Annotated in this window: 44 protein-coding genes (1 of these 44 cut by a window edge); 22 read left to right on the top strand and 22 right to left on the bottom strand. The window is 64.4% G+C overall.

Annotated elements, in window-relative coordinates:
* Positions 1 to 164, top strand: partial view of a GGDEF domain-containing protein gene (locus UP09_RS06770; RefSeq protein WP_044537412.1) — the end only. 985 nt of this gene lie to the left of the window's left edge; 164 of the gene's 1149 nt are visible here — the last part of the coding sequence; the start codon falls outside the window, past its left edge; its stop codon occupies positions 162 to 164.
* 69 nt (positions 165 to 233) lie between these two features.
* Positions 234 to 1340: a DUF2336 domain-containing protein gene (locus tag UP09_RS06765; RefSeq protein ID WP_044537303.1), complete on the top strand. Its 1107-nt coding sequence runs from the start codon at positions 234 to 236 to the stop codon at positions 1338 to 1340.
* 22 nt (positions 1341 to 1362) lie between these two features.
* On the opposite strand, the gene UP09_RS06760 is transcribed toward UP09_RS06765, so the two are convergent.
* Together UP09_RS06760 and UP09_RS06755 are read right to left on the bottom strand one after the other, a co-directional pair.
* Complete coding sequence (locus tag UP09_RS06760) at positions 1363 to 2001, bottom strand: NrsF family protein (protein WP_044537302.1); 639 nt, start codon at positions 1999 to 2001, stop codon at positions 1363 to 1365.
* 2 nt (positions 2002 to 2003) lie between these two features.
* Positions 2004 to 2549, bottom strand: coding sequence for a sigma-70 family RNA polymerase sigma factor (locus tag UP09_RS06755; protein WP_044537301.1), 546 nt, complete (start codon positions 2547 to 2549; stop codon positions 2004 to 2006).
* 321 nt (positions 2550 to 2870) lie between these two features.
* Here UP09_RS06755 and UP09_RS06750 point away from each other — a divergent pair, with 321 nt between their 5' ends.
* Positions 2871 to 3515: a hypothetical protein gene (locus UP09_RS06750; RefSeq protein ID WP_044537300.1), complete on the top strand. Its 645-nt coding sequence runs from the start codon at positions 2871 to 2873 to the stop codon at positions 3513 to 3515.
* A gap of 129 nt (positions 3516 to 3644) precedes the next feature.
* Positions 3645 to 4424: an enoyl-CoA hydratase gene (locus UP09_RS06745; protein ID WP_044537299.1), complete on the top strand. Its 780-nt coding sequence runs from the start codon at positions 3645 to 3647 to the stop codon at positions 4422 to 4424.
* Here UP09_RS06745 and UP09_RS06740 read toward each other — a convergent pair.
* Complete coding sequence (locus UP09_RS06740) at positions 4421 to 6283, bottom strand: acetyl-CoA hydrolase/transferase C-terminal domain-containing protein (protein WP_044537298.1); 1863 nt, start codon at positions 6281 to 6283, stop codon at positions 4421 to 4423. The genes UP09_RS06745 and UP09_RS06740 overlap by 4 nt on opposite strands.
* A gap of 238 nt (positions 6284 to 6521) precedes the next feature.
* Between UP09_RS06740 and UP09_RS06735 the strand changes: the two genes are divergently transcribed.
* A complete protein-coding gene (locus UP09_RS06735; RefSeq protein WP_044537297.1) occupies positions 6522 to 7940 on the top strand; it encodes a TolC family outer membrane protein in 1419 nt (472 codons plus the stop codon).
* Between the two features lie 144 nt (positions 7941 to 8084).
* Entirely contained in the window at positions 8085 to 9053 is a 969-nt protein-coding gene (locus tag UP09_RS06730) for an amidohydrolase family protein (RefSeq protein WP_044537296.1), read from the top strand.
* Between the two features lie 60 nt (positions 9054 to 9113).
* On the opposite strand, the gene UP09_RS06725 is transcribed toward UP09_RS06730, so the two are convergent.
* The 3 genes from UP09_RS06725 to UP09_RS06715 form a co-directional block, all read right to left on the bottom strand.
* On the bottom strand, positions 9114 to 12242 hold the full coding sequence (locus UP09_RS06725) for an efflux RND transporter permease subunit (RefSeq protein ID WP_044537295.1): 3129 nt from the start codon (positions 12240 to 12242) through the stop codon (positions 9114 to 9116).
* 111 nt (positions 12243 to 12353) lie between these two features.
* On the bottom strand, positions 12354 to 13601 hold the full coding sequence (locus UP09_RS06720; RefSeq protein WP_044537294.1) for an efflux RND transporter periplasmic adaptor subunit: 1248 nt from the start codon (positions 13599 to 13601) through the stop codon (positions 12354 to 12356).
* 150 nt (positions 13602 to 13751) lie between these two features.
* The gene (locus tag UP09_RS06715; protein ID WP_044537293.1) at positions 13752 to 15158 is read right to left on the bottom strand and encodes a CoA transferase; all 1407 of its coding nucleotides are present in this window, start codon (positions 15156 to 15158) and stop codon (positions 13752 to 13754) included.
* Between the two features lie 120 nt (positions 15159 to 15278).
* Here UP09_RS06715 and UP09_RS06710 point away from each other — a divergent pair, with 120 nt between their 5' ends.
* Positions 15279 to 15566: a hypothetical protein gene (locus UP09_RS06710; RefSeq protein WP_044537411.1), complete on the top strand. Its 288-nt coding sequence runs from the start codon at positions 15279 to 15281 to the stop codon at positions 15564 to 15566.
* Between the two features lie 196 nt (positions 15567 to 15762).
* On the opposite strand, the gene UP09_RS06705 is transcribed toward UP09_RS06710, so the two are convergent.
* Complete coding sequence (locus UP09_RS06705) at positions 15763 to 16299, bottom strand: GlcG/HbpS family heme-binding protein (RefSeq protein WP_052832989.1); 537 nt, start codon at positions 16297 to 16299, stop codon at positions 15763 to 15765.
* Positions 16300 to 16784: 485 nt separating this feature from the next.
* Between UP09_RS06705 and UP09_RS06700 the strand changes: the two genes are divergently transcribed.
* Both UP09_RS06700 and UP09_RS06695 read left to right on the top strand, forming a co-directional pair.
* Positions 16785 to 17744 (top strand): hypothetical protein, encoded by a 960-nt coding sequence (locus UP09_RS06700; protein WP_044537292.1) that lies wholly within the window; start codon positions 16785 to 16787, stop codon positions 17742 to 17744.
* A gap of 24 nt (positions 17745 to 17768) precedes the next feature.
* Entirely contained in the window at positions 17769 to 19760 is a 1992-nt protein-coding gene (locus UP09_RS06695) for a hypothetical protein (protein WP_044537291.1), read from the top strand.
* Positions 19761 to 19771: 11 nt separating this feature from the next.
* On the opposite strand, the gene UP09_RS06690 is transcribed toward UP09_RS06695, so the two are convergent.
* Genes UP09_RS06690 through UP09_RS06680 form a run of 3 tightly spaced genes read right to left on the bottom strand, consistent with a single transcriptional unit; the run spans position 19772 to position 25891 of the window.
* A complete protein-coding gene (locus UP09_RS06690; RefSeq protein WP_044537290.1) occupies positions 19772 to 23404 on the bottom strand; it encodes an error-prone DNA polymerase in 3633 nt (1210 codons plus the stop codon).
* Entirely contained in the window at positions 23401 to 25170 is a 1770-nt protein-coding gene (locus UP09_RS06685; RefSeq protein WP_245301766.1) for a Y-family DNA polymerase, read from the bottom strand. The genes UP09_RS06690 and UP09_RS06685 overlap by 4 nt, the downstream gene beginning before the upstream one ends.
* Positions 25061 to 25891, bottom strand: a complete 831-nt coding sequence (locus UP09_RS06680) for an ImuA family protein (RefSeq protein WP_044537289.1) — start codon at positions 25889 to 25891, stop codon at positions 25061 to 25063. Before UP09_RS06680 ends, UP09_RS06685 begins: the two co-directional genes overlap by 110 nt.
* A gap of 269 nt (positions 25892 to 26160) precedes the next feature.
* On the opposite strand from UP09_RS06680, the gene UP09_RS06675 reads away from it, so the two are divergent.
* Positions 26161 to 27600, top strand: a complete 1440-nt coding sequence (locus UP09_RS06675; protein ID WP_044537288.1) for a UdgX family uracil-DNA binding protein — start codon at positions 26161 to 26163, stop codon at positions 27598 to 27600.
* A gap of 440 nt (positions 27601 to 28040) precedes the next feature.
* Entirely contained in the window at positions 28041 to 29663 is a 1623-nt protein-coding gene (locus tag UP09_RS06670) for an inorganic phosphate transporter (protein WP_044537287.1), read from the top strand.
* Between the two features lie 91 nt (positions 29664 to 29754).
* Here the strand turns inward: UP09_RS06670 and UP09_RS06665 are convergent, their stop codons facing one another.
* Positions 29755 to 30927: a M20 aminoacylase family protein gene (locus UP09_RS06665; RefSeq protein ID WP_044537286.1), complete on the bottom strand. Its 1173-nt coding sequence runs from the start codon at positions 30925 to 30927 to the stop codon at positions 29755 to 29757.
* 170 nt (positions 30928 to 31097) lie between these two features.
* On the opposite strand from UP09_RS06665, the gene UP09_RS06660 reads away from it, so the two are divergent.
* From UP09_RS06660 to UP09_RS06630, 7 genes are all read left to right on the top strand, one after another.
* Complete coding sequence (locus tag UP09_RS06660) at positions 31098 to 32717, top strand: GMC family oxidoreductase (protein WP_044537285.1); 1620 nt, start codon at positions 31098 to 31100, stop codon at positions 32715 to 32717.
* A complete protein-coding gene (locus UP09_RS06655) occupies positions 32707 to 33627 on the top strand; it encodes an alpha/beta fold hydrolase (RefSeq protein WP_245301765.1) in 921 nt (306 codons plus the stop codon). The genes UP09_RS06660 and UP09_RS06655 overlap by 11 nt, the downstream gene beginning before the upstream one ends.
* 91 nt (positions 33628 to 33718) lie before the next feature.
* Entirely contained in the window at positions 33719 to 33985 is a 267-nt protein-coding gene (locus tag UP09_RS37455; RefSeq protein WP_044537284.1) for a hypothetical protein, read from the top strand.
* 189 nt (positions 33986 to 34174) lie between these two features.
* On the top strand, positions 34175 to 35125 hold the full coding sequence (locus UP09_RS06645) for a metallophosphoesterase family protein (RefSeq protein WP_044537283.1): 951 nt from the start codon (positions 34175 to 34177) through the stop codon (positions 35123 to 35125).
* Positions 35126 to 35143: 18 nt separating this feature from the next.
* Entirely contained in the window at positions 35144 to 35488 is a 345-nt protein-coding gene (locus UP09_RS06640; RefSeq protein WP_044537282.1) for a cupredoxin domain-containing protein, read from the top strand.
* 94 nt (positions 35489 to 35582) lie between these two features.
* On the top strand, positions 35583 to 36140 hold the full coding sequence (locus tag UP09_RS06635; RefSeq protein WP_044537281.1) for a sigma-70 family RNA polymerase sigma factor: 558 nt from the start codon (positions 35583 to 35585) through the stop codon (positions 36138 to 36140).
* A complete protein-coding gene (locus UP09_RS06630) occupies positions 36137 to 36901 on the top strand; it encodes an anti-sigma factor family protein (RefSeq protein WP_044537280.1) in 765 nt (254 codons plus the stop codon). The genes UP09_RS06635 and UP09_RS06630 overlap by 4 nt, the downstream gene beginning before the upstream one ends.
* A 106-nt stretch (positions 36902 to 37007) precedes the next feature.
* Here UP09_RS06630 and hpnO read toward each other — a convergent pair whose 3' ends face one another.
* Entirely contained in the window at positions 37008 to 38399 is a 1392-nt protein-coding gene (gene hpnO, locus UP09_RS06625) for an aminobacteriohopanetriol synthase HpnO (RefSeq protein WP_044537279.1), read from the bottom strand.
* Positions 38400 to 38501: 102 nt separating this feature from the next.
* On the opposite strand from hpnO, the gene UP09_RS06620 reads away from it, so the two are divergent.
* Positions 38502 to 39137 carry a DUF2147 domain-containing protein gene (locus UP09_RS06620; RefSeq protein WP_044537278.1) on the top strand — a complete coding sequence of 212 codons (636 nt, stop codon included), beginning with the start codon at positions 38502 to 38504 and terminating at the stop codon, positions 39135 to 39137.
* 38 nt (positions 39138 to 39175) lie between these two features.
* Here the strand turns inward: UP09_RS06620 and hpnN are convergent, their stop codons facing one another.
* Positions 39176 to 41791 carry a hopanoid transporter HpnN gene (gene hpnN / locus UP09_RS06615; protein WP_044537277.1) on the bottom strand — a complete coding sequence of 872 codons (2616 nt, stop codon included), beginning with the start codon at positions 41789 to 41791 and terminating at the stop codon, positions 39176 to 39178.
* Positions 41792 to 42253: 462 nt separating this feature from the next.
* Between hpnN and ispH the strand changes: the two genes are divergently transcribed.
* Positions 42254 to 43180 (top strand): 4-hydroxy-3-methylbut-2-enyl diphosphate reductase, encoded by a 927-nt coding sequence (gene ispH, locus UP09_RS06610; RefSeq protein ID WP_044537276.1) that lies wholly within the window; start codon positions 42254 to 42256, stop codon positions 43178 to 43180.
* A 41-nt stretch (positions 43181 to 43221) separates the two neighbouring features.
* Positions 43222 to 44382, top strand: a complete 1161-nt coding sequence (gene hpnH, locus UP09_RS06605) for an adenosyl-hopene transferase HpnH (protein ID WP_044537275.1) — start codon at positions 43222 to 43224, stop codon at positions 44380 to 44382.
* A 107-nt stretch (positions 44383 to 44489) separates the two neighbouring features.
* Here hpnH and UP09_RS06600 read toward each other — a convergent pair whose 3' ends face one another.
* From UP09_RS06600 to UP09_RS06575, 6 genes are all read right to left on the bottom strand, one after another.
* Positions 44490 to 45224, bottom strand: a complete 735-nt coding sequence (locus UP09_RS06600) for a phosphorylase (protein WP_044537274.1) — start codon at positions 45222 to 45224, stop codon at positions 44490 to 44492.
* Positions 45221 to 47182 (bottom strand): squalene--hopene cyclase, encoded by a 1962-nt coding sequence (gene shc, locus UP09_RS06595; protein WP_044537273.1) that lies wholly within the window; start codon positions 47180 to 47182, stop codon positions 45221 to 45223. Before shc ends, UP09_RS06600 begins: the two co-directional genes overlap by 4 nt.
* A 66-nt stretch (positions 47183 to 47248) precedes the next feature.
* On the bottom strand, positions 47249 to 48499 hold the full coding sequence (gene hpnE, locus UP09_RS06590; protein WP_044537272.1) for a hydroxysqualene dehydroxylase HpnE: 1251 nt from the start codon (positions 48497 to 48499) through the stop codon (positions 47249 to 47251).
* A complete protein-coding gene (hpnD, locus tag UP09_RS06585; RefSeq protein WP_044537270.1) occupies positions 48499 to 49335 on the bottom strand; it encodes a presqualene diphosphate synthase HpnD in 837 nt (278 codons plus the stop codon). Before hpnD ends, hpnE begins: the two co-directional genes overlap by 1 nt.
* On the bottom strand, positions 49332 to 50210 hold the full coding sequence (gene hpnC / locus UP09_RS06580) for a squalene synthase HpnC (RefSeq protein WP_044537269.1): 879 nt from the start codon (positions 50208 to 50210) through the stop codon (positions 49332 to 49334). Before hpnC ends, hpnD begins: the two co-directional genes overlap by 4 nt.
* Positions 50211 to 50400: 190 nt before the next feature.
* The gene (locus tag UP09_RS06575; RefSeq protein ID WP_044537268.1) at positions 50401 to 50640 is read right to left on the bottom strand and encodes a cysteine rich repeat-containing protein; all 240 of its coding nucleotides are present in this window, start codon (positions 50638 to 50640) and stop codon (positions 50401 to 50403) included.
* A 403-nt stretch (positions 50641 to 51043) separates the two neighbouring features.
* Here UP09_RS06575 and UP09_RS06570 point away from each other — a divergent pair, with 403 nt between their 5' ends.
* Positions 51044 to 51547 carry a hypothetical protein gene (locus UP09_RS06570; protein WP_044537267.1) on the top strand — a complete coding sequence of 168 codons (504 nt, stop codon included), beginning with the start codon at positions 51044 to 51046 and terminating at the stop codon, positions 51545 to 51547.
* A 71-nt stretch (positions 51548 to 51618) separates the two neighbouring features.
* Here UP09_RS06570 and UP09_RS06565 read toward each other — a convergent pair whose 3' ends face one another.
* From UP09_RS06565 to UP09_RS06555, 3 genes are all read right to left on the bottom strand, one after another.
* Positions 51619 to 54003 (bottom strand): efflux RND transporter permease subunit, encoded by a 2385-nt coding sequence (locus UP09_RS06565; protein WP_044537266.1) that lies wholly within the window; start codon positions 54001 to 54003, stop codon positions 51619 to 51621.
* 238 nt (positions 54004 to 54241) lie between these two features.
* Entirely contained in the window at positions 54242 to 55828 is a 1587-nt protein-coding gene (locus UP09_RS06560) for a B12-binding domain-containing radical SAM protein (RefSeq protein ID WP_044537265.1), read from the bottom strand.
* A 130-nt stretch (positions 55829 to 55958) separates the two neighbouring features.
* Positions 55959 to 57326 carry an ethanolamine ammonia-lyase subunit EutB gene (locus UP09_RS06555; RefSeq protein WP_044537264.1) on the bottom strand — a complete coding sequence of 456 codons (1368 nt, stop codon included), beginning with the start codon at positions 57324 to 57326 and terminating at the stop codon, positions 55959 to 55961.
* Positions 57327 to 57671 lie beyond the last annotated feature (345 nt).

The following is a 57671-nucleotide window of genomic DNA, read 5'->3' as shown; positions in this document are numbered from 1 at the left end:
CCGATCTCGACTGGAGCGCGTTCTCGCCCGGCATGCAGGTGACGATCTCCGCAGGCGTCGCAACGCTGCGTCAGAACGAGACCTCCGATACATTGCTCGCCCGCGCCGACCGCGCGCTCTACGCAGCCAAGGCCCGGGGACGCAATCGCATCGCCGGCGCCTGACCAACCCATTTCCATATCCGGCGCCGGAGAAACCGTCGCCGCCTTTATTTGACGCTCCAGGATAGAGTCATGAGTTCGAAGTCCGCGACCGCCCCCGAAAGTCTGCTCGACGAATTGCAGACAACGCTCGCCCACGGCACAGTGGCGCGTCGCGTCGAGACGCTGCGCCGTGTGACCGATCTCTTCATCAACGGCTCGGTGGACTATTCGGACGAGCAGATCGGGCTGTTCGACGACGTTTTCCAGTGTCTGCTCGAACACATCGAAAGCTCGGCGAAGGCGCTGCTCGCCAACCGGCTCGCGCCGATCGACAGCGCGCCGCCGCGGACGATCCGTACGCTGGCCTTCGACGACCTGATCGAGGTTGCCGGCCCCGTGCTCGCACGGTCGGCCCGGCTCGACGACGATGCCCTGATCGAGACGGCGCGCAGCAAGAGCCAGGCGCACCTTTTGGCCATTTCGACCAGAAAGGCACTGAGCGGCGCCGTCACCGACGTGCTGGTGCTGCGCGGCAATGACGAGGTAATCCAGAGCACGGTCAACAATCCCGGCGCGGAGTTCACCGAACGCGGCTTCACCCGCCTGGTCAGCCGCGCCGAGGGTGATGACAATCTGTCGACCTGCGTCGGCTTGCGCCCGAACATTCCGCGGCATCTCTATCTCAAGCTGGTTGCGAAGGCCTCCGACACCGTACGGCAACGGCTCGAGGCCGCTATACCGCAGCAGGCCAAGGAAATTCCGATTGCGGTGAAGGAAGCGACACGACGCGCGCGCTCAGCTCCCGGCGCTGTTGCCCCCGACACCGCGATCGCGCATGCCTTGGTCAAGTCGCTCTATGACGACGGCCGGCTCGACGAATTCCAGCTCGCGGCGTTTGCCGAGGCCGGCAAGTTCGACGAGACCAACGCCTCGCTCGCCGCGCTCGCCAGTGTCACAGTGGGCATCGCCGAGAACATGATGATCGAAACCCGCGCCGAGGGCGTGATGATCCTTGCCAAGGTGTCGGGCCTGTCATGGTCCACCGTGCGGGCCATCATCCATCTGCGCGACGAGATTTCTGGCGCCGAACCGACCGACTTGCAGGCTTGCAAGGAGACCTATGAGCGCCTGCGGCCCTCGACCGCGCAGCAGGTCTTGCGCTTCCACCGCATGCAGCAGTCCGCGCCCGCGGCATAACATCCGGGCCACGATCTGCAATTCAATATCGAAGCACCCGCGCTCCCATGAGCGCGCCGATCGCCGTGACCAGCGCGGTCGCGATCGTGTACCAGGTCGCCACGAACAGCGGTGAATCATCGGTGCAGTGCGACGCGTACAGCGTCGCGGCCAATCCCGCCGACATCATGCCGGCGACCGCGCCGGCGATCGCCGGCCGCGCCGGTGCCCCCTGCCGCAGCCCGTACAGCGCACCTGCCAGCAGCGGCAGCGAGATCGCGGGGATCGCGGCCATGCAGGCCTTCGAATTACTACCGACCAGTCGCGTCATCATTGGCGCGCGCTGCGGCATCATCATCTCGCCGCTGATGCCGGCAACGAGGATGCCGGCCGGGATCAACAGCCACCAGCCAAAGCCGCGCAGCGAGGTTTCCGGCCGCGACAGATGCAGGCTGACCGCGGTCGCAGAGATCGCCAGCGCCAGCGTCACCGCAAACTTCAGGTCGAAGAACGGATTATGCATCGCGGTCATGACGTCCGGACGCACGCCAAGTTCGGCGAAGAAGATCAACAGCGAGACCGGGGCCGCGGCGAGCAGCGCCAGCATCAGCGCAAAACCAACCGGGCGCGCTCGGTTCTCATTGTCGGCGGCCAGCGTCTGAATGAGTTGATCGGTATCCATGCTCATTGTTCCCGCAATTTCGCCGTCAGGCTCGCCAGACCGCGATGCAGCGCCACCCGCACCGCGCCCTCGGTCATCGATAGTTTGGCTGCCGTGTCCTTGATCGAGGCGCTGTCGACCGCAATGGACTGCAGCACGTCGCGCTGCCGTGCGGGCAAGGCCTGCAACTGGGCGGCCACTTCACTCGCCGACGCAGTCGGCTCGGCCACCTCCCCCGGCAGGATCTCGGCGAAGTCATCGACGTTGACGAAGATGCGCCTGCCGCGGCGACGCAGAGCGTCGATCAGCTTGTTGCGCGCAATCGCGAACAGCCAGGGCGCGAAAGGAGCGCTGGTGTCCCAAGTGTGCCGTTTCAAATGCACCGCCAACAAAATGTCCTGCACGATGTCCTCGGACTGGTCGACCGGTTGTCCCGCGCGCGCCAGACCGCGGCGCGCCGCTGCGCGGAGCACCGGCGTGACGGCCTTGAGCAGGCGATGATACGCCGCACTGTCGCCTGAAATGGCCGACCGCATCAGGCCGGTCCACTCGTCTTCACGTTCGCGCACGCGCGCTCCTAGACTGCAATTCGACCGATCTTTCAATTTGTTACACCGGGCGCGCCAGGATCACGATCTCGTGATCATGGCGCGCTGCGATGGTATCGGCATCCGGCCACGGAGAATCGCCGCGGCAGGCTCCTCAAGCCCCTGCTCATAACATCGATCCCAACACGAGGCATCGTTGGCCCTTCGCCATCTCCGCTCCCAGCAGAAAAATTGCCCAGCTTTTGCCCGCTGTGGCCCGAAGATTCCCTTTTTCTGCCCCGGTGTGGACACGCAGCGAGGTCTCATTTCGGCGCTGGGACGGGTGAATGGGGAGATCATCAAATGAAAATCAAAGCCAGCGGGCGCTTGGCCTTGATGATTGCGACAGGGCTCTTTGTGTGTATCGCCGGTCCGTTGCCGGCAAGCGCGGCTGGTTCGGACACCGCTGCGTCGACATCCGACAGTGCCACGACCGGTAAATCGGTCCGGCAGAGCTCGCGGCACGGCAAGCGCTATGCGCACCGCAAGTCCGACAGGACCGCCGACAAGTCGGACAGCAAGAAGGACGGTAGCGACGCCGGCAGCGTGACGGCGGCGGGGATCCCGGCCTCGGTCGCCAACGCCAATGCCGAGCTGACCTCCAGCGACACGAACGCAGTTCCCAAGGCCGGCCCGATGCTGGCCGCGGCCGACAAGCCGGCCTCCGACACCAGCGTGGTCGCATCCGACCAGCTCAACGATGTCGATCGTGCCTTGCAACAGGCTCAGCCGGCCGAGCAGCCGCAACCGGTTCAGCAGCAGGCAGCCCAGCAGGAGACCCCGCCGGCCCCGCCGCAAACCGTCGCGATGGCCTCGGACAAGCCGGCCCCGGTTCTGGCAAGCGGCGATAGCTCGACCTGGGACCAGACGTCGCTGATCGGAAAGATTTTCATCGGCTTCGGTGCCCTGCTCACGGTGGCTTCCGCCGCGCGCATGTTCATGGCGTAGCCGAGCCACGTTCGCCGGCGCGGGCTGCGGGTAGCGCCGCACCGCGGCTCGGCACCTCCGTTCGGCCACTTGATGCGCATCCCGCCAGCGGGCACATTGCCCGGCAAATCAGGCACGGGGTTTGCGTCAATGGCTACGTTCGAATTCATCATTGTCGAGAGCAAGGGACCGGTCGGCGTCATCACGCTCAACCGCCCGAAGATGCTGAACGCACTGTCGTTCGGCGTGTTCCGCGAAATCGCAGCTGCCGTCGACGATCTCGAGGCCGACGACAAGATCGGCTGTATCCTGATCACCGGCAGTGAAAAGGCCTTTGCGGCCGGCGCCGACATCAAGGAGATGCAGCCGAAGGGCTTCATCGACATGTTCACCAGCGACTTCGCCGCGGTCGGCGGCGATCGCGTCGCGCGGTGCCGCAAGCCGACGATTGCGGCGGTGGCCGGATATGCGCTGGGCGGCGGCTGCGAGCTCGCGATGATGTGCGACATCATCATTGCCGCCGACACCGCCAAATTCGGCCAGCCGGAGATCACGCTCGGCACCATCCCCGGCATCGGCGGCACGCAACGCCTGACGCGCGCGATCGGCAAGTCGAAGGCGATGGATCTCTGTCTCACCGGGCGGATGATGGACGCCGCCGAGGCCGAGCGCTCGGGCCTTGTGTCGCGGATCGTTCCCGCCGACAAGCTGATGGAAGAGGCGTTCGCCGCGGCCGAGAAGATCGCCTCGATGTCGCACCCGGCAGCCGCAATGGCCAAGGAAGCCATCAACCGCGCGTTCGAAACGCCGCTGTCGGAAGGCATGAGCGTCGAGCGCAACCTGTTCCACTCGACCTTTGCGCTGGAAGATCGCGCCGAAGGCATGGCGGCATTCATCGAGAAGCGCAAGCCGGTCAACAAGAATCGTTAGACCTCCCTGCTCCGCTGGAGAGCTGCATTCACCAGCGCGCGATAGGCGCGCTCGGCAAAGTGCGCGGGCTTGTCGAGGCCGAGCCGCGCCAGGCAGTCGCGGTCGGCAGCATCAGGCGGATGCCTCATCCCTTGCCACAGCAAGCCGGGCAGTTGCAGCGGCGTGCGCTGCGCGTCCTGCAATATTTGCAAGGCCGGGATCAAACGCTGCTCGACGTCGGTGAAATCGCTGCCGAACGGGAACGACGGCAACAGGCCTGCGTCACGTGCGGGCTTCAGCGCGTCGCGGATGCGCTCGGGATGGTTTTCGCGGTGAGCGGCGGGAATCTCATAATTGCGCGGCAGCTTGCCGGCGTCCTTGGCCTGCCGCATCAGCTCGCTCTGGAAGCGGGAATCCGAGACCTGCAGCATCGCAGCGACGACGTCGGCATCGGATTTCCCGCGCACGTCGGCGACGCCATACTCGGTGACGAAGATGTCGCGCAGATGCCGGGGAATGGTCTCATGCCCGTAGGACCAGCGAATGTTCGACTGCATTCGTTTGCCGGCTTGATGGGTCGCCTCCAGCGCCAGCACCGAGCGCGCGCCTTCCAGTGCGAACGCCTGCGCCACGAAATTGTACTGGCCGCCGACGCCGCTCACGACCTGACCATTCTCGAGGCCGTCCGAGATCGCAGCCCCCAATAGCGTCGCCATCATCGCATTGTTGACGAAGCGCGCATCGACGCGTGCGCGGCGCTTGGCCGCCTCGTCGCCGAAGATCTCGTTGGTAAAGGACACCGGCATCATCTGGATCCGGGCCAGTTGCTCCGGTGTCATTTCGCGCAACGCCCGATAGAACGATTTTGGCCCGAGGAAGAACGCGCCGTGCAGGATCGTGCCGTCGACGTCGCGCTTGAGGATGTCGGCGTCGATCAGGCCGAGAAACGCCTCGAACAGCATCTCGCTAACGCCATAGAGGCCCTTCTCGAACGGCCCGGTTTCGACCGTGGCGAGTTGCTCGGTCTCAGGCGCGAGCCGCTTCATGATGCCATGAAATTGAGCGTTGTCGCGGTGCCGGACGATAAGGCCTTGCGCCAGCGCGTCGCCGACCTGGCCGATGCCGATCTGCAGCGTACCGCCGTCGCGCACCAGACCCGCGGCGTGCAGCCCGATCGCATATTTGGTGTCGCTGATCGGCTCGGATGGCGGTGCGAACAATGGGAAGTCGGTGTCGGGGCTGTCGAGCACCGCGGCAAATTCATCCGCCGGCAGGTCGCCAGCGCCGGGCATGAACGGCAGCTCGGAATTGACCTGGGCGATCAGCTTGAACGACGCGCGGCCCTGCTTGCGGGCGCGCAAGATGTCGAGCGTCGTATCGGTGTTGCAGCTCAGGCTGTAGCGCGCCACGCCGTCGACCACGCGCTTGGCGACGAGCTGGGGGACCACATTCAACCCGCGCGACAACAGATACGACGCAGCATGGGTATAGTTCGCCGAGATGTAATTCTGTTGCGCGAGCGGTGAATGGAGCCACTGTCCTGCGAGGAAGAAGAACTCGATTACCTTGATGTTGGGCGGCAATGCGCCGGCATGCAACGCGTCAGCGTAAGCCAGATCCGGATAGAGGCCGAACAGGCGATCGATCACCGGGCCGATGAACCGGCGTTCGAGCAGGTTTTTCGGCTTCGGCTTTTCCAGCGTCAGTGCCGAGAACAGCGTCAGGTTGATGGAGCGGTCGGCGACGGCGCGCGCATACAGCGCGTTGATGATGTGGTTGGCCTTGCCGAGGCCGAGCGGCAGCCCGACCACCAGATCAGTTCCGACATCGCGAATGATATGTTCCGCGATGGCCTCGGGATCAGAGAAGATTTGCGGCATCAGGAATGGACCCGGCAGGGCTGTGGATAACCGGCATCCTGAATCGGAGCCGGCGGCTGAAATTTATACTCCATATGACATTCACGTTCGCCTGTGACGAAGCGGCAACAGACAACAATTGAATCGGTGTGCAGATGTCGCGTGGCGGTTTGCCAGTGGCGGTGCCGCCCCCTAAACAGGTAGATGTGTCGAAGCCGTCGGCGGGGGCGGACGGCCGGGGTTTGGTTTGCGGGATCACATGGTTGAGCGTGCCGCGAGGGTTGGTGACGTCAAGAGGCGCGTGCTTTTGTCGGGCATCCGCCTTGGCGCACTGGCTTGTGTGGTGTTGTCCGCGCCTGCCGTCCGTGCCGAAGGCCTGTCCGAAGCACTTGCCAAGGCGTACCAGACCAATCCGCAGCTCAATGCCGAGCGGGCGCGCCAGCGCGCGACCGACGAGAACGTGCCGCAGGCGCTGGCCGCTTATCGGCCCCAGATCATCGCGGGTCTTTCGGCCGGCCTGCAGGCGGTGCGCGACCAGTTGCCCGGCAACGTCATCCAGACCGCGACGCTGAAGCCGTGGCAGATCGGCGTGACGGTGACCCAGACCTTGTTCAACGGCTTCAAGACCGCCAACAGCGTCCGCGTGGCCGAGTTGCAGGTGCAGTCCGGCCGCGAGGCGCTGCGTAATGTCGGTCAGGGCGTGCTGCTCGACGCCGTCACCGCCTATACCAACGTGCTGGCCAACCAGACGCTGGTCGAGGCGCAACGCTCCAACGTCGCCTTCCTGAAGGAGACCCAGGCGATCACGCAGCGGCGCCTCAACGCCGGCGACGTCACGCCGACCGACACCGCCCAGGCCGAGGCGCGGCTCAGCCGCGGTCTGTCCGACCTCAATGCCGCGGAGGTCAACCTCGCGATCAGCCAGGCCACCTATGCGCAGGTGATCGGCAACCCGCCGTCGCAGTTGCGCTCGGCGGAGGCCGTCGACCGGCTGCTGCCGCGCAGCCGCGAAGACGCGGTCGGGTTTGCCTTCCGCGAGCATCCGGCCGTGATGGCGGCAGGCTACGATGTCGACGTCGCCTCGACCTCGATCCGCGTCGCCGAGAGCAGCCTGCTGCCGCAGGTCAGCGTGCAAGGCAGTGTCAGCCGCAGCCGCGACAGCGACTCCACCCTCGGCACTTTCGGGACGGACCAGGCCTCCGTGATCGGCCAGGTCACGCAACCGATTTATGACGGCGGCACGGCGTCGTCGCAGACCCGGCAGGCCAAGGAAGTGGCGGCGCAGAGCCGGCTGGTGCTCGACCAGGTCCGCAATCAGGCCAAGACCGCCGCGGTCAGCGCGTGGGTCGCCAATGAGGGCGCCAAGATCGCGGTATCGGCCTCGGAATCGGAGGTGAAGGCCGCAACGGTTGCGTTGGCCGGTGTGCAGAAGGAGGCCGCGGGTGGCCAGCGCACCACGGTCGACGTGCTGAACTCGCAGCAAGACCTGATCCTCGCCAAGGCGCGGCTGATCGGCGCGCAGCGCGACCGTGTGATCGCCTCCTATACGCTGCTCAGCGCGATCGGGCGTCTCGACGTCAAGACGCTCGTTCTCAACACGCCGGACTATCTGCCCGAAGTCCACTACCATCAGGTCCGCGACGCCTGGCAGGGCCTGCGGACGCCATCCGGACAATAAGCCGTGACGCAAGACCGTCTGAACGGCGAACGTCCGCCCCTTCCCGCCAGAGCCATCCCCCGATAACCTCCCTCCTCGCCGGCGATGAATAACGCCGGTGCGCGCAGAGCGCGCATAACAGCCGAGCACGCAGGGAGACGTCCAATGCTGACGCGACGCAGTATGATGCTTGCTTCCATCGCGGCGGGAGTGACCATGACCAGCAGCAACGCATTTTCCAAGGCCTCGCAGCCATCGACGGCTGTCAATTTCGACGTGCCGGCCGGCGCCTGCGACTGCCACACCCATATCCATGGGGACCCCGAGAAATTCCCGTTCTTCGCAGGCCGCGTCTACACGCCGGAACCGGCCTCGCCGGAGGAGATGAGCGCCCTGCACAAGGCGCTGAATATCGAGCGCGTGGTGATCGTGACGCCGAGCGTCTACGGCCCGGACAATTCGTCGACGCTGTTCGGCATGATGGCCCGCGGCGCCACGGCGCGCGCCGTCGCCGTGATCGACGAAAAGACCAGCGAGAGCGATCTCGACGGCATGCACAAGACAGGCTTCCGCGGCATCCGCCTCAACCTTGCGACCGGCGGCGTCAACGATCCCAATGTCGGCCGGCAGCGTTTCTCGGCCGCGGTCGAGCGGATGAAGGCGCGCGGCTGGCACGTGCAGCTCTTCACCAGCCTCGCGATGATCACCGCGATCAAGGACCTGGTCGCCACCTCGCCCGTTCCGGTCGTGTTCGACCATTTCGGCGGCGCCGAGGCCGCGCTCGGTACAGGCCAGCCGGGGTTTGCCGACCTGCTCGACCTGGTCAAATCCGGCAAGGCCTATGTCAAGATCTCCGGCGCCTACCGCGCCTCCAGGCTCGCGCCCGATTATCCTGACGCGGCGCCGCTGGCGCAGGCGCTGATCGCGGCGAATGCCGAGCGCATCGTCTGGGGCACCGACTGGCCGCATCCGAATTCGGTGACGCCATCGGACAAGAAGGTCACCGACGTCACGCCGCTGTACCAGATCGACGACGGCCGCCTCCTCAACCAGCTTCCGGTCTGGGCGCCGGATGCCGCGGTCCGCAAGACGATCCTGGTCGACAACCCGGCGCGGCTCTATGGTTTCACCTGATTGACTTTTGTTTGAGCATGATCTGTTCGGAAAACCGCGGCACACTTTTCCGGATCATGCTCAGCGGTCGCGCGGCCGGCGCGAGAAATAGGAGATCAAGACCGGCAGCGTGATCAGGATCACCAGCGGCGCCAGCATCATGCCGGTGACGACGACGATCGCGAGCGGCTTCTGCACCTGCGAGCCGATGCCCCCCGAGATCGCCGCCGGCAGCAGGCCGACGCCGGCGACGACGCAGGTCATCAGCACCGGGCGGAGCTGCAGCTCGCCGGTGCGGATCACCGCGCGCATGCGGTCGTAGCCCTCATCGATCAGCTGGTTGAACTGCGACAGGATGATGATGCCGTCCATCACGGCGATGCCGAACAGCGCGATGAAGCCGATCGCCGCCGACACGCTGAACGGAATGCCCGAGATCAGCAGCCCGAGCACGCCGCCGAAGATCGCCATCGGGATCACGCTCATCGCGAGCATGGTGTCGACCATCGAGCCAAAATTGAAGAACAGCAACACCGCGATCAGCACCAGGCTGATCGGCACCACGATCGACAGCCGCTTGATCGCATCCTGCAAATTGCCGAACTCGCCGACCCATTCGAGGCGCGAGCCGGGCGGCAGCTGAACCTGCTCATTGACCTTCTGCTGTGCTTCGAGGATCGCGCTGCCGAGATCGCGGTCGCGCACCGAGAACTTGATCGGAAGGTAGCGCTCCTGCTGCTCGCGATAGATATAGGCGGCGCCCGAGACCAGCTTGATCGAGGCGACCTCGCTGAGCGGGATCTGCGTGGTGCCGCCATTGGGATTCGCGACACCGATGCGCAGGTTCTGGATCGCTTCGGCACTCTTGCGATATTCCGGCGCAAGCCGGACGATGATCGGGAAATGCCGGTCGCTGCCAGGCTCGTAGAGATCGCCGGCAGTGTCGCCGCCGACCGCGACCTTGATCGTGGCGTTGATGTCGCCGGGTGCCAAGCCGTAGCGCGCTGCCCGCGCACGGTCGACGTCGATCTGAATGGTCGGCTGGCCGAGCGAGGTGAACACCGCAAGGTCGGTAATGCCCTGCACCGTCGACAGCACCGACTTGATCTTGTTGGCGGTGTCGGTCAGCGCCTGCAGGTCGCTGCCATAGAGCTTGATCGAGTTCTCGCCCTTCACGCCGGACACCGCCTCCGAGACGTTGTCCTGCAGGTACTGCGAGAAGTTGAATTCGACGCCGGGGAATTTGTCCTGCAATTGCGCAAGCAATTGCGCGGTGAGCTCTTCCTTGTCGTGGGTGCCGGGCCATTCGCCGGCCGGCTTCAGAGGTGCGAAGAACTCGGCATTGAAGAATCCTGCGGCGTCGGTGCCGTCATCGGGCCGGCCATGCTGCGACACCACGGCCTCCACTTCGGGACGGCTGCGGATCACCCGCCGCATCTCGTTGACGTAGGCATTGCCTTCCTGCAGCGAGATCGTCGGCGGCAGCGTGGCGCGGATCCACAGATTGCCCTCTTCCAGCTTGGGCAGGAACTCGAGGCCGAGGAACCGCACGCAGATGACGGTCATGACCACGAGGCCGGCAGCGCCGGCCATCACGATCTTGCGGTTGGTAATCGCCCAATTCAGCACCGGCAGGTAGATCGCATCGAGCTTCCTGACGATCCAGGTCTCGGTTTCGTGCATATGCGCCGGCAGGATGATCGCGCTCAGCGCCGGCGTGATCGTGAACGTCGCCAGCAGTCCGCCCGCCAATGCATAGGCATAGGTCCGCGCCATCGGGCCGAAGATGTTGCCCTCGACGCCGCCCAGCGTGAACAGCGGCAGGAACGCGGCGACGATGATGGTGGCGGCAAAGAAGATCGAGCGCGAGACGTCCGCCGCCGCCGACAGGATCGCGTGGCTCTTCATCCCCATCACCGTTTCCTGGGAGATGTGGCTCCGCTCGTCCTCCGACAGCGCCGTGGTCTGCGACAGCCGGCGGAAGATCGCTTCCACCATGATCACGGTGGCGTCGACGATCAGTCCGAAATCGATCGCGCCGACGGACAGCAAATTGGCGGATTCGCCGCGCAGCACCAGGATGATCACGGCGAAGAACAGCGCGAACGGTATCGTCGCGCCGACGATCAGCGCGCTTCTGAGATCGCCGAGGAATATCCACTGCAACAGCACGATCAGGAGGATGCCGACCACCATGTTGTGCAACACGGTGTGAGTGGTGAGCTCGATCAGGTCCTTGCGGTCGTAGATGCGTTCGATCTTGACGCCCGGCGGCAGGATCGTGGAATTGTTGATCTGGTTGACGAGCTGCTCGACGCGGGAGATCGTCGGCGAGCTTTGCTCGCCACGGCGCATCAGCACGATGCCCTGCACGATATCGTCGTCATTGTCGATGCCGGCGATGCCGAGCCGTGGCTTCTCGCCGATGGTCACAGTGCCGACATCCCTGACCAGCACCGGATTGCCGCCGGACTGCGAGATCATGGTGTTGGCGAGATCATCGATCGAACGGATCAGGCCGACGCCGCGCACCACGGCCGATTGCGAGCCGATGTTCACGGTGTTGCCGCCGACATTGATGTTGGCGTTGGAAATGGCTTGCAGCACCTGCGGCAATGTCAGGCCGTTGGCGACCAGCTTGTTGAAGTCGACCTGGATCTCATAGGTCTTGGTCTTGCCACCCCAGCCGGTGACGTCGATCACGCCGGGCACCGACCGGAAGCGGCGCTGCAGAATCCAGTCCTGCAGCGTCTTCAGATCCAGCACGCTGTAGTTCGGCGGGCCCTTGAGCCGGTAACGGAAGATTTCACCGATCGGGCTGACCGGCGAGATGCCGGGCTGCACATTGCCCGGCAACGGTGCAAGCTGCGACAGGCGGTTCAAGACCTGCTGCAACGCCTCGTCGTAGGTGTAGTCGAAGGAAAACTGCAGTTTGACGTCGGACAGGCCGTACAGCGAGATGGTGCGGATGGTCTTGAGGTTCTTGATGCCGGCGACCTGGGTCTCGATCGGGATCGTGATGTAGCGCTCGATCTCTTCGGCCGAGAGGCCCGGGCTCTGCGTCACGATATCGACCATCGGCGGGGTCGGATCGGGATAGGCCTCGATATTGAGCTGCTGGAACGCGAGCAGGCCGCCGATGAAAACGACGGCGAACAAGGCCACCATCAAGTAGCGGCGGTTGACGGCAAGGGCGACAAGACGATCCATTCAGATCGAAGCTTTCAGGCTGGAAGAACTTTGATTGAGCATGATCGCCGCGTAACCGCGGTCCGCGTTGGTCGCAAGCGAAAGCCGCTTTTCACTTTTCCGGATCATGCTTTAGGTGCCGGACGCGGCGCGGTCGATGAACAGGCTGCCCTTGGTCACGATCTGCTCGCCCGGCTTCAGATTGCCGGCCACCTCGACGAGGTCGCCATTGATCAGGCCGGGCTTGATCTGGCGCAGCTCGATCGTCTTGTCGTCGGTACGGGCGACCCAGACCCGCACCTGGTCGCCCTCGTAGATCAGCGCCTGCTTCGGCACGCCGACCCCCGGGTGATTGCCGGCCGAGAACAGCGTCACATTGGCAAACATCTCCGGCTTCAGCCGGTTGTCCGTATTGTCGATCGTGGCGCGGACCAGAAGGCGGCGCGACGTCGGATCGATCGCGGCCGCCACATAGTTGATCCGGGCGGTCAACACCTTGCCCGGCAGTGCCATCACGCTGAAGCTGACGTCCTGCCCGACCGCGACATTGTCGGCATCGGATTCCCGCACAAACGCGATCATCCAGACGGTGGAGAGATCGCCGATCACGTAGACCGGATCGCTGGCGCCGGTCGAGACATACTGGCCAGGGCCGGCCTTGCGCTGCACGATGGTGCCGGCGATCGGCGCGAACACCGTCGTCTCCGGATTGAGGCGGCCCCGCTGCTGCAGCGTCGTGATGGCATCGTCGCCGAAGCCGAGGATGTGCAGCTTGTTCTGCGCGGCTTCCAGCAGGGTTTGCGCCGAGCGCGCATCGTTCTGCGCCTGCACCAGCGTCGCCTGGGCCTGCTGATAGTCCTTCAGCGGGATGGCCTTGCCATCGGACAGGTCCTTGGCGCGCGTCTCCTGGATCTGCGCAAGATCGAGCGCCGACTGCGCCTTGTTCAGGCCGGTCATCGCCGCGACATAGTCGTTCTGGGCCTGCACCGTGTCGGCGGCTTCGATCACGAACAGCGCCTGTCCCTTGGTCACGGTCTCGCCCGGCCGCACCAGCAGGCGGGTGACGCGGCCGGTATAGGGCGAGTACACCGGCGTGGACCGATCCTCGTCGATGCCGATCTTGCCTTCGGTGACGAGCTCAGAGCGGAACGTATGCTCGGTGACGGGCTGGAAGGTGAGGCTGGCCCATTCGGCCGCCGTCGGGGTGTAACGCGAAGCCCCCTTGCGGGATTGGCTCGAGACATCCGAGGAGGTCTGCTTGGCCGTGCTGAACCGCGTATAGCCGTAGGCGCCGGCAATGGCGACCGCCAGCAACGCCGCGGCCGCGATCAGACGTGGGCGGCTAAGGTTCTGCATTCGTTGGGTAAGGTCTCTAAACATGCGGTCCGGGGGTCGATCGTTTCAGCTTCCGGCGGGACGGCCCCAGCGGTGCGCTAATAGTGCCGAATTGGTGTTGCAAACAACCTAAAAATCGCGGTCCGACAGCGACTGGGGTTAAAGATTGGAGAGCCTGAACGGCGGCTGAATGCATTATCCGGGAAACTCCGGGGCGGGAAACTCCGGGGTATGGCTGCCGAGCGGCATCGCCGGACGGGCCCAATAGGCCGGGGTTTTGGACAGCACCGCGGCGTGCCTGACCGAGCTCAAGGTGCCAAAGCCGGACGGAAGCTGCTCGATGAAGGGCGTCACCGCGTCGGCCTTGAGATCCGCGGTCGCCAGCCCGCCTGCGACGCGGCCGAGATTCCATAGCCAGCGCCCGGTCTGCGCCAGCGACACCCGGACGTGCCAGCTGCCGCCCTCGCGCGCCTGGCGCGCCTTCGCCATCATGGCACCGAACGCCATGAAGTATCCGGTGGCGTGGTCGAGCATCTGCGCCGGCAGCTCCTTCGGCCCGTCGACCCCGGCCGCCTGCCCCTCGGCATGATTGAAGCCCGTCGTGGTCTGCACCAGCGAATCGAAGCCGCGGCGCTCCGCCCAGGGACCGGCATGGCCGTAGGCCGACAGCGTCACATAGACGATGCCCGGATTGATGCGCGCCGCCTCCTCCGCCGAGAAGCCGAGGCGCGCGATCGCCTGCGGGCGATAGCCCTGCGAAACGATATCAGCCTGCGCCACCAGGCGGCGCATCACGGCCCGCCCCTCATCGCTCGTCAGCTCGACAAAGCTCGTCAGCTTGCCGCGGCCGGTGTCGATGGTCAGCCATGGGATGACAGGCAGACCGGGACCGGAAATCAGCAGCACGTCGGCGCCATGCGCGGCGAGCGTGCGGCCGGCGACAGGGCCCGCGATGACGCGCGACATATCGAGGACGCGGATGCCGGCCAGCGGCCGGTCGCCCGCGGGCCACGGCTTTGGCGCGGCGTCGCCGATCTTCTCGATTTCGATCAGCGGCAATGTCGCGAGCGCTTTCGCGTGCAGCGTCGCCGACCATTCGTCGTGCGAGCGCATCAGCGCGACGACGCCGCCGGCCGCATAGGCTGCGGTCTCGAACGCCTCGCCGTCCCATTGCAGCAACGCGGCCTGCACGTCGTCGCGCTCCGCCTGGCAGTTCAGCACCTTGCAGACGGCGTCGCGATGATGCGGGAAATTGGTGTGGAGACGAACGAAGCGCCCATCGCGGACGCTGTAGACGCCAGCGATCTTGTCCCAGGCCGGCGGCGGCGGCTTGTCGTCGACGCGTAGATATCGCTCGCTCCGGCATTCGACCACGGCGTGGCGCATGTCGACCGCGACGTCCTGCGTCTCGCCGCGGCGTGCTGTCCAGATCTCTGCGGCCGCAAGGCCCGCCGCGGCAATCGAGGCCTGCGCCGCCGCGGCGACGCGAAATGACGACGGCAGCTGCGGCTCCGCGCCGGTCAGCCTGACCGCATCGAGGGCCGACGGCGCGCCGCCGCCCGCGGTCCAGATATCGGCAAGGATTTCGCTGATGTCCTGCATGGGATTCCTCGACTCGTTCTATGCCCGAGCATGATGACAGAAAAGCGGTGCCCGGTTGTACTGGTCATGCTTAGGTTCGGGATCATGCTCAAGGCTCTGGCCGACCGGACAGGAGTTGCAATGGCTGCTATCGATCCCCTCACCGCCGGCGGCGTTTTCGTCGCGACCGCGGCCACCGACGCGGTCTATGTCATGTTCACCTCGGCGGTCGTCGCCCGCAAGCGCGTGCCGGCGGCGAGCTGGAGCAGCATCTGGTATCTGCTCTCGTCCTACGCCGTGATCAGCTACACCGAGAACTGGATCTACGTCGCCTTCGCCGCCGCGGGCTCGTGGGTCGGCGCCTACGCATCGATCACGTTTTTGCACCGGCCTCCAGGTGGCCCGCCGGTCGGGGCATCGGTGGAGTAGCGTTGTTGCTGCATGTACAACTGTCGTCCCGGCGAAAGCCGGGACCCATAACCACAGGGTTTTGTTGTCGCATCGCGCTGGGGCCACAGCGTCGCGCAGCAATTGGCATTTGTGGTTATGGGTCCCGGGTCAAGCCCGGGACGACAATGAGTTTGTGGCGTGCTCACCTCTAGATGCGAGGCACTGAAGCTTCGCCTTACTTCAGCGAAGCCTGGCCGGCGAGCGAGATCACGTTGTCCTGCGAGCCGGAACCGCCGCTAACGCCGATCGCGCCGACGATCTTGCCGTCGACAACCAGCAGATTGCCGCCGCGCGACGCGATCACGTCGTCGAGCGTCGCCAGGTAGGAGAAATACGCTCCCTTGCCCATCAGGTTTTCGAACGCCAGGGTCGGGCGGCGAAAGCGGGTCGCGGTGCGCGCCTTATGCTGCGAGAGGCCGATCGAGGCATATTGGCAATTGTCCTGCTTCTCGAAATAGACGAGCTCGCCGGCCGGATTGACGATCGCGATACAGAACGCGTTCCAGTTTCGCTTTTGCGTCTCGGCGACGGCCACGGCGGCGACCTTCTTGGCGGTCTCGATATTGATCGGCTCGCCATAGGGCAGCGGCGCCAGGGCGTCAGGGACGACGTCGTTCGGATTGTCGGGATTGGAGGCCACCTGGGCAAAGGCGCCGGTGGCGGTGACGAATGCGATGCATGCCGCGCCCAGGAGCGCCGTGAAATAACGCATGGTGTCCTCCCAAATGGTTGTTCTTGTCGATATCCCGGGTCGATCCGGGCGGCGGGACGATAGCAATTGATCCGTGGCATACAAGGTGGCATCGGTTGGGTGCGGCGCAGTAGTCACTGCTCATCGCGGCCGCCGCTGCCGTCTCCGGAAGCAATCCCGCAGACGCACGTCGCGGTGAAGCAAAGAATGCGGCTCATCGCGCAGCCGCGCGACGTGGCCGCACTTCAACGGGCCGGGCGATCGTCCAGGCCGGACCGAATGCGACAGCAACGCTGACGATAACTGGATCCTGCCTTACCATTGTGGTCGCCGTCCCGGCCCGGTATGCTGGTTCCATATTGCGCAACTAGAGATTTGCAGTCCGGCTCGTTGCACAGATGCGAGCCGTGAGAATTCATCAGCCGCGCTGACGCACTCCAACAAGGCTCCGCTCGCGGCGCGCCCGTCGACTCGAATTCACTTCGGGCGAGCAAGGAAGAACAGCAATGGGTGGCTGGGTAATCCGGCACGGCTACCTGCTCCTCATCGTTCCCGCGGTTTTCGCAGGTTCGGTGCGCGCGGCGGAATGCCCGCCCGGCCGCGTGATCGACAAGGTCGAGGAAACGGAAGACGCAGTACGGACATTCTGCAAATGCGACGTCGATCGCGTCCCGCACGGCCGCGCCTGCATCTACCGGACGCCGACGGTCGATCCCGCCTTCTTCGTCTCGCCCGAGCACGCCGCCTTCGTTCGCGCCGAACTGGAACGGCTGCGGGTCAAGCGCGCCAAAATCGCCGCACAGTTCGCGAAGCTCGAGCAGCTGCGCGCAGACCAGGACCGCTACCTCCAGGAAATGGGCGAAATGCGCGAGCAGGTCATGTATGACGGGCTCAGCGACCTGCTCTCGGTGGTCTCATCGAAGGTCGTGGCGGATGGCATCCCCGGACTGTCGCCGACCGACGCGCGCGAGCTGACCACGGGCCTGCGGCTGATGAAGACTGCGGTCGACGTGGAGTCCACGGAGCTCGCCGGAGACAACCGCGATCGTGCCCGCCGCAAGGCGATCGACGCCTGCAAGACCGCGCTCGGCACCCTCGCAACGCTCACCATGCCGGACAGCTACAGAGACCCGATCAAGCGGACGATCGATGCGACCGCCGAAAGCATCAAGGCCGCCGATGTCAATTGGAAGGCGGCCGATGCACCGATGCGCCAGCGCGTTGTCACGGCACTGGATGGCATCGCGGCGATCACCGGCGCGATCGTGCCGCTGGTCGGCACCGCGCGCTCCGGCGTCAATGCCGCCGGCAACGCCATCGTCCTCTGGCATATCCAGAACGACAAGGAATCGATCGTCGAGGCGCTGGTTTCATCCCAGCGCGCCAGGCTCGCCTACGACAACAGGCTGGCGGCGACCGACGAGATGATCCGGTTTTACGAGGTGGAAGCGAAGAAATTTCAGTAACCCGGCAATGGAAAGGGCAGTCCGATGCGAAAGGCCCTGTTTGGTTTGGTTCTCACTGCTGTGTTCGTCAGTGCCCCGTTGGCCATCTCACCCGCGCGAGCCCAGAACGCGCCGCAGGGACAATCTGGCGGAGACCTCAATGGAGCGCGGTCGGAACTCAAGGACATCGACGATGTCATCGTCATTATCGAGAAGAAGGTAAAGGCCGCCAAGGAGGCCCCGGCCGAACGCAAACCGTCAGCGGGACCGCCGGCTCCGGAGGCCGACCAACAAATGGAGACGCTCAAGATCCTGCGCGAGCAGTTGCGCGCGAAGATCGAGCTCGCCGAGAAAGCGCGCAATCCGGCGGAGGTGCAGGTGCTGGCCAAGGACGCGCGGCTGCAGGCGGAAGCGGCGCGATCGGTCAAGCAGAGCGTCGCCGGTGTGCCGCAAGGCCCGTCCGGCGTCGTGGATCGCGCCATCATGCAGAAATTCGGCTCGCAGGCGCTGGAACAGGCTCGGGCGATCGACCGTGGCTTCAAGACGAACGGCAACACCGACGGTGCGGGCGCGCCGAGTGCGCATACGATCTACGATGTCGCCCGTCCACGCGCCGACGCGGCGCCGGATCCGGTGGCGCCACCACCGGATCGGATCATGCATGGCAACGTCCCCTCGCCCTCAACCGGCACCGCCTCCGCGGGAGCGACCGTGAGCGGCCATTTCAAGCCGACCACGGTCGATTCCGCGCACGAAGCGGTCCAGAAATATGGCAGCCAGTTCGGTGGCGTGGTTCTCGAGGGCGACGCCGTCAGCCTGCCGCCGATCCAGAAGGTTACCTACAACCGCTTGGCCAATGCCATGGTGGTGAACGATCGCGCGGTCTACTTCGCGCCGGTGCCGGCGCGGGCGCTGGCGACACTCGCCCGCACCATCGCGGACGAGGAGAATATCGGCGTATCGCTCGGCTCCGTCCACGTCGTCACCAAGGCGCTGCCGCCCGAATCCGAAATCGCGCTTGATCTCAAGATCGCGGATCATTTCCTCGGCGATATCGTGTTCGCCCGGAACGATTGGACGCGCGGCTATCTCCTCGGATTCGATCCGCAGAAGCCGACCGGCGAAAGCTTCAATGTCGCGGTGTATTTCAAGTTCGACGGCTTCGAGTTCACGATCGACCGCGACGAACTGCGCGGCACGCAAGCCGGCCTCGATATCAGCCTGGTGCCACTGTCTGACAAGAAGGCAGCGGACGGCGGCATGCTGCCCGATGAGGATGCAATCCGGCGCGGTGTCGGCTCGCCGCAATACGAGGCGAACGCACGCCATATCGCCGACGATGTCGACCATTACCGGCGCGAGAAGATCATTGCCCGCGTGTTCGCCTATGGCCAGGTCGCGGCGCTGCTGCGCGGAATGAAGCGGAGCGGCCGTGACCTGACGGCGCTGGCGCGCGCGATCGAGACGGAAAACGGATTCACCGTGACCGACGAGCAGCGCAGCCCGGAGGTGACGGCCGATGCGCAGGCATCAGCACCGGCGCCGGCTACGGCTGCGAACCCTCCCGGCACGTGGGAATTCATCGGCTCCGCCTTGTCGTTACAACAGACCGGCGCGCAGATCCGCTTCCTCTATCAGCAACCGCGCCCCGGCATGCTGGAGGCCGGCGCACAACCGGGCTCGCTGTTGTTCGAGGGCCAGCACTCGGAGACACAGATCTGGGGGACCGCCTATATGTTCTCCCGCACCTGCGGTCCGCAGGCCTACCCGGTGCAGGGCCAGATCGTCGACGGCGGCACGACGGTGGTGATGCGCGGCGAGGCTCCGTGGGTTTATCCGACCACCTGCGAGCCCGCCGGCACGCACCCTGTCGAGTTGGTATTGAAGGCGACGGCCGCTGCTCCGCGACGTGAAGTGGTGCTGATGGTGAATCATTGGGTCGCGTATCTGAAATCCATCCAGGAGCGGAACGAATATCCGAACTGGCCGACGCCGCCCTACGATCTCTACCGCAGCAGACTGTCGGCACGCGGTTGACCGGCAACACCTCAATGAAAATCGCGTGACGGCGGCAGGATGCGGACGTTGCGGGGGTGGCGGATTTTTTGCGCCGGCGCATCGGCATGGTCTCGGCGGTCGTCGTTGAGCGGCTCGATCAGCGCCGGGCCCGCCGGCATCGGGGGCTTGCGGCTGAGGGAATCGTTGGCGAGGCCGATCAGGTCGTGGGAGCGGTCGATCATGCGCTGCGCCACCAGATGCGTCACGCCCTCGGGGCTGCTCTGGATATATCCCTCGACCAGGATCAGGCGCGCGCCCATCACCTCCTTGCGGTACTGCTCCATCACCTTCGGCCACACCACGATGTTGGCGATGCCGGTTTCGTCCTCCAGCGTCATGAACACGACGCCCTTGGCGCTGCCCGGCCGCTGCCGCACCAGCACCACGCCGGCGCAGCGCACGCGGCGGCGATCGTTGCCCTTGTTGATCTCCGTGCAGGCGACGACGCGCTCGCGTGTGAACATCTCGCGCAAAAATTCCATCGGATGGCCCTTCAGCGACAGGCGGATGGTCTGATAGTCGGCGACCACCTGCTCGGGGCGCGGCATTTCCGGCAGCGGTTGCGCGTTTTCGTCCGGCTGCTCGCGGGCGACCGCCGCCTCGAACAGCGGCAGCGGCACGTCGTCAGGCAGCCGCCGCACCGCCCACAGCGCCTCGCGGCGATCGAGCCCGAGCGAGCGGAACGCATCGGCATCGGCGAGCAGGATCAGCGCGCGTTTCGGCAGAGCGGTGTCGCGGGCGAAGTCTTCCAGCGAGGTGAAGGGCCGGCGATTGCGCGCGGCGATGATGCGGTCGGCCCAGTCCTGCTCTTGCTTCGCCTCTCCCGCTTGCGGGGGAGGCCGCAGCGCAGCGACAGATGCGCTGCGGGTGGGGGCTCTCTCCTCAGCATGACTCGTGGAAAGACCCCCACCCCAGCCCTCCCCCGCAAGCGGGAGAGGGAGCGCAATCCCTTCTCGGTTGGTCGCGTTTCTCTCCCCGTCATTCCGGGGCTCGCGTAGCGAGAGCCCGGAATCCATTGGGCCGCATCCATGTTGAGGAATGGATTCCGGGTTCACGCTACGCGCGCCCCGGAATGACAGCTGAACTTCTTTTAATCTCTCCTCATCCTCATCCAGCCAGTGAAACCCATCGATCTGACGAAAACCGAGCCGCACCGCGCAATATTTCCCGTCTCTCTCCTCCAGCGTGTTCTGCGCAAAGCTCCAGGAGACATCGATCTCGCGCACCGTGACGCCGTTGGTGCGGGCGTCGCCGACGATCTGGGCCGGCGCATAAAAGCCCATCGGCTGCGAGTTGAGCAGGCCGCAGCAGAAGGCGTCGGGATGATAATGCTTCAGCCATGAGGAGATGTAGACGAGTTGGGCAAAGCTCGCGGCGTGGCTTTCCGGGAAGCCGTAAGAGCCGAACCCCTTGATCTGCTCGAAGCAGTTTTTGGCAAAGACCGGATCGTAGCCTCGCCGGATCATGTTTCCGATCAGCTTGTCTTCGAAATTGCCAATGGTGCCGACATTGCGAAATGTCGCCATCGCGCGACGTAACCCGTTGGCTTCTTCCGACGTGAAGCCTGCGGCTTCGATGGCGATCCGCATCGCCTGTTCCTGAAACAAGGGCACGCCAAGCGTCTTGTACAAGACATTGCGCAACTCATCCTTGTTGCCGCCCTTTGGATAGGGATATTCAATATCTTCGGGGCGCATTTTGCGACGACGCAGATAGGGATGAACCATATCGCCCTGGATGGGGCCGGGGCGCACGATCGCGACTTCAATGACAAGATCGTAGAACGTTTTTGGCTTCAGTCGCGGCAGCATGTTCATCTGTGCGCGGCTCTCCACCTGGAAAACGCCAAGCGATTCACCCCGCTGCAACATCTTGAAGACATCGTCATCGTCTTCCGCCTTGATATCTGCCAGCTCGTATCGTCTGCCCTTGTGGTCGTCGATCAAATCAAAACATTTGCGGATGCAGGTCAGCATGCCCAGCGCCAGCACATCGACCTTCATCATGTTGAGCGCGTCGACGTCGTCTTTGTCCCATTCGATGAAGGTGCGGTCGTCCATCGCGGCATTGCCGATCGGCACATAGGTGTCGAGCCGGTCCTGGGTCAGCACGTAGCCGCCGACATGCTGCGAGAGATGGCGGGGAAACTCGATCAGCTCGGTGGCGAGCTCGACCGCAAGATTGATCATCGCGTTCTTCGGATCGAGGCCGGCCTGCCGCACCTGCATGTCGCTGAGGCCCTTGCCCCAGCTTCCCCACACGGTATCGGCGAGCGCCGCGGTGACGTCCTCCGTCAGACCGAGCGCCTTGCCGACGTCGCGGATCGCGCTGCGCGGGCGATAATGGATGACGGTGGCGATGATGGCCGCGCGATGGCGGCCGTAGCGGCGGTAGACATATTGCATCACCTCCTCGCGCCGCGAATGCTCGAAATCGACGTCGATGTCGGGCGGCTCCAGCCGCTCCTTGGAGATGAAGCGCTCGAACAGCAAATCGACCTTGGTCGGATCAACCGAAGTGATGCCGAGCACGTAGCAGACCGCCGAATTCGCTGCCGATCCCCGCCCCTGGCACAAGATGTTCTGGCTGCGCGCGTAATGGACGATGTCGTGCACGGTGAGGAAGTAATGCGCGTATTTCAGCTCGGCGATCAGCGCGAGCTCCTTGTTCAGGGTGGTGCGGAGCTTGGCGTCGATCTCGCCATCGAAATATGTGTCGACGCCGGCCCAGGTCAGGTCCTCCAGATGCTGCTGCGCAGTCTTGCCCGGCGGCACCGGTTCGTCGGGATACTGGTATTTGAGTTGGTCCAGCGAGAAGGAAATGCGCTTGGCAAAGCGCATGGTCTCGGTAACAGCCGCGGGCCAGTCGCGGAACAGCCTGATCATTTCATGGGCGGGCTTGAGATGGCGTTCGGCATTGGCCTCGAGCCTGCGGCCGACCGCCTCGATCGTGGTCTTTTCGCGGATGCAAGTCAGCACGTCCTGCAGCGGGCGCCGCGCGGGATGGTGATAGAGCACCTCGTTGGTCGCGAGCAGCGGCACACTGGCCTTGGCGGCGAGTGCCTGCAGCCGCGCGAGGCGGCGCTTGTCGTCGCCGCGATAGAGCAGGCTTGCGGCGAGCCAGACGCCACAGGCAGGGCTCTCCTTCAGGCGCGCAAGAACATCGAGCGCAACAGCCGCGTCAAAGCGATGCGGCAGCGTCAGCACCAGAAGCTGCCCCTCCGCGTAATCGATGAGATCGGACAGTGCGAGACGGCAGTCGCCCTTCTCGATGCGCACGATGTCATCACCGCGCTTGCCGCGGGTGAGCAACTGGCACAGCCGGCCGTAAGCGGCGCGGTCGCGCGGATAGACCAGGATGTCGGGCGTATCGTCGATGAAGACGATGCGGGTGCCGATCAGGAGTTTTGGCGGATGCTCGACCTCGGAATTGTCGAGCTCCTTCCAGGCGCGCACCACACCGGCCAGCGTGTTGTGATCGGCGATCCCGATCACGGGAATACGAAGCCGGCTCGCCTCATGCACATAGGCGCGCGGATCGGAGCCGCCGCGCAGGAACGAGAAATTGCTGGTGATGCCGATCTCGGCATAGTCGGGCATCAGCTGAATTCCTGGCGTGCTCATGCGAACAACCCGTGCACATACCATTTAGCCGGAATCGGCTTGCCCGCCTCGTCTCTCAGCTCGCTCTCATAAAGGCCATCGCGAAAGATCCAGAAGCGCTGCCCCGCGGCGTCCTCGACGCGGAAATAGTCCCGCGTCAGCGCTTGGCCGTCCTGCTTCCACCATTCCATCGCGATGCGCTCGGGGCCTTCGACCCTGACAACCTCATGCTGCGCGCGCCGCCAGGTGAACTGATGCGGCGGACCGTCGGGCACGGTCGCAAACGGCACATTGATCAGCTCCGGCCGGTCGAACAGCCGCAAAGGGCGCAGCGGCGGTTCGCCCACGATCCGCTCCGGCCAGGCGGCGGCAGTCGCCGCGGCAAGATGATGCTGCGCCGGGACGGCGAGCGCTGATCGTTCGGGGATGTGGCTCTCCATCGGCAGATGCACGACCACGCGCTTGCCGCCGATGCGGGCGGCGATGCGATCGATCAGGGCCGATATCTCGTCATTATCATGCACTGACGCGTCGAGATCGCGCTGCTGCTGCACCACGATCTCGGTACGCCCGGCGGCGAGGCGAATAAGATCGAAGCCGAAGCCGGGATCGAGGGGATCGTTTAAGCTTTCGAGCCGCTCGCGGAACAGGCGGTCGATCATCTCGGGCCTGGTGACCGGACGCCCGGCCTCGACCGCGATGCTGCGCACCGCGCCGTCGGTGCGGAAGAAGATCGCCTCCAGCTGCCGAGCGCCCTTGCCCTGTCTGTCCATCGCCGTCACCAGCGTGCGGGCGAGGTTTTGCAGCGTCAGCGTGATCACGGTGTCGGTGGCGACGGGCTCGGCGAAACGTTTCTCCACGATGTAGTCGGGCAGTGGCTTGCGCGGGCTGATCGGGGCATCGCCCTGCCCCAGTGCGTGACTGAGCAGCGTCGTGAAGGCTGAGCTGAACCGCGCCGAGATCTCGTGCGGCGCGCGCGCGGCGACATCGCCGATGGTTTTCAACCCGGCGCGGCGAAGCCCGGTGGTAACAGCCTCACCGGCGCCGAGCGCTGCGACCGGCAGCGGGCCGACGGCGTGGGCTTCCTCGCCGGCGGTGACGATCTTGCCCGAGGTGTGCCGCGTCAGCGTGCGCGCCGCAATCGAGGTGCCAGCGATTGCGGCGCTGACCGCAAAGCCGCGGCGGGTCAGCGCATTCGTCGCAATCTGCAGCAGCGCGCGTTCGCCGCCGAACAGATGCGCGCAGCCGGTGATGTCGAGGAACAACCCATAGGGCGGATCCAGCGCCACCAGCGGCGTGAAGCGGTCGCACCAGTCCGCGATATCGTTCAGCGTCTTCGCATCGGCGGCAGGATCGGCGTCGTAGACGGTGAGTTCCGGACAGATCGCGCGCGCATTGGCGAGCGGCAGCCCGATCGAGAGCCCGGCGCGGATGGCAGCCTCGTCGAGCGCGTGGAGCAGGATGGCGTTGTGATCCTTTGCGACGACGACGCTGGGGAGTTCTTCCTTCGCCTCTCCCGCGTGCGGGGGAGGCCGGATCGCATCGCGAGATGCGATCCGGGTGGGGGCTCTCTCCTCAGCGGGACTCGTGGAGAGACCCCCACCCCAACCTCGAGAGCGAGCTTCGCTCGCCTCGGACCCCGCAAGCGGGAGAGGGAGCCTTACTACCTCCCGCGCTTCAGCCTGCGAGCCTCTGTTCTGCGCCAACCTGCGCGTGATGCGGTCGATGGGCAGGCGTGGCAGCCACAGGCTGAGGATGCGCCGACGGTTCACTGAATTGGCACTCATCACATTTCCATTCCATGATCCATCGCCCGACCGGGCCATGACGATTGCGCACCAGCTCGGCATCGAACCGCGGCGCGCCCCAGGGCGCCGCAGGCATTGAGGGCGCCGCAGGCATTGAGGCGCTTGCCGCGTTGCCGGGCGGTGAATGCGCCGCGCGTACGATCCAGCGCGTCTCCGCGGTCGAGGGAATCGGCGTCGCCGCGATCCGCAGCACCAGCGCGGTGACGCCGGAGGCTTGGGCTGCCAAGGTCAATTTGCGGCTGGCGACGAGGTCGAGCTGGCGCACATCGCCCCAGACCTCCAGCACCACCGCACCCAGCGCATCGCAGGCCAGCGCGTCGGCCGCGGTGCGCAAGCCGCTGTCGACATCGGCGGCACGCACGGTGACCATGAGGCGCGGATCGAGCCCGAGTTCAGTAAGCCCGCTCATCGACAGCGCGCCACTTTCGCGGTCGGAAAAATCCTGCCGCACCCAGACCAGCGGTTTGCGCGGCGACAGACGTCCGGCGAGCCCTGCAACGAACCCGGTCGCGGCGCCGCTTTGATGGCCGCTTGCGAACACCTCATGCAGCACGGCTGACGCAAGCCCGCCGCGCAGCATGGCGTCCGCGCTCGTGTGGCCGAGCGCGACGCGGTTCGGCATGTTCGTTTCAGATGGCGCCTCGATGCGCGCGATGCTGCCGCGCAAGGACGCAAGCGTACCCGTGCGTGCGCCGTTCATATGCGCCGCTCCTTCCCAACCAAAATTTGAAGCCGTCACTGGTTCTGAACAGAGAACCACGCTGGCTCATTTGTTCATGATATGTTCTAATATAAAGCTAACAGGACCGGCAGAGTCAATCGGATTGGTGGGCTCTCCGATTCATCAGTGGAATCAAGGGGATTCAGGAGCGGTCAGGAACGGGGCGCTGCCCCGCCAGCCGCTCCCACGCCTCCTCAGGCGCGCGAGCCCTGAAATAGCGGCGGCGTGACGGAAACGGAGCAAATCGCATGCACATCATGATGCTCGACAACGACACCGATTTCGACGGCTGGCGCAAAGCCGCGCGGCGATTGGCATTGAATGACGTGAAGCCGGCTGATGTGACGTGGACGGTGCGCAATGAGGCCGAACTATTCGCGGCATCCAGCGTGAACGGATTCAGCGCGAACGACCTGCCCGATGCGCCACATGCGGGGTTCAACGTATCAGCCACATTCGTCGAGCTGGCAAGGACCGCGATCCTGCATCGCAATGGCGACCGTTTCGCCCTGCTCTATCGCCTGTTATGGCGGCTGCGCAGCCATCACGATCTGCTCGGCACCACGACCGATCCCGATGTCGCCGAGGTCAATGCGATGGCGCGCGCGGTCTATCGCGACATCGACCGGATGCACGCGCATCTCCGCTTCCGCGAAATCGGCCGCGAGCAGAAGGCGCATTACGTCGCCTGGTTCGAGCCCGAGCATCGCATCGTCGAGGCCGCCGCGCCCTTCTTCGCCAGCCGCTTCGCCGACATGCCGTGGTCGATCCTGACCCCCGACGTGTCAGCGCATTGGGATGGCCACGCGATCTCGATCACGTCAGGCGTCGACAAATCCGAGGTGCCGACCGAGGACCGGCTCGAGGAAACGTGGCGACGTCATTACACCGGCATCTTCAATCCGGCGCGGCTGAAGGTGATGGAGGCACAGCACTCCTATTGGAGGAACCTGCCCGAGGACTCGATCATTAGGCCTTTGCTCGAAGACGCGATGCGAATGACGGGCGGCTTCATCAAGAACGTGGCCAGCGAACCGCACACACCCGAGCGACAGCAGGACACGCCGATGGTCCGCGGAGAAGCTCACGACACGATCGCAACCTTGCGCGAACAGGCCGCCGGCTGCCGCGCCTGCCCGCTCTGGAAGGACGCCACCCGGACCGTGTTCGGCGAAGGTCCGCAAACCGCCTCGGTCATGCTGGTCGGCGAGCAGCCCGGCGACAAGGAGGATTTGGCCGGCAGGCCGTTCGTCGGCCCGGCCGGCGAGATGCTCGATCGCGCGCTGGCGGACGCCGGGATCGCGCGGGCCAAGGTCTACGTCACCAACGCGGTGAAGCATTTCAAATTCGTGCCGCGCGGCAAGATCCGGCTGCACCAAAAGCCGAACACACCCGAAATCCGCGCCTGCCGGCAATGGTACGAGCGCGAACTTGCCGCGATCCAGCCGGAACTCGTGGTGGCACTCGGCGCCACCGCCGCCCAAAGCGTGTTCGGCAAGATCACACCGGTGAACAAGAACCGTGGCCGCCTGATCGACCACGACGGCACCAGGGTGCTGGTCACCGTGCATCCATCCTATCTGCTGCGGTTGCCCGACGCGGAGGCCAAGGCACGGGAATACCAGCGATTTGTCGACGACCTGAAAATCGCAGGTTCCTTGCTGCGCCGATCAGCGCACGCCGCCTGAGTTCCCGCAAGCATGTGGGACTGCGGCAACACGTCGGTGGAATTCCAGCAACACGTTGATGTGAAATGCATTGAAGCAGTTGATAAATACCTACAACCTTTAATTGATCCATGGTACGGTCACGTGTTCCGCAGGCATTGGGCGTCATGTTCACGCCATGACGTTCCCTGAGGTCGGCGCGCTGTACGATTCGACTAGCCCCAATCGTGCAGCGCGCGACCTCGACCTGGCGGCCCTCCACCTCAAATTCCCAGAGATCGGCAGCGTTCGTTGATGACGATTGCCGTCCGGAGCCTCCAAGGGCCGGTAAGGGCCGGCCATTCAGCCGCACTGCACAAAAATCGGTCGCAAACTGGGGACGGCTCGATTTCAGCGGCCGGATTTCAATTGCCTGTCACATGCATCGCTCAAAGTCGGCGCCATTGGGACAGGAGTTTACCATGAGCGATATGGCGTTACCCGGCTCGATCGAGCCCGCCTTGAAAAAAGGCCCGGAGCTCGACAAGGGCTTTCATCCACTTACCGGCGTAATCTATTTGGGAGTGGTCGCGGCCGCCCTGTTGTTCGTCGCCTACAGCATTTATGCCGACGTCGATGCCACCGGCACGCGCGTCACGTCGTTGCTGCCCTATCTCATGCTGTTCGTCGCCCTGCTGATCGCGCTCGGCTTCGAATTCGTCAACGGCTTCCACGACACCGCCAATGCGGTCGCCACCGTGATCTACACCCGCTCGCTGCCGGCGCACATCGCCGTGGTCTGGTCGGGCATGTTCAACCTGTTCGGCGTGCTGCTCTCCTCTGGCGCCGTCGCGTTCGGCATCGTCTCGCTGCTTCCGGTCGAATTGATCCTGCAGGTCGGCTCCAGCGCGGGCTTCGCGATGGTGTTCGCGCTGTTGATCGCCGCCATCATCTGGAACCTCGGCACCTGGTGGCTCGGGCTGCCGGCCTCGAGTTCGCACACCCTGATCGGATCGATCATGGGTGTCGGCATCGCCAACGCGCTGCTGCGCGGCCGTGACGGCACCTCCGGCGTAGACTGGACCCAGGCGGCCGGTATCGCCAAGGCGCTGCTGCTGTCGCCGCTGTTCGGCTTCGTGCTGGCCGCGGGCCTGCTCTTTGTCCTCAAGACCGTGCTGGCGCGCGCAACGCCCGCTCTGTTCGGCGAGCCGGTCGGCGACCAGCCGCCGCCGTGGTGGATCCGGGGCATCCTGATCCTCACCTGCACGCTGGTCAGCTTCTTCCACGGCTCGAATGACGGCCAGAAGGGCATGGGCCTGATCATGCTGATCCTGATCGGCACCGTGCCGACCGCCTATGCGCTCAACCGCGCGCTGCCCGACAGCGCGATCGCAGCGTTCACCACGCATTCGACCTCGGCCAGCAAGGTCATCGAAGGCAAGGCCGCGGGCTACAACGTGCTCGGCAACCCGCGCCCGGCCGTGACCAACTATGTCTCGCAGCACCAGATCAACGAGGGCACCTATCCGTCGCTGGCGGTGCTGGTTCGCGACATTGGCCAGCAGGTCACCCAGTATGGCTCGCTGGCCAAGTTCCCGGCTGACACGGTCGGCAACACCCGTAACGACATGTACCTGGCCTCCGAGGCGATCCGCATCCTGATGAAGGACAAGGAATCCGAACTCTCCGCCGCCGACGTCACCACGCTGAACGAGTACAAGGGCTCGCTCGATGCTGCGACGAAGTTCATCCCGAGCTGGGTGAAGTTCGCCGTCGCCATCGCGCTCGGCCTCGGCACCATGGTCGGCTGGAAGCGCATCGTCGTCACCGTCGGCGAGAAGATCGGCAAGACCCACCTGACCTACGCGCAGGGCGCCTGCGCGGAGATCACGGCAGCCGCGACGATTGCGGCGGCCGACGGCTTCGGAATGCCGGTCTCGACCACCCACGTGCTGTCGTCCGGCATCGCCGGCACCATGGCCGCCAACGGGTCCGGCCTGCAATGGTCGACGATCCGCAACATCGCGATGGCCTGGGTGCTGACCCTGCCGGCCGCGATGATCCTCTCGGGCTCGCTGTACTTCGTGTTCTACCATTTGTTCTGACGCCAACATCTTGGCGCGGTAGCGCCAACGAAAAGGCCCGCACGTCAAGTGCGGGCCTTTTTGCATTTCGGATGATGCCGTCGTTGCGAGTTCACGCCGCCAGCGCGTTCTCCACGATCTTGACGAAATAAGAGCTGCCGTAAACGATCGCCTCGTCGTTGAAATTGTAGGCGGGGTGATGCAGGCCGGCGCTGTCGCCGTTGCCGCAGAAGATGAAGGCGCCGGGCCGCGCTTCCAGCATGTAGGAAAAATCCTCACCGCCCATCAGCGGCGGCATTTCGTGCACATTGGCCTCGCCGGCGACGTCCTTCGCGATGCGGGTCGCAAATTCGGTCTGTGAACGGTGGTTGACGGTGACGGGATAGCCACGCTTGTAGGTGAGATCGATCCTGGCGCCGGTCAGCAGGGCCACGCCCTTGACCACTTCGCCGACGCGCTTCTCGATCAGTTGCCGGACTTCCGGGGTCAGGGTGCGAACGGTGCCGCGCAACTCTGCGGTCTGCGGGATCACGTTGCGGGCGTTGCCGGCGTGGAATTCGCAGATCGAGATCACGGCGGAGTCGAGCGGATCGACGCTGCGCGACACGATCGACTGCAGCGCCGTGATCAGTTGCGCACCGACCATCACGGAATCGATGCATTTGTGCGGACGCGCGGCGTGGCCGCCGAGCCCTTCGATGCTGATGTTGACCTCGTCGGTCGCAGCCATGATCGGGCCGGAGCGGATCGCGAACGAGCCGATCGGAATCCCCGGGCCGTTGTGCATGCCGTAGACCTGCTCGATGCCGAAGCGGTCCATCAGGCCGTCCTTGATCATCGCGGCCGCGCCGGCGCCGCCCTCTTCGGCCGGCTGGAAGATCACCACCGTGGTACCGGCGAAGTTCCGCGTCTCGGCGAGATAGCGCGCGGCGCCGAGCAGCATCGCGGTGTGGCCGTCATGGCCGCAGGCGTGCATCTTGCCCGGCGTCTTGGAGGCGTAAGGCAGGTTGGTCTCTTCGTGGATCGGCAGCGCGTCCATGTCGGCGCGCAGGCCGATCACCTTGACGTCGCCGCTGCCGGCCGGCTTCTTGCCCTTGATGACGCCGACCACGCCGGTCTGGCCGAGACCGGTCACGACCTCATCGCAGCCGAACTCCCGCAGACGATCGGCCACGAATGATGCAGTGCGGTGCACATCGTAGAGCAATTCGGGGTGTTCATGGATGTCGCGGCGCCAGGCCTGGATATCGGGTTGCAGATCGGCGACGCGGTTGACGATTGGCATGGGAATTCTGGCCTCAGGGGTTGGATGGCTTGGTCCTGTCTAGCATGCAAGGGCCGGTCCACCCAACAGCGCCCAAGCGGTACCGCCCTGCCTCTGGCGCCGGGCTTGTCCCGGCGGGCCGCGTCTGACTAATACGGACCCAACAAGGACGCTTGCCGGGAAACGACGACATGCCGCGAAGGCTCGAGGGTGATTTCGACTACATTATCGTCGGCGCAGGCACGGCCGGCTGCATCATGGCCAACCGCCTGTCCGCCGATCCGAAAAAGCGCGTGCTGCTGCTGGAAGCCGGCGGCAACGACAACTGGATCTGGTTTCACATCCCGGTCGGCTATCTCTTCGCGATCGGCAATCCGCGCTCGGACTGGATGTTCAAAACCGAGGCCGAACCCGGCCTGAACGGCCGCGCGCTGGCCTATCCGCGCGGCAAGGTGATCGGCGGCTCGTCGGCGATCAACGCCATGATCTCGATGCGCGGACAGGCCGCGGATTACGATCATTGGCGGCAGCTTGGCCTGACGGGCTGGAGCTACAGCGACGTGCTGCCGTCTTTCAAGCGGCTGGAGGATCACTTTCTCGGCGAGAGCGAGCACCACGGTGCCGGCGGTGGCTGGCGCATCGAGGCGCCCAGGCTGTCGTGGAAAATCCTCGACGCGGTCGGCGATGCCGCGGAGGAGATGGGCATCAAGCGCATCGGCGATTTCAACACCGGCGACAACGAAGGCACCAGCTATTTCCACGTCAACCAGAAGCGCGGCCGGCGCTGGTCGTCGGCGCGCGGCTTCCTCAAGCCGGTGCTGAACCGCGCCAATCTGCGGCTCGAGACCAATGTGCTGGTCGACCGCCTGGTGATCGAGAGCGGCCGCGCCACCGGCGTCGAGTTCCGGCAGGGCGACGAGGTGATGGAGGCGCGCGCCAAGGGTGAAGTGATCCTCTGCGCCGGCGCGATCGGATCGACCCAAGTGTTGCACCGTTCCGGCATCGGCCCCTCCGAATGGCTGTCGCCGCTCGGCATCGACATCGTGCTCGACCGCCAGGGCATCGGCCACAATCTGCAAGACCATCTGCAGCAGCGCGCGATCTACAAGGTCTCGGGCGTGCGGACGCTGAACGAGACCTATTACAATCTGATCCGCCGCGGCCTGATGGGGCTCGACTATGCGTTGCGGCGCCGCGGTCCGCTGACCATGGCGCCGTCGCAGCTCGGCATCTTCACCCGCTCGGATTCGACGCGCTCGCGCGCCAACATCCAGTTCCATGTGCAGCCGCTGTCGCTCGACAAGTTCGGCGATCCCCTGCATCGCTTTCCCGCGATCACGGTCAGCGCCTGCAATCTGCAGCCGACCTCGCGCGGCACCGTGCGGATCCGCTCGGCGGCACTCGACGACAAGCCGTCGATCGCGCCAAATTACCTGTCGACCGACGACGACCGCCAAGTCGCAGCCGACGCGATCCGCACCACGCGGCGGCTGATGAAGCAGAAAGCGCTGGAGCAGTATCACCCCGAGGAGTTCCTGCCCGGCCCCTCCGTCGGCGACGACGATGCGTCACTGGCGAAGGCCGCCGGCGACATCGGCACCACGATCTTCCACCCCGTCGGCACCGCGAAGATGGGGATCGCGAGCGATCCGATGGCCGTGGTCGACGAGCGCCTGCGCTTCTACGGTCTCGACGGCCTGCGCATCGCCGATGCCTCTGTGATGCCGACCATCACCTCGGGCAATACCAACACGCCGACCGCGATGATCGCGGAGAAGGCGGCGGCGATGATTTTGCAGGATGCGCGGTAGCAAGCCGATGTCTCCCCCGACACGACTGTTCGTTGGCGACGCCAGCGCGCCGATCGCGCTGGCGCGATGGGGCGAGCCGTACTCAGACAGGCCGCCGGCGCTGCTGCTGCACGGCACCGGCTTCGTCGCCGAGGTCTGGACCGAAGTCGCGGAGGCGCTGGCCGCCGACTACACGGTCTATGCACTGGATCGTCGCGGCCATGGCCTTAGCCACAAGCCATCAGCCGACCGCTATCATTTCCAGGATTTTGCCGAAGATCTTTGCAGGGTTGTCGATCAACTCGATCTCCATGGCATCTACGGCATCGGCCACAGTGCCGGCGCCACTGATCTGCTGCTCGCGGCAAAGCTGCTGCCCGAACGCTTTGCGCGTCTGTTCGTGATGGAGCCGACGGTGATGGATCCACACGCGCCGCGCACCCAGGGCTTGAGCGCTATGTCAGCAGCGTCGGTGGAGGGCGCGCTGCGCCGCCGGGCGGAGTTCGAGAGCGCGGAGGTCCTGTTCCAGCGGCTACGCACGGCACCTGCGTTTGCGCCATGGACCGAGCCGGCGCTGTGGGCCTATGTGCATCACGGATTTGAGCGGCTTGGCGACGACCGCGTTCGGCTGCACTGCACGCCCGAGATCGAGTCCGCACTGCTGCTGCCGATCTTCCAGGCGATGGAGCAGGTCTACACCGGTGACGCGCGCGGCAATCCGTTTCCCTGGCTCTCCGAGATCACGTGCCCGGTCCGCATCGCCACCGCCGGGCAGTCGGAGCCAGTCTACAGACTGATGGCCGACCGCGCCGCGGCGCTGATACCCCATACGAGCCGGATGTCGTTCGATGGCGTCGGACATTGCGTCGCCCAGGAAACGCCGGAGCTTCTGCTGCAATCGCTCAGGACGTTCGCCGTGCGGGCAGATTAGCGCCGCCTTCGGAGGCGGTTGAACACCAAAGAAAACGCCGTCCCCTTGCGGGGACGGCGGCAAGCCACTCACGCAGTACTGAAACGAATCAATGGTGACCGTGGTGCTCGGCGTGGTGCCGGCTGGCCTCGGTGTGGTGATGCTCGGCGTGGCTGGCATGACCGTGGGCGCTGTGGGCGTGATGCGCCGCCTTGTCGTGATCGCCCGCTTCGTGGTGCTTGGCGGCTTCGCGATGGTGCTTTGCAGCATGCTCGTGATGTTCGGCCGCCTTGTGATGATGATCAACGCCTGCGTGGTCGCTCATGTCGCTCTCCCGGTGTGGCGATTAAAGTCCGGCATCGTTACGCGGGAGCGCTGACACTGTGCTGACGGTTGCAAGACAGCTTTGTTGCGGCCGTTCATAATCGAGCGGCCCGGGCCGCGGCGCCCGCTCACGAAATCGTCATCGCCGCTCCCCGCTCCACCCAGGGCCGCGGGAATAAACCCCCACCCCCGCCAATAACGTCTCCGGAAACCCCAATCTCTGGGCACCACGGGAGACTTTGCCATGAGCGGACACGATCACGACCATCACGATGAGGACAAAGGCGTCAGCCGGCGCAAGGTGCTGGAATGCATGACCTGGGCCGGCACCGGCGTGCTGTGGACAATCACCGGCGGCGTGCCGCATTCGCTCGGCATTGTCGGCTCGGCCGCGGCCGCGGAGCCGGCCGGCATGACATTCATGCAGATCAGCGACAGCCATGTCGGCTTCGACAAGCCCGCAAATCCGAACGCCAACGGCACGCTGGAAGAGGCCATCAACCAGGTCCGCGCGATGCCGATCAAGCCGTCCTTCATGATCCACACCGGCGACATCACGCATCTGTCGAAAGCCAAGGAATTCGACGATGCCGACCGCATTATCTCGCAGAGCAAGCTCGACGTGCATTATGTGCCCGGTGAGCACGACTTCATCGACGAGGAGGTCAAGCTCTACAAGGAGCGCTATGGCAAGGGCACCAAGGGCGCCGGCTATTATTCCTTCGATGCCGGCGGCGTCCACTTCGTCGGCCTCGTCAACGTCGTCGACCTCAAGGGCGGCGGCCTCGGCAATCTCGGCAACGAGCAACTGGAATGGCTCGAGGACGACCTCAAGGGCCGCTCGAAATCGACGCCGATCGTGCTGTTCGCCCACATCCCGCTGTGGACTGTGTATCCGCAATGGGGCTGGGGCACCGAGGACGGTGGCCGCGCGCTGGAATACGTCAAGGGTTTTGGCTCCGTCACCGTGCTCAACGGCCACATCCACCAGGTGATGCAGAAGGTCGAGGGCAACGTCACCTTCCACACCGCGCGCTCCACCGCCTTCCCGCAGCCGGCACCGGGCGCTGCGCCCTCGCCCGGCCCGATGAAGGTCGAGGATGCCAAGCTGCGCAGCATGCTCGGCGTCGCCCACATCAACTTCAAGCAGGGCACCGAGCGCCTCGCGATCATCGACACGCCGCTGCAGGGCTGAGAGAAGGACGACTGAGCCATGAGTTCGATCAATCGCCGCGACTTCGGCATTGCCGTGGTCGCGACCATGCTCCTGCCTGTCTCGATGGCCCGCGCCGAAGACACCGCGGCAAAAGCCGATGGCGTCGCGGTCCATATCGACAACTTCGTGTTCGAGCCGGCCCAGCTCAATGTGAAGGTCGGCACCACCGTGACCTGGACCAACCGCGACGACATCCCGCATACCGTGGTATGCGCGGGCAAGTTCCGGTCGAAAACGATGGATACCGACGGCAGCTTCTCGTTCACCTTCACGGACCCGGGCGAATACAAGTATTTCTGTTCGCTGCATCCGCACATGACAGGCAGTGTCAAGGTTGGGTAACGTGTCCAGCCATATCGTCACAACCATGCCCGGCCAGTGGCCTTCCGCCGCCGGCCGGGCGCCAGCCGTCTCAGGACATGCCGGGCAGGACACGATGGTCGTCAATACGTCGCAAGACGATCCCGAAAAGGCGCGGCGCTTTCGCGAGGCCGCGCTGCCCTATCTCGACGATGCCTACACGCTGGCGCGCTATCTGCTGCGCGATGCGGCCGACGCCGAGGATGCGGTGCAGGACTGTTACTTGCGCGCCTACAAGCATTTCGACAGCTACCGGGGGCCGGCGATGAAACCGTGGCTGTTCGCGATCCTGCGCAATGTCTGCCGCGCCGAATTTGCGCGGCGCAAGACCGCCCCCACCGCCGTCGAGGAGGTGCCTGAGAGCGCCGAGCAGGCGCCGATGTGGCACGAAACCCCTGACAACCCGGAACGGCAGATGCTGCGCCGCTTCGACGGCGACGTCGTGCGCAAGCTGATCGCAGCGCTCGCCGAGCCGTTCCGCGAGACCTTCGTGCTCAGGGAAATCCAGAATCTTTCATATCGCGAGATCGCCGATGTCGCCGCCGTGCCAGTCGGCACCGTGATGTCCCGCCTCGCGCGCGCCCGCGCCATGCTGCGAACGGCCTGGCTTGCGGAACAGGAGCAAGTGAAATGACATGCGAGGAAGCTGAAGTGCTGCTTCACGCGCTGATCGACGGCGAACTCGATGCCGGCCATGCGCGCGAGGTGGAAGCTCACATCGAAGGTTGCCCGCATTGCGCTGAGCTGATGCAGGAGTATCGCGAGATCAGCCAGGCGATGGCCGCGACCGACTTGCGCTACAAGGCGCCGCTCGAGCTGCGCCGCAGGATCGAGAAGGCGTTGCCGCAACCGCAGGCCGCCCCGAGCCGGCGCTCCGTGCTGCGTGGCTTTGCGATGGGCTCCGCGGTGTCGGCGATGGCCGCGACCGGCCTCGTCGCGATCGTGCTGCGCAATGACGACGCGCAGCGCATCGAGGCCGAGGTGGTGTCGGCGCATCTGCGCTCGCTGCAGGCCGGCCACCTCATCGACGTGGTCTCGACCGACCAGCACACCGTGAAGCCGTGGTTCAACGGCAAGCTCGACGTCTCGCCGCCGGTGATCGACCTCACCGCGCAGGGCTTTACGCTGGTCGGCGGCCGGCTCGATTACGTCGACGCACGCGCGATCGGCGCGGTGGTCTACAAGCGACGCCAGCACGTCATCAATTTGTTCGTGGCGCAGACCGCGAACACCGAACGCCGCGCGGCGAAGATCTCGACGCTGCAGGGCTTCAACATCCGCCGCTGGAGCGACCGCGGCCTGAACTACTGGGCCGTCAGCGACATCGGCGCCGACGAGCTCACGGAGTTCGGCGACAAGTTCGAGACCGCGATGCAGGCGAACAAGGAGGGGTGAGATCGACTCGTAGCCCGGATGAAGCGAAGCGCAATCCGGGAACGGTCTCGCAAGTTTCGAGAATCCCGGATTTCGCTGCGCTGCATCCGGGCTACGTGTTGAGGTGTTACGCCGACTTGCGCACCGCGTTGTCGACCAGCGTCTTGCCGAGCGACCAGATCGCGCCGGGGACCTTGTGGCTACCGGCGATCACCTCGTCGAACGCCTTCTCGATCCAGGCGCAGTCGTCCTCGGTGATGACGAGCGGCGGCAACAGCTTGATGGTGTGGCTGCCGTGGCCGGCAACTTGCGTGAGGATCTTGTGGTCCTTGAACAGCGGCACGGTGATGAGCTGGCAGAACAGGCCCTTGTTGGCGGTCTCCAGCAGATTCCACGACGCCTTCAGCCGCAGCGATTTCGGCGGACCGAATTCGACGCCGATCATCAGGCCCTTGCCGCGGACTTCCTTCATCAGCTCATAGCCCGGCACCATGCGCGTCAGCGCAAGACGCAGCTCGGCACCGCGCTTGGCGGCCTGCTCGACCAGCCTCTCGGCCTTCATGACGTCGAGCGTTGCGATGCCGGCGGCCATCGCCAGATCGTTCTTCGCAAATGTCGAGCCGTGCACGACCGCACGATCCATCTGGTTGAAGATCTTGTCGAAGATGTTCTTGCGCGTCAGCAGCGCGCCGATCGGCACGTGTCCGCCGGACAGCGCCTTGGCCAGCAGCACCATGTCGGGCTCGATGCCCCAATGCTCGACCGCGAGGAACTTTCCGGTGCGGCCGATGCCGGTCTGGATCTCGTCGGCGATGAACAGCGTGCCGTATTTGCGGCACAGCGCCAGCGCGCCGGGCAGGAACTCGTCGGTGGGCATGTTGACGCCCTTGCCCTGGATCGGCTCTACGATGAACGCGCCGACCTGTCGCGACGACAAAGCTTTTTCGAGCGCTTCGAGATCGTTGTAGGGAATCGCCGTGCAACCCGGCAACAGCGGCTCGAAGCCGCCGCGGAAATTCGTGTCGTCGGTCAGCGACAGCGCGCCATAGGACAGGCCATGGAACGAATGCGTGCAGTAGACGATGCCGGGACGGCCGGTCGCGCCGCGCGCGAATTTGATCGCGGCCTCGACGGTCTCGGCGCCGGAATTGGCAAAGAACACCTTGTCCAGATATGGTACATGTTCCAGCAGCCGTTCCGCGAGCACGCCGGCCAGCGTGGAGACATCCAATTGCACAAGATTTGGCAGATCGGCGTCGAGCACGCTCTTCAGCGCCGTGCGCAGCGCCGGATGATTGCGACCAACCGCAAAAACGCCAAATCCGCTCAGTAGATCGAGGTAGCGGTCACCATGACGATCGAACAGGTATTGACCCTGCCCCTTGCGAAAGCCGACATCGTAACCGATTGTCTTGAGAACGCGAACGAGCTGCTCGTTGAGGTGACGCGTGTGCATGGCACCGCGCTGCCCTTCCCGCTCCACAAAAATCTCGGAAACGTCTAAATTGGAACTTACCATTCGTTACATACGTCGGTTGATGGCCATCTCGTCAACTTAAAACGCTCGAACAGCGGCGTTTTGCCCCCGCTCGGATCGTCTACTTAAGCACAGGTTTGGACCATGTTGCACTGCCCAAGAAGCTTCGCGCGCACAATAGCCTTTTCAGGTTTATTTTTGGCCACCGTAGTAACACCGGCGTTGGCCGCAGATCCGACCGGCGACTGGAAGGTCGCGGACGGCGTTGCCACCATCCGTGTCGCCCAGTGTAGTGGCAACATGTGGGGTGCGGTCTCCTGGGAAAAAACCCCCGGCGGCACAGATAAGAACAATCCCGATCCGGCTAAGCAAACCCGGCCGACACTCGGCATGCCGATTCTCATCGAGATGAAGAGGAAGCCCGGCGTCGATGCGTGGGAAGGTCAGGTCTACAACGCCAAGGACGGCCAGTTCTACAGCTCGACCATCAAGCCCGTTGGCACCGACCAGCTCGAAATCCAGGGCTGCGTGCTCGGCTTTCTCTGCGGCGGCGAGACCTGGACCCGCGTCGGTCCGCCAATTCCGTTGAGCGTTGCCGGCAATCCGCCAAAGCCGGGCGCGCCCAAATCGGCGGCAACGCCGCCGGCTCCAAAAACCACGGGCTCGGTGGCGCCTGCCACCAAACCCGGTCAGAAGCAGGCCGCCAACGCCAATGCGTCAGCCGACATCGGCGATATCTGTCTGCTTCCCGAGATCGCGCATCCGACGCCAACGCGTTAGCCGGCGGACCGGCAACGCGTCAGGTGACGTCAGTCCCGTCAGGTGACGTCGTCGCCGAGTTCGGCGTCCTTGCCGACTTCGCGCGGCTTGCCCATCAGCGCGGGCTGGAACAGCAACACTGCCGCGAGCGTGGTGACGAGCGACAGCGCAAGCAGCTTGCCCATGCTCGCGGTGCCGGGATGGCTTGACAGCCACAGGCTGCCGAACGCGGTCGCCGTCGTCAGCGCGCTGAAGAAGATCGCGCGCGTCAGGCTCGACTGCAGCAGATTCGTTCTGCCCTGCCGCCACGCCGTGACATAATAAATCTTGAAGGCGACGCCGACGCCGAGCAGCAGCGGCAACGCGACGATGTTGGCGAAGTTGAGCGGCAGGCCGATCAGCACGCAAATTTCCAGCGTCACGATGCCCGCGACCAGCAGCGGAACCAGTGTCAGCAACACATCGGTCACCTTCCGCAGCGCCAGCCACAACAGGACGCTGATCCCGACCAGTGCCAGGATGCCGGCATGGATGAACGCGTCCACGACGACATCGCCCGATTTCAGGATCGAGACCGGCCCGCCGATGGCGGTCGGCTCGGCGGCGAGCACGGCGTCGGCGAAGCGACGCAGATTGTCATTGTCGTTCGGATCGCCCTTCGGCTCGGCCTGGACACGCATCAGGCCATCCTTCGTCTTCCATACCGCGACGAATTCCGGCGGCAGGGTCTGCAGCGTGATGGTTTGGGCCTGTAGCGTGCTCTTGAGCTGATCGAACACGATCTTCATCGGCGCGATAAAGATGGCTTGCGCCTTGTCGCGGGTCTCCTGGTTCGAATCGGCGAGCTTCTGCAGGCCGTCGGCCAGCCGGCGCGCCGCAACAGCCCCCGGTCCCTGGCCGTCGCCTGCGGTCTTGCGCAGGCTGTCGACCGAGCTCTTCAGCGACTCGACGTTCTCCTGATCGGAGGGCGCAGCATCGACCGTATCAGGGCTGAGCGCGGGGTTGAGCGTCTTGGCCGCCTGCGCGATCAGCTTCAGCTTGGCCGGCTGATCGTCAGGCACGAAACTGTCGAGCGACATCACGCGCGACACCTCCGGCAGCTTCTCGAGCTTCGCCTCGATTGCCTTGGCGTCCGCTTCCGAGGTCGTCATCACGTTGATGGCGTTGGCGCCGGTGTTCGGATCCTTTCTGAGATCGAGAAAGGTCGAGATCGATTCCACCTTCGCGCTGCGCAGATTGATCGGATTGAAGTCGAACTTCATCCAGTGGAGTAGCGGCAGGCCCGCGACCGCGATCAGAATCGTGCCAACGATGATCGGGATGCGGTGCTTTTCAAGGAAGTGATCGACGGGCGCGAGGAAGGCATAACCGACCGATTCCTTCTCGCCGGGCGGATTGAGCAGATCGAGCAGGGCCGGCAGCACCGTGATGCTGGTGATGAACGCGATCAGCATGCCGGCGCCGGCGATCTTGCCGAGTTCGGAGATGCCCCGGTAATCGGTCGGCAGGAAGCAGAGGAAGCCGGCAGCCGTTGCCATCGCCGCGAGCGACAACGGCACCGCCGAACGTCGCGCCGCGTTCTCGAGCGCCAACGTCAGATTGTTGTTCTTGTAGCGCTCGGAACGGTAGCGGACGCTGAACTGGATGCCGAAGTCGACGCCGAGGCCGATGAACAGCACCGCAAAGGCGATCGAGAGCAGGTTGAGCGATCCGACCATCATCAGGCCGACGGCCGTGGTGAGGGTAAGGCCGATGAACAGGTTCACGAACACGGCGAAGATGATCTTGGCGGAGTGCAGCGCCAGCCAGAGGATGATCAGCACGATTATCACGGTGCCGATGCCGTTCTTGATCGCCCCGTCCTGCACAGTGGCGTATTCCTCGTTGGCAATCGGCACGGGTCCGGTCAAACGGACGCGTGCATGGTACTCGGTCGGGAATTTCAGGTCGGTCGCCGCCTGCCGGATCGCGTCGGTTGCGTCCTTGCCCGGCTCCAGCGCCGAATAGTCGATGATCGGCTTGACCTCGATGAAGGCGCGCTTGTCGGCGTCGGTCAGCGGCGTGTCGCTGGTGAGCTCGCGCCAGGAGAAGGTGGCGTTGCCCTTGGTCAGGATATCCTCGACCGTTCGGGCAATCAGGGTGAAGGGGGGCGCGGCATTGTCGAGCTTGACCTGCCCGCGCTTGACGCCGGCAAGGCCGGTTTCGAGCGCGCCGGTGAGGCCGCGAATCGAGGGATCGCCCGCCATGATCTCGATCAGCGGCGCCGCTGATTCGAGCTGGCCCGTGACCTTGCCGACCTCCTCGGTCGGCAGGAACAGCAGGCCGTTCTTGTCGAAGAACTCACCGGAGCCGAGCGGCGTCACCGCCTCGAAATTCGTCTTGTCGGCCGACAGCTTCTCCGCCAGCGCCTTCGCCGCCGAACTTGTCAGTTCCGGGGTCGCAGCCTCGACCACCGCCAGAATCAGCCGCTCGCGGTCAAAGGCCCCATCAAACTGGTTGTCGCGCTTGCGCCAGTCCAGATCGGGCGAGATCAGCTTGTTGATGTCGGTGTTGATGGAGAAGTTGCGGGCCGTATAAAAACCCGCCCCGACCGAAAGGATCAGAGCAAAAATGACGACAGGAAGGGCAAAGCGCGTACACGTCCTAACAACGGAGACGACAATATTTGTCAGCACTTCGTATCTTTCCAATCTCGCGGAAGCATGGCCGGAAACGCCCGCTCTCTAGCGGAGTTCCGGGGGCCGATCTAATGTTGTTTTGGTAACTTCCCTCGACGCGACGACGAGAGGCACCAAACAGCAGGAAGCGGCCCGCGAGTGGACGGTATAAACCGCCTCAGGGGGCGAGAAAGTGACGAACAAGTGAGGGGCAGACGGTCGCAGGGGGTTAATATGCTTACCATATTACCATAAACAACCACCCGACACGTGGTGCCTCTTATCGAGGCGCTTACTTTTTGACACAAACCCCTGTATTTCCACGCGCTTGGCATGTGGACCTGACGCGGGAACTGTCATGGTGCGGATATTGCAGCACACGCTGCGGATGTCCGGCCGGGTGGGGTGCGGCGCCAATGGGCCGCAGGCTATTGCAGGGGCATTGAATGAGACGGGTGCAATTTGCGTAACGGACGTCCCATGGAAGTTTTTCTTGCTCAGCCGCGCGGCTTTTGCGCGGGCGTCGTGCGTGCCATCGAGATCGTCGAGCGTGCGCTCGAAAAATACGGCCCGCCGGTCTATGTCCGCCACGAGATCGTTCACAACAAATACGTGGTCGAAAGCCTTAAAAAGAAGGGCGCGATCTTCGTCGAGGACCTCTCCGAAGTGCCGCCCAGGGCCGTCACCGTGTTCAGCGCCCATGGTGTGGCCAGGAGCGTCGAGGAAGAGGCCGCCGCCCGGGACCTGCCGGTGCTCAACGCCACCTGCCCGCTGGTTACCAAGGTCCACAACCAGGGCAAGCGCTACATCTCGAAGGGCCGCGCCCTGATCCTGATCGGGCATGCCGGCCACCCCGAGGTCGAGGGAACCATGGGTCAGGTTCCCGGGCCCGTCCTGCTGGTCCAGAGCGTGGCTGAGGTGGCGGAACTCACCCTTCCGACCGACACCCCGGTGGCCTATATCACCCAGACAACGTTGTCCGTGGATGACACCAAGGACATAATCGCAGCCCTTCAGGCCAGATTTACAGATATTCAAGGCCCGGACATCCGGGATATCTGCTATGCGACACAGAACCGCCAATCTGCGGTAAGGGACCTGAGCAAACTGGTGGACGTCATATTGGTGGTGGGGGCCGCCAATAGTTCCAACTCAAACAGGCTTCGTGAAATCGGCACCGAAGTTGGCGTCGCGAGTTATCTCATTGCCGATGGCAGCGCGCTCAACCCCGATTGGCTGAAGGATGCGAAGGCCGTCGGCATCACGGCGGGAGCCTCGGCACCCGAAGTTTTGGTCGATGATGTGATCGAGGCTTTGCGGCGCATCGGACCGGTTTCGGTCTCGGTGCTCCCGGGACGGGAAGAGAACATCGAATTCCGGCTGCCAGCCGAACTGACTGCGGGCTGATCCGAACTCACTGACCTTAAGTGCAGAAAGAAAACCTCTCAATGGCTATACCGTTCTTCAAGGAAATGCGTATCGGCGGTTATCTGATCAAGCAGAAGCTGCTTGGCCGCAAACGCTATCCGCTGGTGCTGATGCTTGAGCCGCTGTTCCGTTGCAACCTGGCCTGCGTCGGTTGCGGCAAGATCGACTATCCGGATGCGATCCTTAATCGCCGCATGTCCGCGCAGGAATGCTGGGACGCGGCCGACGAGTGCGGCGCGCCGATGGTGGCGATCCCCGGCGGCGAACCGCTGATCCACAAGGAGATCGGCGAGATCGTGCGCGGCCTCGTGGCCCGCAAGAAGTTCGTCTCGCTCTGCACCAACGCGCTGCTGCTCGAGAAGAAGCTCGATCTGTTCGAGCCGTCGCCCTATCTGTTCTTCTCGGTACATCTCGACGGTCTGAAGGACCATCACGACAAGGCCGTGTCGCAGAAGGGCGTGTTCGACCGCGCCGTCTCCGCGATCAAGGCGGCGAAGGCTCGCGGCTTCACCGTCAACGTCAACGCCACGATCTTCGACGGCCACCCGGCCGAGGAGATCGCGAAGTTCTTGGACTTCACCACCGAGCTCGGCGTCGGTGTGTCGATGTCGCCGGGTTATGCCTATGAGCGTGCGCCCGACCAGGAGCACTTCCTCAACCGCACCAAGACCAAGAAGCTGTTCCGCGACGTCTTTGCGCTCGGCAAGGGCAAGAAGTGGAACTTCATGCATTCCGGCCTGTTCCTCGACTTCCTCGCCGGCAACCAGGAATACGAGTGCACGCCGTGGGGCATGCCGGCCCGCAACATCTTCGGCTGGCAGAAGCCCTGCTATCTGCTCGGTGAAGGCTACACCAAGACCTTCAAGGAGCTGATGGACACCACGGACTGGGAAACCTACGGCACCGGCAAGTACGAGAAGTGCGCCGACTGCATGGCGCATTGCGGCTACGAGCCGACCGCAGCCACCGCCGCACTGGCCAATCCGCTGAAGGCAATGTGGGTGGCGCTGCGCGGCGTCAGGACGACGGGACCGATGGCGCCCGAGATCGATCTCACCAAACAGCGTCCGGCGCAGTATATCTTCTCGGCCGAGGTGCAGAAGCGCCTCTCGGATATTCGCCGCGACGAGGCCGCCGCTGCCGCGGCCAAGCAGCAGGCAAAAGCTTCCACCGCCGCCTAAAGCCGCACCGTCAGACATGCAAACAACAAAGGCCCGATCGCTATGCGATCGGGCCTTTTGATTCGAACTCAGGATTTGATGCCGAGCCCGCCTCCTGGACGGGCGGCTCAGGCCTCCACCGGCACCAGAACGTCGCTTCCGAGCAGGAAGCCGCGGCAGCCGCGCAGCGAGCGCAGCGCGCGGTTGAAGTCGATCCCGGTCGACACCAGCGCCCGCACCGTCCGCGGATTGCGCACGATGCCGCGCAGCACCTTGCGCAGGTCGATATCGCCATTCGGTTTCAGCGCGGACTTGGCAAGCTCCGGCAGCGCCCGGTGGGCGGGATCGCTGATCACGCGCAGCGCCGCGAACGGAATGCCCGCATTGGCGGCATAGGCCGCTGCAATATGGCTCTCCATGTCGACCGCAGCCGCACCCGTGATCGAGCGCAGCGCGGCCTTGCAGGCCCTTGCCGCGACGACCTCCTCAACGCCAGCGAGCGCGCCGCGGACGATCCTGCGGCGCTTCAGCGCGGCGCTGGCGATCATCTCCTCGTTCAGCGCGGACGCGGCCAGGAATCGCGCATCACCGGCAGTCACCTCGGTCGCGACCACGACGTCGCCCGATTTGAGCGCAGGATCGAGCCCGCCGGCGACGCCGAACGAGATCACGCCGCGAAATGTCGTTGGATCCAGCGTTGCCAGCAGCGCGCGCAGCTGTTGCGGGTCGCTGGAACTGCAAATGACGATCATGCCGGGGCCCGCGGCAATGCGAGCCTCCTGCACCAAACCCGTCACAATCAACACCGGCCGAGGGTCAATCGCATTGCCCACGGTCTCGGCGGCCCCCGCCCCCAACATCACATCCCGACCCCTACCACCCTGCTATTGGTGCTGCTCAAATTCCGATACCGCGCCAGCGCCCAGAGCGGAAAGAACTTCGAGTAGCCATGATATCGTAAGTAAAACACCCGCGGAAACCCCGTAGCCGTGTATCGCTGTTCGTCCCACAGCCCTTTTTCCGTCTGTGTTGCCTTTAGGTACTCCACCCCCCGCGAAACTGCGGGGTTTTCGACCTCTCCGGCCGCCATCAATCCAAGCAAGGCCCATGCCGTTTGCGAGGAGGTCGATGGCGCGGCCTCATAACCCCTGTAATCCAGCCGGTAGCTGACGGCGTCCTCGCCCCAGCCGCCGTCCCGATTCTGGACTGACAGCAGCCAGTCTACCGCTTTCCGGATCATCGGGTCGGTGTGATCGACCCCTGCGACATTTAGCGCAGAGAGCACCGACCATGTGCCGTAGATGTAGTTCAGGCCCCAGCGGCCGTACCAGGAGCCCTCGGCGAGCTGGGTGCGGCGCAGATACGCGATACCGTCGGCCATCACCTTGCTGGTCGCGGCGGTCGCCCCGAGCTGGCCCAGCATCGAAACGCAGCGCGCGGTCACGTCCTCGGTCGGCGGGTCGAGCAACGCGCCGTGGTCCGAGAACGGGATGTTGTTGAGGTAGTATTCGAGGTTGTTGGCGTCGAAGGCAGCCCAGCCGCCGTCGCGGCTCTGCAGCCCCTCGATCCATTCGCGGCCACGCGCGATCGCGACGTCGTATTCCTTGCTTCCGGTCTGGCGCTGCGCGCGATCCATCGCCATGACAACCACGGCGGTGTCGTCGAGGTCGGGATAGTGGTCGTTGTTGTACTGGAACGCCCAGCCGCCCGGACGGACGTTTGGCGCCTTGACCGCCCAATCGCCCTTCAGCTCGAGCACCTGGCGCGGCTTCAGCCAGTCGAGCCCCTCCTTCATCCTGGCGAAGGTCTCGTCGCCGCCCACCTCCTGCAGCGCGTGGCAGGTCAACGCGGTGTCCCACACCGGCGAAACGCAGGGCTGGCAATAGGCCTCGTGTTCGCCGATCACGAGCAGTTTGTCGAGACCGCGCCGTGTGACAGCACGCGGCGGAAAATTCTCGTCCTTGCCGAGCGCTTCATACATCATGACGATGTTGGCCATCGGCGGATAGATCGCGCCCATGCCGTCTTCGCCGTTCAGCCGTTCCTCGGTGAAGGCAAGCGCGGCGTCGATCGCGCGCTGGCGCATGCGCTTCGGAAACATCGGCTCGACCACGCGCAGCACGGCATCGAGCGAACGGAACAGATAGAACCAGCCCGCGCTCTGATGCGGCGCCTTCGGCGTCATGCCGATCGACTTCGGATCCTGCAGGAACAATTCGTCGATGCCGACGCCCTTCGGATTTTTCGCGCGCGGCTTCAGCGCGGCCAGCACCATCAGTGGAACGATGGTGGTGCGCGCCCAGTAGGAGATCTTGTTGATGTGGAACGGCGACCACATCGGCAGCAGCATGATCTCGATCGGCAACACCGGCACCGCACGCCAGGTCACGACACCGTAAAGCGCAAGCATGAAGCGCGTGAAGACGTTGCTGCCCGCCGCGCCGCCGCGCGAACGGATCGCCTCGCGCGCCCGCACCATATGCGGCGCATCGACGGAATCGCCGATCATCTTCAGCGCGAAATAGGACTTCACGCTGGCGCTCATGTCGAACGGGCCGTCATGCACCAGCGGCCAGCCGCCATGGGCGCCCTGCACGCGGCGCAGATAATTGGCTATCTTGGCTTCGAGCGCGGCGTCAACCGGCTCGGCGAGATAGTGACGCAGCAGGACATATTCGGCCGGGATCGTACTGTCGGCTTCGAGCTCGAACACCCAGTGACCGTCGGACTGGCGATAGCCCATCAGGGCTTCGGTCGCCCTTGAGATGCTCGTCTCCAGCGCGACGGTGTCGACTGTTACGCTGTGATCGCTCGAAAGCATTTCGCTCGATATCCTCTTCATCGCGGGCCGGCTGACGAAAGCCACGGCCGCTTCAACAGGTCGAATCTAGCGTCTGGCCAGAACCAGATCGGCGGCGCGATCACCCGACCGCACCGATCCCTCGATGGTTGCCGGCAACCCGGTAGCAGTCCAGTCGCCGGCAAGGAACAGGTTTTTTTGCGCAGTCGCGGGCCCTGGACGCAAGGCATTCTGCTCCGGCGTCGCCTCGAATGTGGCGCGGCGCTCGCGCACAACTTGCCAGGGCGGCAATTCGCCCGAAACGCCTGATGCCTTGCAGACGTCCCGCCAGATCGCCTGCGCCAGCTCCTCGCGCGGCATATCGACCAGTCGGTCGCCATTGCTGATGGTCACCGACAGCCGCTGCGGGAACGCAAACAGCCACTCCACAAGGCCGCCGACGACGCCGAGAATCGGTGGAGCGTCGCGCGGCGGATCGACGCGGAAATGCGCATTGACGATGGCGCGGAACTTGGTCGGCGTCTTCAATCCCGGCAGCAGTGATGCCGCCGCGCGCGGCGGCACCGCGAGCACCACGGCATCGTCGGCCGACAGCGCGACCTTGTCGTCGCCGCCGAAATCGAGCTGCGCGACCATGTCGCCGGACATCGTGAAGGCGCGCAGCTCATGACCGAACTGGACGCTATTGCCGCCGTCCTGCAACTGCTTCACGGCCGGCTCGATCAGCACCGAGCTCAGGCCGTCGCGCGCGATCAGGGGGCGGCAAGCCTGGCCGCCCGCCAGCAGCGTCTCGCGCACGATGGCGCCGGCAAGCCCGGCCGAGCCCTCGGGGGGATCGACGTTGAGCGCGGCAAGCAACAGCGGTTGCACCAGGCGATCGTACAGCGTGCCCTCGCAGGGGATCGTCTTGCCCACGAGCGCGTCGGTGCTAGCCCAGGCCAGCGGCGCCAACGCGAGATAATCGCGCAAGCCCGTATCAGGGACGCGGCGTGCCTCGTCGAACACCCAGAGCGGCAGGCGGGAGTCGCCGAGATCGAGCTGCCAGCGCTGGCCGCTTTTGAGGTCGACGAACGGAAACTGCGCGCGCTTCGGCCCCACCAGGCCGGCCTCGGTGCCGATCGAACGCGCGTAGCTCACCGCATGGCGGTTGCCCGACAGCAGGAGATGGTTGCCGTTGTCGATGGTGAGATTGGTGGCGGCGTCGAAATAGGAGCGGCAGCGGCCGCCGGCCTGCTGCGTCGCCTCGTGGACGCACACCTTGTAATTGGCGTTGGCGAGCCGCACGGCCGCCGAAAGGCCGGAAATGCCGGCGCCGATGATATGAACGGTTTTTTGCATCAGATGATCGCGTAACGAAGCAGGATGCCGATCTTGGCCGCCTTGGACACGCGCACCGGCTCGCGCGGGGCGGCAAAGCCACGTGCGATCAGGAGATCGAGGATCGCGTGGTAGTATTTCGACATGATCCGCGGCGCGCGGACCGCGCGGCGCGAATTGCGCTTCATGATCTCGTCGGATTTCTGGAAGTGCATCTTGGCGCGCTCGGCGAGCGGCGCGCACACCTTCGGCAGCGCGCGGTCGGCGGTGACGCGGGCCGGATCGTCGTTGGTGATGCCGGCGTGCCAGAGCCATTCGCGCGGCAGATAGAGGCGGCCGAGGCCGGCGTCCTCGTCGATGTCGCGCAGGATGTTGGTGAGCTGAAGCGCGCGGCCGAGGTGATGGGCGAGCTCAACGCCGTCGTCCTCGGGCAGGCCGAACACACGCACCGACAGCCGGCCAACGGCGCTGGCGACGCGATCGCAGTAGAGATCGAGCGTCGCAAGGTCCGGCGCGCGGATGTCCTGCGGCACGTCCATCTCCATGCCATCGACGATCGCAAGAAAGTCTTCGCGCTTCAGCCCGAAGGCCTTCACCGAGGCGACGTAGTCCTTGAGGCGATCGGGCGGATGGCCCTGATAGAGCGCGTCGATGTCCTCGCGCCACTGCTGGAGCGCGGCCAGACGCTCCGGCCGCGGACCGTCGGAGTCGGCGATGTCGTCGACCTGCCGGCAGAAGCTGTAGATCTGGAACATGGCCTCGCGCTGCGCGCGCGGCAGGACCCGCATCGCGGCATAGAACGAACTGCCGGACGCGGTGCTGCCGTAGTTTGCGTTGGCTGCCGCCTCAACGCTCATGCGCCGGCCGCCGTCTTGGAGACCGAACGCCGCCCGGTGGCGCGGCGGGCGGTCTCGCCAGCCATGCCGCCGAGGCTCTGCAGCAGCAGCTCGACCGGGCTCAGATGAACGCGTTCGCTGAGCGGATCGCGCACCTTCAGCATGTTGACGATCTTGTCGGCAAAGGCCTGGATCACCGATATCTCGAGCCCGAGCCTGAAATCCTTCACCTCGGCCGCAAGCGACTTGCTCTCGTCGAGCAGCGCCTCGGTGCGCAGCGCGAGCGCCTGCAGGCACTTGAGCAATTGCGGTGGCGACTTCGCCTCGCTGAGCATCTCGACGGTCGCGCCCGATGCGGCCAGCGCGTCCCGCGGCAGGTAGATGCGGTTCAGATTTTTGTAGTCCTTGGCGCAGTCCTGCAAATGGTTGTTGATCTGCAGGCCGGCACAGAGCGCGTCGGACGCGGCCCAGGTCGAGGTGCTCTCGCCGTGCACGTCGAGCATGAAGCGGCCGACCGGCATCGCCGAGTAGCGGCAATAGTCGATCACGTCGTCCCAGGTCTCATAGCGCAGCTTGGTGACGTCAAGGCGGAACGCCACCAGCACGTCGCGCGCATGCCGCGGCGGCATGGCGCGCTCGGCGAAGGCGCGGCGCAAATTGACGGCTTCCTTCTGGGTCTCGCCGTTGCCGAGAAGCTCGGCCTCCATCAGGTCGAGATAGCGCAGCTTCTCCTCGGCAGGCAGCGTGGCGTGATCGGCGATGTCGTCGGCCGTGCGGACGAAATTATAGAAGGCCAGGATCAGGGCACGATGCCGTGGATGAATGATCCACGACGCGACCGGAAAATTCTCGTCGCGGTGGGTCTTTCCGGATCGCAGGTCGCTCGCGGTGGTCATTGGAAATTTGGGCTACACTGGTCATGGCAAGGCAGGCGCGAGTGGTCAGCGCATGCCGGGGATTGCGAGCCCCATATAGGGGAATACGCCGCCAAAACCAATGCTATCTGTGACCGCCAGCATACAAGCCCGGGGCCGGCAAATGCCGGCCGCAGGCTTCGCGGCAGTCCCTTGAGGCCTGAACGCGGCCTTACTGACCGTGGGTCTTCAGCACGGCGTCGCACGCGGCGCTGATCTTGGTGCGGTTCTGCTGTAGGCAGGCAAGAATGGTGAAGTCGCCCTGATCGATCACGGCGCGGCAGTGCTTCTGCACGTCGCGCGTGCAGGCCTTCTGCTCATCTGGCGTGCCGCCGCGCGCCGGCTCTTGGGCGAAGGCGGCAGATGAAAGCGGGATCGACAAAAGGGCAACAGCCAGGAAAAATTTACGCATCGTATTCCTTCATTTCCGACAGCAGAAAATCCGTCCCCGAAAGCGCTTCGGCATGGCCGGGACGAATTTGCAGGGAGTTTGGACGCCGCGTGACGCAGCAACGAATTGACAACAAGCACTGCTAAATGCGGCTAAATTTGCGACGCTGTAAACCCTTGCATAAACCATTGATTCTCATTAGTTATTCGTTCACCTCTTTTGCCATTGTGCGGCGATCTCGGACAACGCCGCACCAGGGAGAGAGGTCATGGCACCGGAAGTTTTGATTCCGTCCGGCGATGTGACGGCCTCATACGCGCCCATGCCTGTCATTTGAACCTAACATACTGCGGTGACACTAAATCTTCGATGCGGCGACGCGTTTCTTGCAAAAGAAGCACTGATTTCAACGGGAATATTCACAATGACACTGTTTGGTTCCAGCCTTTCCGGTCAGGCCCTCAGGGCTGCTGGCGTCGGCGCCGCACTCATGCTGTCGGCCTCCGCAGGCCATGCGCAATCCAGCGGGCCTTTCGCCGGCTTTGACGGCTCATGGACCGGCTCGGGCACGGTTTCGTTGTCCGACGGCACCACCGAGCACATCAGGTGCAAGGCTAGCTACAAGGTCGCCGCAACGGGCATGAGCCTGAAGCAGAGCCTGAATTGCGCAAGCGACAGCTACAAGTTCGACCTCTCCAGCGACGTCACCAGCCAGGGCGATCGCATCTCCGGCAACTGGAGCGAGAAGAGCCGCAACATCTTCGGCAATTTGCAGGGCACCGCGGGCGGCGGGCGGATCGACGTGTTCGTCGAGGCGTCGGGCTTTGCCGCGAACCTGAACCTGCAGACCAACGGCTCCAAGCAGGTCGTGCAGATCGACTCCAAGGGCGAGATCCGCGGCGTCACCATCACGATGACGAAGAGCTGAGGCGCTCGGCGCTTCGCCCAAGAATTTCATAAAGGGCCCGGTTCCGATCAATCGGAACCGGGCCCTTGTCGTCAGGTCTTCTCTGTCGGCTGCGGCTGTCCGGCGGTGCCGCGGATCTTCTGCGACAGGTTGATCAGGAACATCGATGTTGGCCGCAGGATGAAGAGGTCCGCGACCAGGGCTGCGACCATCGAGAACGCGCTGAGCCAGCCGAACAGGCGCAGCGACGGCAGGTCCGAGAACACCGTCACGATCAGGCCGCAGGCCAGCACCACCGTGGTCAGGATCAGCGCCGGGCCGACCAGCACGGTGGCGCGCTCCACGGCGAGATCGGCACTGACGCCCGGCTTCCGCTCCAGCCGCAGCCGGTTGAGGAAGTGGATGGTGGCGCTGAGACCGAGGCCGAACGACACCGTCAGCGCCACCACGCTGGCGAATTGCAGCCCCTCTCCGAGCGCGTACAGCACGGTGCCCGACAGCACCACCGGGAAGATGCCGGGCAGGATGCAGGAGAACAACACCACGACCGAGCGGAACGCGAGCCCGATGAAGACCGCGACCAGCAGGAATTCGATAGTGAGGCCGTGGTTGAGCTTCTCGATCATGTTGGCGCTGTTGCGCGCGGCGATCACCGACAGGCCGGTGACTGCGATCTCGTAACCGGGATGCTCGGCACGCACCTTGTCCAGCGAGTTATCGAGTTTGTTCACCACCGGAAGCAGTTGGCTCGAGTCCAGATCCGGGACCCGACCCGACACCACGACCGCATTCTGATCCGCCGAGATGAAGCGGCGCACCAGATGCTCGGGAATCACGCTGACATATTCCTTCAGCGTCGCGACATCGTTGCTGCCGGCCTTTTCGGCGAGCCAGCGCCGCAAGGTTTCCAGCGACCAGACGTTGCCGACGCCGGCGCTGTCCTCGACCATTGCATGGACGTCGGCGATGGTCTTCAGGGTCTCCGGCGAATAGAGCGATTGCCCCTTGGGGAATTCGATCAGCACGTCGACCGGGTTGGCGCCGGTCAGCTTGGCGTCGAGCCGGCTCGATGCCGCCACTGCCTGCCGCTTGTCGGGAACCTGGTCGGCAAGCCGGTAGCGCGGCTGCAGATTGGCATAGACGACGCCGAGGCTGCCGACGACAACAAGCGCGATCAGGCTGAACAGCCCGGGACGCCCGACCATCCGCACCGCGATCCAGTAGCAGAAATTGCGCAGCGCCTGCACGCCGGCATCCGCCCCCTGGAACTTGACCGCGAACGTCTTCTCGTTGCGCACCAGCAGAATGCCGAACACCGGCACCAGCGACAACACCGCGACCAGCGCGATGATGGTGGCCGCAAGCCCGGCCTCGCCGAACTTGCGGATCAGGTCGGAATCCGAGAACTGCAGCGCGATGAACGAAATCCCGGCCGTGCCGTGGGTGAGCACGCAGGCCGGGCCGACCACCAGCACCGCGTTCTTGAACGCGGTGAACTTGTCCTGCCCGGCAATCAGCCGGTCGCGCGCCGCAAACGTCAGCTGCATCGAGTCGGAGAAGCTGATCACCATGATGAGCGGGGTCATCACGTTGAGGAACATGTTGAGATTGAAATTCGCCCAGCCAAGGGCGCCGAGCGCCAGCAGGATCGCGATCATCGGCGGGAACGCCGCCGCCACCATGAAGGACACCTTGCGGAAGAAGATGATGGCAATGATGCAGCCGGCGAGGATGCCGAGGACGTTGTAAGTAATCCCGTCACGCTCGACCGCGTTGCGGATCTCGAGCTGCATCACCGGCACGCCGGAGAGCTGGGCATTGAGCCCGCTGCCGCCGAGGTCGTCGGCCATGATCTTCCTCATGTCGGCGACGACCTTGGTGAGCTTGTTGCTGGCGACCACCTCGGGCTCGAGCGACAGCACGACCAGCGCGAGCGTGCCGTCTTCCGACAACAGCTTGCCGCGGATGATTTCGTTGCTTTTGATTGTCTCGGCGAACTTGTCGTAGGCCGCGCCTGTCGGGAGCTCGTTCGGGAACAGCGCCGCCGGCAGCTTGCCGGGCTCAGGCGCCTGGCGCGCCGAGAACAGCGACACCACGCCGCGCACGCCCTCGACGAGTTGCACGTCGGTCACCATGTCGCGCAGCTTCTCGAGATTCTCGCGGGCAAGCAGCGTCTTGCCCTCGACCACGATCAGGACGTCGAACTCGGTCGCGGGGAAGCGTTTGGTGACCGCCTCGTACTGCTTGTAGTCCTTGGAGTTGGAGCGGAACAGCTGCGACAGCGAGTCGTCGATCTTGATCCGATGGATGCCGAACAGGGCGCCAATCATCAGCAGCACGAGGACGACGCAGGACAGGATCGGCGCCCGCATCGGAATCAGGCCGAGGCGCTCGATTCCGAACGCGATGCTGGTCCCCGTCCGGGGCTCTTCCACCTGCTCGACGTGGACCTGACTTTCGGAGTTCTTTTCGAGCATGCCCTGTCCAGTTCTGAAAACGGCGCAATCTAGCTAGCTTGGGTTCCGGGCGCGAATGAGGCTCGTCAGAACGTCTGATCGGCGCTAGTCCTTGAAATCACGCGGGGTTTTACAGGTCCGGCCCCTTGCTCGCAAGCGCGAGCACCATGCCAAATCAGCGCGGACCTGACGAAAACCATCGATAAGTATCTGATTTGTCACACCTCGACAGCGCGGCGGCAGTGGCGGTGTCATGCTGTCATTCGGCGGGGACGGACGCCTCGCGCAGCCGGATCGAATAATTCGACGCGTTCTGCCGACCAGAGGAGGCCGCGCGCGCGAACGTGATCAGATGATGCGCCACCATCGTCGCCGAGATCAGGCCCTCGATGTCACCGCGCTTGATCCGCCCCAGCGCGAACTTCCAGAACACGCGCCTGTAACTGCCGAGCACGCCGACCTTCCAGAAGATGTTGCGGAGCATGATCAGGCCGCGCCGGATGTTGGCCCAGGTCTTCAGCTCCGGGCTGACCGGCACCTTGATGCGGTTGGCATAGGTATAGTCGCATTGATACTGGTAGCGCTCAAACAGCTTCTCCGGCTGGTAGGCGACTTCCATGCATTTGCGCCAGGAACTGACCACGTCATCATAGGGCAGCAGGAACTTGACGTTGGAATCGCGGCCGTCGTCATCGACCAGCCGTCCTGCCTTTTCGAGGCGATCCCACAGCGGCGTCTTCGGCAGCGCCTGCAGCAGGTTGATGGTCAGGAGCGGAATGCGGGACTCGTCGACGAAGGAGAGCAGGGCCTTGCCGGTCTCGGGCTTGTCGGTGTCGAGACCCATGATGATGCCGGAGACGACCTCCATCCCGTAGGAATTGATGGTGTGCACGCCTTCCAGGATCGGAACCATCATGTTCTGATCCTTGTGCATCGCCTTCAGCGCTTCGGGATCGGGGGTTTCGATGCCGACGAAGATGGTGACGAAGAAGGCTTCGCGCATCTTCTCCAGGATCTCGGTGCGCTTGGCGATGTTGAGCGTCGCCTCACAGGCGAGCCGCGTCACATAGCCGGTCCGTTTCTGCCACTCGATCAGATGGGGCAGCAAATCGACGGCAGCCTTGCGGTTGCCGATGAAATTATCATCGACGAAATAAACCGAGTCGGTCATGCCGCATTCGCGCAGCTTGTCGAGCTCGGCAATGATCTGCTGCGGCGATTTCAGGCGCGGATTGCGGCCATAGAGCCCGGGGATGTCGCAGAACTCGCACTGGTAGGGGCAGCCCGAGGAGAACTGGATGCTGCCGAGAAAGTACTTCTTGATTTCGGCGAGTTCATAGGCCGGCAGCGGGAACTCGGTCATCGGCAGGCGATCGAGGGTCTTGAACACCACTTGCTCGTCCGGACGGCTGGTATCCTCTGCTAGACGCTTGATCAGCTCGTTGGTGGCGTCGCCGAGTTCGCCGACATGGAGGTAGTCGAATGAGGGATAGTAATCCGGGCAGGCGCTGACTGAGGGACCGCCGATCGCGACCGGCAGGCCGTGGTCATGCGCGCGGTGGCAGATATCGTTCATGTGCTGGCGCTGGATGTGCATGCCGCTGACGAACACGGCATCCGCCCACTCGAAATCGTCCTCGGTCGCCGGACGCAGGTTCTCGTCGACGAAGCGGACCGGCCAGTTCTCGGGCAGATAGGCTGCGATCAGCAGCAGCCCCTGCGGGGGCATGAATGCCTTGACGCCGTCGGTGAGGGGGTAGGCATACTCAAAGGTGCCAAAGGCCGACGTATAGCGCGGGAAGACGCAGAGAATATGCCGTACCGTCTCAACGCGCTCGGCTCTCATCAAATACCCTCAAGCGAAGCAACACCGAATTTAACCACGCCATTGAACGCTGGACCAGAAATTCTTCAACATTGTGGCGTCGGCTAACGCCGTAGTGCCGCGATGGTTGCCCCAAAACTCTCTTCTCGCCTCAGGCCTGCAGCCTGGACGCAAATTCGGGCAGCAGGCCTGCATTCGCGGCAAGGCGGAAATCCTGCCCGGTAAGGCCTGCACGCGTCAGCCAATCGTCGAATTCGGGTGCCCGCTTCAGGCCGAACAGGTCGCGGGCATAGAGTGTGTCGCGCGAGGTCGACTGGCGGTTCGACATCACGTCGTCGGCGCCCGGGACCCCCGTCATGAAGGTCACGCCTGCGGCCGCCAGCAACGTGACGAGGTTGTCCATGTCATCCCGATCGGCCCCGGCATGAGTGGTGCAGACCTCGACGCCGAGCGGCAGGCCAAGCACCTTGCCGCAGAAGTGATCCTCGAGCCCGGCGCGGATGATCTCCTTGCCGTCGGCAAGATAGTCGGGACCGATGACGCTGTTGACGAGCAGCGGATCGAACGCCCGCGCCACCGCATAGGCACGCGCCTCGCAGGTCTGCTGGTCGACCTGGTGATGGGCATTGGCCGCCAGCGCCGAGCCCTGCCCGGTCCCGAAATACATCAGCTGATCGCCGACCGTGCCGCGGCGGAGCGACAGCGCCGCCTCGCGCGCTTCCCTCAGGACCGAGAGGTCGACACCGAGATTGCGGTTCGCCGCCTCGGTCCCGGCGATCGACTGGAACACGAGGTCGACCGGCAGCCCCTGCCCGATCAGGCCGAGCGTGGTCGTGACATGCGTGAGCACGCAAGCCTGTGTCGGAATCTCCAGCCGCGTGATGACGTCGTCGAGCGTTCGCAACAGCGGCCCGATCGTTTGGGGGTCGTCGCTCGCCGGGTTGACGCTGATGCACGCGTCGCCAGATCCGAGCACGAGCCCGTCGAGGATCGAGGCGACGATGCCGCGCGCGTCGTCGAGCGGACGGTCGGGCTGCAGCCGTGCGCTCATCCGCCCGGGCAGGCCGATGGTGTTGCGGAAGCCGGTCGTTACCTCGCACTTCCTTGCAACCACGATCAGCTCCTGGTTGCGCATCAGCTTCGACACCGCCGCGACCATTTCCGGCGTCACGCCGCGCGAGATCTTCCTTAAAGTATCGCCGGTGGCGGCATCCGACAGCAGCCAATCGCGGAACCCGCCGACGGTGAGCGACGACATCGGCACAAATCCGGAGACATCGTGACTGTCGAGGATCAGGCGGGTGATCTCGTCGTCCTCGTAAGGGATCACCGGCTCATTGAGAAACTGCCTGAGCGGAACGTCGGCAAGCGCGAGCCGCGCCGCGATCATCTGCTCGGCGCTGTCGGCCGCGATGCCGGCCAGGCGGTCGCCGGAACGCGGCGGCGTCGCCTTGGCCAGCAACTCGCGCAGGCCAGCGAAGAGGTAAGCGGTGGAGTTGATGGTGTGGCGGTAAACCATGGCAATTCGGACCTAGTTGATGCAGGTCGGGATCAGCGTGGCGAATGTTTTCGAACGCAATGCCATCTGCGTTAACACGTCAAGAGTTGACGAAATATCGGAGAAATGCACGACACGAGTTCCGTATGCGTTCACCCGACCAGATTCGGAATGATGGAGGCAAAGAGTTGGATTTACTTCGTAAATGACTAAAGTTGCAGCTGCGAGAAACTCGCGGATTAAGGAATTGTCCACCACGATTTGGCATAGGTTTTACTCGGCCGAAGGCCTGCGGCGGAAGGGGACGCAGGTAAGAGTCTGTTTCGATCATCAAACAGGTGTCGTCGCCCGGCTTGTCCGGGCGAT

Origin of the sequence: Bradyrhizobium sp. LTSP885 (assembly GCF_000938305.1) — a bacterium.
GTDB lineage: Bacteria > Pseudomonadota > Alphaproteobacteria > Rhizobiales > Xanthobacteraceae > Bradyrhizobium.
The sequence above is the reverse complement of the archived record's forward strand: the minus strand, read 5'-3'. Positions and strand labels throughout refer to the sequence as shown.

What these genes read in the sequence shown, in the direction of transcription:
- UP09_RS06765 (WP_044537303.1), top strand. Translation starts at nt 234, where the DNA reads ATGAGTTCGAAGTCCGCGACCGCCCCCGAAAGTCTGCTCGACGAATTG.
- UP09_RS06760 (WP_044537302.1), bottom strand. Translation starts at nt 2,001, where the DNA reads ATGGATACCGATCAACTCATTCAGACGCTGGCCGCCGACAATGAGAAC.
- UP09_RS06750 (WP_044537300.1), top strand. Translation starts at nt 2,871, where the DNA reads ATGAAAATCAAAGCCAGCGGGCGCTTGGCCTTGATGATTGCGACAGGG.
- UP09_RS06745 (WP_044537299.1), top strand. Translation starts at nt 3,645, where the DNA reads ATGGCTACGTTCGAATTCATCATTGTCGAGAGCAAGGGACCGGTCGGC.
- UP09_RS06740 (WP_044537298.1), bottom strand. Translation starts at nt 6,283, where the DNA reads ATGCCGCAAATCTTCTCTGATCCCGAGGCCATCGCGGAACATATCATT.
- UP09_RS06735 (WP_044537297.1), top strand. Translation starts at nt 6,522, where the DNA reads ATGGTTGAGCGTGCCGCGAGGGTTGGTGACGTCAAGAGGCGCGTGCTT.
- UP09_RS06730 (WP_044537296.1), top strand. Translation starts at nt 8,085, where the DNA reads ATGCTGACGCGACGCAGTATGATGCTTGCTTCCATCGCGGCGGGAGTG.
- UP09_RS06725 (WP_044537295.1), bottom strand. Translation starts at nt 12,242, where the DNA reads ATGGATCGTCTTGTCGCCCTTGCCGTCAACCGCCGCTACTTGATGGTG.
- UP09_RS06720 (WP_044537294.1), bottom strand. Translation starts at nt 13,601, where the DNA reads ATGTTTAGAGACCTTACCCAACGAATGCAGAACCTTAGCCGCCCACGT.
- UP09_RS06715 (WP_044537293.1), bottom strand. Translation starts at nt 15,158, where the DNA reads ATGCAGGACATCAGCGAAATCCTTGCCGATATCTGGACCGCGGGCGGC.
- UP09_RS06710 (WP_044537411.1), top strand. Translation starts at nt 15,279, where the DNA reads ATGGCTGCTATCGATCCCCTCACCGCCGGCGGCGTTTTCGTCGCGACC.
- UP09_RS06705 (WP_052832989.1), bottom strand. Translation starts at nt 16,299, where the DNA reads ATGCGTTATTTCACGGCGCTCCTGGGCGCGGCATGCATCGCATTCGTC.
- UP09_RS06700 (WP_044537292.1), top strand. Translation starts at nt 16,785, where the DNA reads ATGGGTGGCTGGGTAATCCGGCACGGCTACCTGCTCCTCATCGTTCCC.
- UP09_RS06695 (WP_044537291.1), top strand. Translation starts at nt 17,769, where the DNA reads ATGCGAAAGGCCCTGTTTGGTTTGGTTCTCACTGCTGTGTTCGTCAGT.
- UP09_RS06690 (WP_044537290.1), bottom strand. Translation starts at nt 23,404, where the DNA reads ATGAGCACGCCAGGAATTCAGCTGATGCCCGACTATGCCGAGATCGGC.
- UP09_RS06685 (WP_245301766.1), bottom strand. Translation starts at nt 25,170, where the DNA reads ATGAGTGCCAATTCAGTGAACCGTCGGCGCATCCTCAGCCTGTGGCTG.
- UP09_RS06680 (WP_044537289.1), bottom strand. Translation starts at nt 25,891, where the DNA reads ATGAACGGCGCACGCACGGGTACGCTTGCGTCCTTGCGCGGCAGCATC.
- UP09_RS06675 (WP_044537288.1), top strand. Translation starts at nt 26,161, where the DNA reads ATGCACATCATGATGCTCGACAACGACACCGATTTCGACGGCTGGCGC.
- UP09_RS06670 (WP_044537287.1), top strand. Translation starts at nt 28,041, where the DNA reads ATGAGCGATATGGCGTTACCCGGCTCGATCGAGCCCGCCTTGAAAAAA.
- UP09_RS06665 (WP_044537286.1), bottom strand. Translation starts at nt 30,927, where the DNA reads ATGCCAATCGTCAACCGCGTCGCCGATCTGCAACCCGATATCCAGGCC.
- UP09_RS06660 (WP_044537285.1), top strand. Translation starts at nt 31,098, where the DNA reads ATGCCGCGAAGGCTCGAGGGTGATTTCGACTACATTATCGTCGGCGCA.
- UP09_RS06655 (WP_245301765.1), top strand. Translation starts at nt 32,707, where the DNA reads ATGCGCGGTAGCAAGCCGATGTCTCCCCCGACACGACTGTTCGTTGGC.
- UP09_RS37455 (WP_044537284.1), top strand. Translation starts at nt 33,719, where the DNA reads ATGGTGACCGTGGTGCTCGGCGTGGTGCCGGCTGGCCTCGGTGTGGTG.
- UP09_RS06645 (WP_044537283.1), top strand. Translation starts at nt 34,175, where the DNA reads ATGAGCGGACACGATCACGACCATCACGATGAGGACAAAGGCGTCAGC.
- UP09_RS06640 (WP_044537282.1), top strand. Translation starts at nt 35,144, where the DNA reads ATGAGTTCGATCAATCGCCGCGACTTCGGCATTGCCGTGGTCGCGACC.
- UP09_RS06635 (WP_044537281.1), top strand. Translation starts at nt 35,583, where the DNA reads ATGGTCGTCAATACGTCGCAAGACGATCCCGAAAAGGCGCGGCGCTTT.
- UP09_RS06630 (WP_044537280.1), top strand. Translation starts at nt 36,137, where the DNA reads ATGACATGCGAGGAAGCTGAAGTGCTGCTTCACGCGCTGATCGACGGC.
- hpnO (WP_044537279.1), bottom strand. Translation starts at nt 38,399, where the DNA reads ATGGTAAGTTCCAATTTAGACGTTTCCGAGATTTTTGTGGAGCGGGAA.
- UP09_RS06620 (WP_044537278.1), top strand. Translation starts at nt 38,502, where the DNA reads ATGTTGCACTGCCCAAGAAGCTTCGCGCGCACAATAGCCTTTTCAGGT.
- ispH (WP_044537276.1), top strand. Translation starts at nt 42,254, where the DNA reads ATGGAAGTTTTTCTTGCTCAGCCGCGCGGCTTTTGCGCGGGCGTCGTG.
- hpnH (WP_044537275.1), top strand. Translation starts at nt 43,222, where the DNA reads ATGGCTATACCGTTCTTCAAGGAAATGCGTATCGGCGGTTATCTGATC.
- shc (WP_044537273.1), bottom strand. Translation starts at nt 47,182, where the DNA reads ATGCTTTCGAGCGATCACAGCGTAACAGTCGACACCGTCGCGCTGGAG.
- hpnE (WP_044537272.1), bottom strand. Translation starts at nt 48,499, where the DNA reads ATGCAAAAAACCGTTCATATCATCGGCGCCGGCATTTCCGGCCTTTCG.
- hpnD (WP_044537270.1), bottom strand. Translation starts at nt 49,335, where the DNA reads ATGAGCGTTGAGGCGGCAGCCAACGCAAACTACGGCAGCACCGCGTCC.
- hpnC (WP_044537269.1), bottom strand. Translation starts at nt 50,210, where the DNA reads ATGACCACCGCGAGCGACCTGCGATCCGGAAAGACCCACCGCGACGAG.
- UP09_RS06575 (WP_044537268.1), bottom strand. Translation starts at nt 50,640, where the DNA reads ATGCGTAAATTTTTCCTGGCTGTTGCCCTTTTGTCGATCCCGCTTTCA.
- UP09_RS06570 (WP_044537267.1), top strand. Translation starts at nt 51,044, where the DNA reads ATGACACTGTTTGGTTCCAGCCTTTCCGGTCAGGCCCTCAGGGCTGCT.
- UP09_RS06565 (WP_044537266.1), bottom strand. Translation starts at nt 54,003, where the DNA reads ATGCTCGAAAAGAACTCCGAAAGTCAGGTCCACGTCGAGCAGGTGGAA.
- UP09_RS06560 (WP_044537265.1), bottom strand. Translation starts at nt 55,828, where the DNA reads ATGAGAGCCGAGCGCGTTGAGACGGTACGGCATATTCTCTGCGTCTTC.
- UP09_RS06555 (WP_044537264.1), bottom strand. Translation starts at nt 57,326, where the DNA reads ATGGTTTACCGCCACACCATCAACTCCACCGCTTACCTCTTCGCTGGC.